Genomic DNA, 57,671 nt, shown 5'->3' on the forward strand with positions numbered 1-57,671 from the left:
TCTTAAAAAACGTTTGACGGGCAAAATAAATCCCTGTATTGTACAATTTACCCGATTGTTGACAAAGATATTCTATCAACGCACGGGTTTCTGGATCTGGAGACAACAAGATTTGCTGCACTCCCATTGTTTTACTTGCTTTAGTCATTGACTCGACTATCACGACCATGTTGGTTTCTTTATGATACCATTACTAAATATTTCTAGGGGAATAAATTCCCCTGGGTCGTGTTTCCTCTGGTGGTCTGAAGACACTGAGTTTCCACACTCCCATCCTTTTTTTATGATCCATTCCAGACCTTATCATATTTATACAACGTTTTGAATGCCAAGAGATAATTAACAGATGCAGGGAAAATTAATTGTTTTTGAAGGAGTGGAAGGAGGGGGGAAAACCACTCAAATGCAACGTATCCAAGGCTGGTTACAAGGTCTGATAGATACCCCGGTGATCATCACACGGGAACCTGGGGGCACGCTATTAGGCCAGGAGTTAAGACGGTTATTATTAGAATATCAGGGGGATGAACCCATCGAAAATCGGGCAGAATTATTAATGTATGCCGCCGACCGCGCCCAACATATTGAGGGATTTATCAAGCCTTTATTATATCAGGGAAATATTATTTTGTGCGATCGCTATACCGATTCAACGATCGCCTATCAAGGCTATGGTCGAGGTTTAGATCTCAATTTAATTCATCAGTTAAATCAAATTGCCACTCAGGGGTTAGAAAGTGATTTAACCATCTGGTTAGAAATTGATGTGGAAATCGGACTCGCCAGAACTCGAAATCGAGGTAAAATGGATCGGATGGAACAAGCTAATTTGGAATTTCATCAGCGTGTACAACAGGGATTTCAACAATTAGCTCAAGAGCACCCAGAGCGAATTATACCGATTAATGGGATGTTAAATCTTGATCAAGTCACAGAAACAATTCAATTAATTTTAACTCAAAAATTAACAGCCTGGGGATTCGCAATTTAGGGTGATCAAAATAACATGAATACCTTTTTTGACCAATTAATCGAACAACAAGCCGCCATTGAGTTATTAACCCAAGTTGTAGCCCAAAATCGCATTGCTCCAGCCTATTTATTTGCCGGGGTTGATGGTATTGGTCGGACATTAACTGCTAACTGTTTTATTGAATTTCTATTTTGCCAAAATCCCGATAAACCTGTCAATCAAAAACAGATTCATTCTCGTATTCAGCAGAAAAATCACCCGGATATTTTATGGGTAGAACCCACCTATTTACATCAGGGAAAACGACTTTCTCCCAAAGAAGCGACAGAAGCTGGAGTCAAACGGAAAGCCCCCCCTCAAATTCGGATTGAACAAATTCGAGAAATTAGTCAATTTTTGAGTCGTCCTCCCCTAGAAGCATCTCGGTTAATGGTAGTAGTTGAACACGCGGAATCCATGCCGGAATCCGCCGCCAATGGACTTTTAAAAACCTTAGAAGAACCGGGAAAAGCGACAATTATTTTAATAGCACCCGGCATTGATTCTTTGTTGCCAACTTTAGTTTCTCGCTGTGCTAAAATCCCATTTTATCGGTTAACAGATGCAGGCATGATTCAAGTCCTAAAACGCCATAATTTTGATGATATTCTATCCCATGCTGAAATTTTAGCTATGGCACAAGGAAGCCCCGGACAAGCCATTTACCATTGGGAACAATTACAAACCATTCCTGTAGAATTTTTAAATAAAGTCAAAAAGCCTCCCTCTAATTTAAGATCGGCTTTAGAGTTAGCAAAGGAAATTAGTCAAACTTTGGACAGTGAAGCGCAACTCTGGTTAGTTGATTATTTACAACATTGTGATTGGCAAGATCAACAAAAAACCGGAATTATTGATCAAACCTTCTTAAAACAGTTAGAAAAAACTCGACAATATTTATTAAGTTATGTGCAACCTCGATTAGTTTGGGAATGTACATTAATGAGTCGATTTTGAAAAGATGATAATAGGCAATAGACAATATAATTCTTTATGAACAAAAAATTTTTAAATCAACAATTTGGTTTTCTATTCAAACCCAGTGGAAATCTCAAATTAGCCCGGGCTTTGAGATTAACTATTGCCCTATCTGTTGCCTTGGCCGTTGGAAAATTAACGGGTCATTCTGATATGGGTTTTTATGTGGGTCTGGATAGCTTATTTTTTCTGTTGAGTGATACTGGGGGATTTTATTCGGCTAGGGCTATTTCTCTATTATTTACAGTTTTGGTTTCCACTTTATTCGTTGCTTTGGCTACCTTGCTTTCACATATTCTATTACTTAAACTCATATTTTCATTTTGTAGTTTATTTTTAGTCGGCTATATGAGTTTATATGGACACCCAGGAGTTTTGTCTGGAATAGTAATTGGTTTGTTTACTTTATTTACCCTAAATTTACCCTCTGGAGGTTGGGAAATTGTCAGTGAAAGAGTGATTATTTGTCTAATAGCTGGAACTTGGACAATAGTATTGTGTTTGGGTATTTGGCCATTAAATCCCTATCTTCCTTTAAAAGAATCAATTAGTCAGTGTTATCAAGCTATTGCAAAATATATTAATCAAGCTAAAAATATATCTGAATCTCAAGAATTAAAACACGTTATTCAACTCAGAGAAACCCTACAGAATGCCCGTCAAGCCTGGACATTAGACCGAAAATTAAGATTAGGAAATACTAGGTTAGGGGAGTCAGCTATTATTTTAATTCAGGATGCGGATAATTTAATTACATCCATTGTTACGGTGACAGAATTAGTCCAACTTCATCAAGATGACCCTCAATTTGTGACTGTCCGTATTTTAGTCAATGATGCTTTAGAAAAAATTGCTTCATTTTGTCTAAATTTAGTTAAACTATTATGGAATAAATCGGTTTCCGTTGATACAGGTTACTTACAATCTATTGTAACTGCGATCGCCCAACAAAAACAACTCCAACAAAAAACCATAGCCGATCATGCTGAAGATTATCCGGCTTTAGTTGTTATAGAACAGATTATTTCTACCTTAGAAACCATTATTATTCAATTAGATTCTACCGCATCCACCGTCATTCAAATCAAAAATAATCAATCAATTAATCGTATCCCCAAAGACAAAATTTTATCCGCAGAATCAGAATTATTATCAGGAAGTAAAACCCCATCTTGGTTTGATTCTTTACGAGATAATTTTACCTTTGACTCCAGCTTTTTTCGTCACGGACTCCGGTTAAGTATCATGACCACAATTGGAGTAGCTATTTATAGTATAGCAGAACTTCCCCAGGGAAATTGGTTAACTATTACAATTTTAGTGGTATTACAGCCTAGTTTTGGCAATACCTTTCAACGATTTTTTCATCGGATGTTAGGAACAATTTTAGGCGCGATAGTTACCCCGATTTTTTGGTTACTAATTCCCAGTCAATTAATTTTACAAACCATTAATTTAAGTTCAATTGTGATCGGATTTGCTTTAATTCCTTTTCATTATGGTTTAGCTGTATTCTTTATCTCTATATTTGCTATTGGAGCAGAAATGAGTAGACAGGGGGGAGATTGGCAAGTCGCAATGATTCGTTTTCTCTGGACTTGTGTGGGGTCAGCCTTAGCTTTTGTCGGGGCATTTTTATTATTTAGACCAAATGAAAAAGAACAGTTATCGGTTAAATTAGTCAAAGCGATCGCAGCTTCCTTAGATTACTTTAATGCAGTTTTATTGGTTTATTTAGGAACCATCCCTTATGATTTAAACCTAATTATTAAACAACGACAAAAAACCCGTTTAGCCTATTTTAATGCTCAAGCAGCCTTACAACAGTTAAGCAGTGATCCGAATACCTCGGCCACGGATATTGAACCGAAAATAGCACTATTAATTTATTTACATCGATTTAGTCGTTCTGTGAGTGTTTTACTCGCACAACTTGAGCATTTTAGTGGCACTGAACCCCATCCCGAATTAGCGAATTTTGTTGAACAAGTTAATCAATTTTTTCTACCTCTAATTAGCTCCATTTTAACCGGAACTTTACCGCCTGCCTCACCCACTTTTGAACCTTCAATTCAAACCATACAAACCCACTTACAAACCTTACAAGTAACTCGCCTCCAAGAATTTGCTGCCGATCAAGACTATACCCCTACCCGTCAAATTTTAAAAGATTATACCATTCTAGGAATTGAACTTAATCAAATGCTCAATTCCCTCAACTCTATTGATTCTACCGTTGTCCGTTTAAACCAATAAAAAACCCCTCAAATCAGATCGAGGGGGGATAATTTGGATAACTATATTGTTAACATTGTTAACAGTTTGATCTCAAATTGATTTCAAATTAATGAATCCATTCGGGTATCGCTTCTTCTTTCGTATTAGTCCGACGTTCCGGGGTTTCACGCACAAACTTGAGATGGACAGAACGGGTTTGTTCTCCATCGGCGGCTACGGCGAAAATCGGGAAGTCGAGTAAACCATCTTGGAAAGACATCTGTAACCGGAATGTACCATCGGAGTTCAGTTTAATCGGACGTCCACCAATAGTTAAGTTAGCACTAGGTTCGGTCGCCCCATAGACAATTAGTTCAGCATCGGCCACTAACCAGAAGTCCCGGGGACGTATGGGAGGCATTGAAGCGCCCATCCCAATACCAGACATTCCCATCCCAGACATTGTATAGCCAAATCCAGCACCAGACTCCGTATAACCCACACCCGATTGAGTGTAACCAATACCAGATTGAGTATAGCCAACACCAGACTGGGTATAACCTAATCCAGCACCAGACTCCGTATAACCCACACCCGATTGAGTGTAACCAATACCAGATTGAGTATAGCCAACACCAGACTGGGTATAACCTAATCCAGCACCAGACTCCGTATAACCCACACCCGATTGAGTGTAACCAACACCGGATTGAGTATAACCCACACCCGATTGAGTATAGCCAACACCAGACTGGGTATAACCTAATCCAGCACCAGACTCCGTATAACCCACACCCGATTGAGTATAACCAACACCCGATTGAGTATAACCAACACCAGACTGGGTATAACCTAATCCAGCACCGGACTCCGTATAACCCACACCCGATTGAGTGTAACCCACACCCGATTGAGTGTAACCAATACCAGATTGAGTATAACCAACACCAGATTGAGTATAACCAACACCAGACTGGGTATAACCTAATCCAGCACCGGACTCCGTATAACCCACACCCGATTGAGTGTAACCAACACCAGACTGGGTATAACCTAATCCAGCACCGGACTCCGTATAACCCACACCCGATTGAGTGTAACCAATACCAGATTGAGTATAACCAACACCAGACTGGGTATAACCAACACCAGACTGGGTATAACCTAATCCAGCACCGGACTCCGTATAACCCACACCCGATTGAGTGTAACCAATACCAGATTGAGTATAACCAACACCAGACTGGGTATAACCTAATCCAGCCCCGGACTCCGTATAACCCACACCCGATTGAGTGTAACCAATACCAGATTGAGTATAACCAACACCAGACTGGGTATAACCTAATCCAGCCCCGGACTCCGTATAACCCACACCCGATTGAGTGTAACCAATACCAGATTGAGTGTAACCAACACCAGACTGGGTATAACCTAATCCAGCCCCGGACTCCGTATAACCCACACCCGATTGAGTGTAACCAATACCCGATTGAGTGTAACCAATACCCGATTGAGTGTAACCAACACCAGACTGGGTATAACCTAATCCAGCCCCGGACTCCGTATAACCCACACCCGATTGAGTGTAACCAATACCCGATTGAGTGTAACCAACACCAGACTGGGTATAACCTAATCCAGCCCCGGACTCCGTATAACCCACACCCGATTGAGTGTAACCAATACCCGATTGAGTATAACCAACACCAGACTGGGTATAACCTAATCCAGCCCCGGATTCCGTATAACCAACACCCGATTGAGTGTAACCAATACCCGATTGGGTATAGCCAACACCCAGACCTACACCAGAAAGACCAATACCCGACTGGGTTTGTCCAACACCGGAAGTGGTGTAACCGATACCAGATTGGGTATAACCAATACCAATACCAGACTGGGTTTGTCCGACACCGGAAGTGGTGTAACCCAAACCGACACCAGACTGAACTTCACCAACACCTGAAGCCCACATTCCCACACCGGAGGGGAAAATAAAAGAACTCAGAGCCTTTTCGGGTTCAACAACTTGGTGCATCGAACCAAAGAAAGAACCCGCAATCCGCTTGGATTCTGCTTCCTTGGATAACCCAAATACATCGCTATGAACCCCAGCCAGAACATAGGATTTTTTGGGGACAGGGAACTCATACAAGGTTTTCCCTTTTAATTCTTCTTCCCAAGAAACGGTAATAAACTGATCGTCAATCCATTCTGTGGGATAAACCGGAGGAATCCGAGTCGCCGCAGAACGGGCTAATTCTAACCAACGACCGTCAACACAGCGATAACCAATTTCAACAACATAGTCGCGATCGCTTACTGGTATGGGTAAATACCATTCCCTCGCTAACTCATCACAGGGATATTCTTGAATACTATGGGGACTTTGAGAGTCTAAATCAATATCAGTAACATCATAAATCCGCAGGGCTAACTGTTGCCCTCCTTGGCGTCGAAACATTTCCTTCTGTTCGTTAGAAACGTCCCAGTAAGTATAGGCTGACTCAGGATCTCGGGACATCATGACAATCTGACTTTCACCATACCCACCGGGTAAGTCGGCTAAACCCTCATCCACGGAGGATAGGGAATCAGCTATCTGATAGTTCTGACCGGCTAGAGAAAACTTTGCAACTTCCACTTCTTCTTGTGCCTCCAATGCGCGAGATGGATTAGGGGTTCCAAACTTCTGACTTTCGATTTCCTCGATAGCTTCTAAAAGCTGAGATTTACGCATTCGACTATAGCGAGAAATGCCATATTCACTTGCTACTTTGCGAAGTTGCCGCAGTGTCATAGTTTCTAAAGGTGGGCGTTCCTTTGACATAAAAGAGTGATCTCCATTGGCTTAAACAGCAGATTGATAACTCTGTAGAAATTCTTAGGGATCATGGGGATCGCTTGATTACTCACCATATTGCAGAAAATATTAAGTTTGGTCAAGGGGTAAACGGATATTGATAAGTAAATATACACAGTTTTCGGGATTTTGGGGATCATTATGTCATGAAACCCTGACATTTGGAGGTAAAAAAAACCTCTTTGGGGATCAAAGAGGGAAATTTCCATCAACGAATCACTTGCCAATCTTCAATGCGCCAAGCTCCATCCTTGCGAATAAACCGATACTGAATCTGTAAAGAGGCATCCTCAGTATTTTGGGCCTGACCGCGACTGAAAAACTGGGTTTGTTCCTGAACATTGGCAATGGCGATCGCTTGGTTGGGATTGGTCTGATCCATCTGGACTTCACTAACTTTGACGTTGTGTTTATAAGTGCGATGGGAACCATCTTGTTTCATATTTTGTGACATAGCCACCCAACGGGCCAAGGCTGGATCAACTAATATTTCCCGCAGCCCCTCAACTTGATACTCTGGCCCCAGGGCAGCGGATTTTGCCGATAACCATTGATTCAGTTTGGCTTCCGCCACTTCGGGAGTGATTTTTTCCGGTTCGGCGGTAACGGGTGTCGGTTCAGGAATCGGTAAGGGAGGCTGGCTTAACTGCACCATTGCCTGTTCCCCTTTCAAAGTTGGCCCAGACCAGCCCAAAACATCGGCGAAGGCTCCCCAAACCCTGGAAAGTAAGAACCAAAGCAACCAAAGTCCGAATAACCCTCCCAGACCTAGAATTAATAACCGACGCCATTGACTAGAATCATTTTTCCGTTGAATCCGACGCAGACTGCTGCTATTGGCAGAGCTAGAAGCGTTTTTGGAGGCGGGAGTTGGAGGGACATTAGCCGACGCCGCCGGGTCTGGGAGCGGTTGTGGGGAAGTTTCGGAAGCACCGCGACGGGAAGATTCAGGAATTTTGTGATTTCCTTGCAAAGATGTTGCCGTAGAACCCGTTTCTACCGCAGTCCGAACACTGGCTGGGGGTTGGGAGGGGGCTAAGGGTTCTTGGAGATTGGCACTCGATACCCCCATATTTCTAGCGGCTAAAGTGGCCGTTAAAGCGTCTAAAGAAGCCTGGGTGAGTTGAGGACTCGTTTCCGTTGCACCGGGGGCTGGGGTCATGGACTTTGATCCAGAACCTGGGTTTGTCGGCGGACGTCTTGGTTGCACTACCACCCACTCATTAGAAGGGCTGCCCGTTTCATTGGGTAGGGCTTCGAGATAGGCCTGGACATGGGGATCGGCAAAATAATCCTTCAAGGATACCGACTTATCCAGCAAATCCCGAAAATGGGGAAACACCTCATCCTGTAACCAGCTTTCCGCATATAAACATAATCCGGGTAACAGGTCGGGGGAGTTTTGGGAATTTTCTCGGATAAAGGCAATGGGTTCCCTTTCCTGACTTAATTCTAGGGAACGACTGGCTTCTTCAGTTTGCCCCAACAATAAGGCACAAACAGCCTTTTCTAAATGCACATCCTGTCGCCGCCCCAACTGCATCAGCATTAATTTAGCCTTGCGAATTAGGGCGGGTTGGGCCTCGGCAAATCCTTGAGCAATTAAGGCATAAACCGCTAAATAGGTGGCAACGGCCGAAGGGCGACGGGCTTCGGTTTCAAATAACCCCTGTTGTTCGGCGGTGGTCATCTGGCGACGGAGTTGCTGCACAAACCGCAGAAAGTCTTCAACGCCTAAACCTGACCCATCATCCCCTTGACCATCAATACCGCTACGTTCGTGGAGCATTTCCCGGAGGAGTTGCAGTCCTTTGCGACGTTCTGCGGCTTTTTCTAGGGGGAGTTGGAGTAATTCTAAAATCCGATAGGGACGGAGTTTGTAGAGATCCGTTTGCATTTCACCTCTTAAACTGGCAAATAAGCTTTCCCTTAATAATAGATTCTGTCCGGCTTCTAAGGAAGAAGCGGCATTTTCATATTGTCCTTGTTGCCATTGTTCTCGACCCAGTTCTAAATAGGCACTGGTGACGGTTAAAACAATATCGGGAACAATTAGGGACGCTTCCCCAAAACGGCCATCTTTGAGGCCAATACTGCCCGTATTTAGATAGGGGTGACAGAGTTTCACCACTAATTCATATTCCCCTAATTCATGCAGGAGTAATAAAGCCCCCACAAATTGTCGATCTTCGATCTCAATACTGGGGGTATGGGCATCGATCACGGGTTCGAGGGCGGTGGATTCGGGGGTGACCCGTTTCCCGAAGGCCGGAGTTTTAACTTCTGATTCGGGTTCGTAGGTTTTGGCTAGAAACCCCATATCATAAGCATTTCGCTGATCGGCATCCGATAAAATAGCATAGGCCTCGTCAATCAACTGTTTGCGGGCGGCGATCGCTAAATCAGAATACTCCCGTCTCGGAAGTTGCAAAGTGCGATCGCGGTGCGCTTGCTTGAGTTGTTCTGGAGTTGCTTGAATCGGTAAGCCTAATATTCGGTAATAATCGAGTGGAATACGCACGGGCAACTTCCCCAACGGTGAGAAACTGATTTAGCCATATTAGCAGGAAATGGCAGAAATAGAAATAAATTACGAATTACGAATTACAAATTACGAGTTATCAACTCTTAAATTCTTAATTCCTAATTCGTAATTCTTAATTCGTAATTGTTTAAAGGGTGACAAATTCTTCTCCACTACTGGGGTGAATTCCCATGGTATTATCAAAGTCTTTTTTGGTCGCTCCCATATTAACCGCGATCGCCACCCCTTGAATTAATTCCGCCGCATCTTTTCCCACCATGTGAACACCTAAAACCCGATCAGTATTTATTTCCACAATTAATTTCATGAATACCTTATCTTCCGATCCGGTAAAACTATGGAACATCGGACGAAAACGGGCCGTGTAGCATTTAATATTATCCCCAAATTTTTCCCGCGCTTGGGTTTCTGTTAATCCCACGGTAGCAGCTTCGGGATAGGAAAAAACCGCCGTAGCAATATTTTCATGGGTAATAAATCGGGGTTGATGACCAAATTCCGTATCGGCAAAAGCTCGTCCTTCGGCGATCGCCACCGGGGTCAAATTCATCCGATCGGTACAATCTCCCACGGCAAAAATATTAGGTTGATTGGTACAACTATCGGCTGTCACCACAATTGCGCCTTTTTTATTAATTTCTATCCCGGCATTTTCTAACCCTAATCCGGCTAAATTAGGTTGGCGTCCGGTGGCACAAAGTAGGGCATCTACGGTTATAGATTTTGAGTTTTTCCCCTTAAAAGACAACTTTAATCCAGCATCTGTTTTTTCAATTTTTTTAATTACTTTTTCGGTTAAGAATTGAATACCATGATTGGTCATGCCTTCTTGAATATTATTTCTAATATCTTCATCAAACCCATTTAAAATTAAATCTCGGCGAATAATTTGGGTGACATCACTACCTAATCCTTTGAGAATACTAGCAAATTCCACCCCAATATAACCCCCACCCCAAACGGCAAATTTTTGAGGTTGTTCTGGGAGTAAAAACATTTCCCGGGAAGTAATACTATGTTCAATACCAGGAATATCGGGTTTAACCGCTTCTCCTCCCACGGCAATTAAAATTTTATCGGCGGTAATTTTTTTGTCTCCCACTTCTACCGTATGGGGATCAATAAATTTAGCATAACCAGAAATCAGTTCAACTCCAGCTTTTTCCAAAAAACTAATATGCAGTTGACTTAACCGTTTAACTTCCGTATCAACAGCAGTAATTAATTTATTCCAATCAAATTTAGGTTCAACTTCTCCCCATCCGTAACCCTGAGCATATTCGTACATATAGGAAAATTGAGAGGCATAAACCATTAATTTTTTAGGAACACAACCCCGAATTACACAGGTTCCTCCGACTAAATCATATTCAGCGATCGCCACTTTTGCCCCATAGGATGCCGCCCGTTTTGAAGAAGCTAATCCACCGGAACCTGCACCGATCACAAACAAATCATAATCATAACTCATAATCTAATTACCTCTTTTATGACCCTTGAATATTAATCTGTTCAATCCAGTTTAAATTATAGGGGTTTTTCGTGCCGTTATAGAGAACGGGTAATGGGTAATGGGTAATGGGTAATGGGTAATGGGGAATAGGTAATGGGGAATAGGTAATGGGGAAGATATAAAATTTTTAATCAACAAGGGATAAAATAATTTCTAAATTGGGTAGTCCTATAATATTGATGATCTAACTCAAATCAAACAATATGCAATCCATCTCATCAGAAACAGAATCCGTGAGCAACCAGTTACCGAGACAAGTCGGGGAAGGTATTTCCAGTATTCCGGTAATCTCCCAACCTTTAACCCCTGGAGATCTGAAATCAGGGCTATTTTTATTAACGGAAAATGCCGATACCGTTGAAATTGCCCCCGGAGTCCTCGGAAGTAACCCCCTAGGGATCTCTAAATATCCCAATGGGTTAGCCGCCTTGGGGGGAGATGATTATGTTCGGGGCTCCACAGACTCAGAAGCAATGAGGGGAAATCAGGGAAATGACACCCTCGAAGGTCAAGGGGGAAATGATACCCTGTGGGGGGGTCAAGACTCCGATGTGCTTTATGGGGGTACGGGGGATGATCTGCTCAGTGGTAATTTGGGCAATGATTATCTGTTTGGGGATGCAGATAATGATTTACTGCGAGGGGGTCAAGGGGAGGACGCCTTAGTCGGTGGGGCGGGAAATGATACCCTGATCGGTGATTTGGGCGTGGATCGGCTTTGGGGTAGTGAAGGTGCGGATGTATTTGTCCTACGCACCGATACCGCCACTCCTCCGCCAGTGGACTGTGGTTGCGGTAATGTTGATGGTCTCGACGAGATTACCTCTGATTTTATCCTCGATTACAATAGCGTCCAAGGGGATAAAATCGGCTTGACGGGGGGGTTAACGGTTAATGATATTGTGTTAACCGAAAAAACCATTACCTATGGCGATCGCCGAGATTATGATAGTAGTGGCCCTTTGCCTCTGGGTCAGATTAGAACTTTGGATTTTCAAATTGAATCAGCATCGGTGACAGTTATTACAGAAGCTAAAACCGGGAATGTTTTAGGTTTAGTGAAAGGAGTTTCTCCTGCACAACTTCAATTTGTCTCTTTTTCAGATAGTATTTAAAGGAACACCTGAACACCGGAACGCCGGATCTGGGAACACCGGAACACCGGATAATACTTCTGGCTGTTTCATATCAGTATTAAAATATTACAATCTTGACGCGGATTGATATATGAAACAGCCGGTGTTTACTTTTAAGCCGAAATCTTGGATATAACTCAAATAGGATTGCTATAAAATTGTTAGATTCAGTTTAACAATTCCGTTGCTAAATTTTCTGCTTTTGAATAAGTTACCCAGTAGAGGATTGTTAAGTTTCTGATAATCACCGACTGAATTAGTACAGTTAATGACTAAAGTAACTCGTAAATTCAATAATTCTTGATTGTGTCTTTGACGAATCATCACGTCTACACGATCTGAATTTCAATTTGTTTGCATTGTAAGTGTATTGCAATTCATTTAAGCTGAATCCACCTCTACAGTTATTGATCTGAATGTTGACTTCTTTTGTTTTTCGTCGTTTCCAGCCTCTAATTTTATTCAGGAATTTTGCTTTTTTTATCGGCCAGAAACTTGGGCTTTATCTTTCTAACTTCCGCCACTGCCCAAAACATATAAACTCAATAAAGTGCCACTATTCCATAATCCGTGCATGAACATTGGTGCTAATAAATTGCGCGATCGCGTATACACAAACCCCAGAACAATTCCTAACGTCATTAACGGCAAAATTTCCGAAACATTAAAATGCGCCACGGCAAAGAGAAATCCACTTAAAATAATTGCACTTCCCAGGGGAAGATAACGGGTTAAAGACGGTAATAAAAATCCTCGAAACATAGTTTCTTCAAAGATCGGTGCCGCGATGGATGCAGTGATAAAAAATATCCCTAAAGCCACACTATCTCGACTTTCTAAAGCAATTGGTAATAAAGGATTACTGCCTCCCTGTCCATCCCAAAATTTCTGATTAATTAAAGACACTAAAATCACCAAAGGTAAGGCGACTAAATATCCCCCCAAACCCCAAACAAACCAATTATCTTTGAGTTTGAAGGTAAACCAACCTTCTGGTAAGGGGAAATAGGATTTAATCGAGAAATATAAAACCGAAAATCCTCCTACCATTAATAATAGATAGGTGATTAAAATATAAACCGCTTGACTCCTGACATCAAAACTACTGGGTTGAAGATTTAAGCCTTGAAAAACCGCTCTTAAAGTTAGGGGAATAAAGAATTGCCCCAATAAAGAAAAACCCACTACAAAAACTTGTAAGATAATTTCTCCATTCCAAGGAATTAACCAAGCCACATCCATATTAGTGGCTAAAACAGAATCCTTGCCTTTAAATATTAATTGAATTCCTAAAACAATGGCTAATAATAATCCCAGGATTAATCCTATACCGGGAATAGCACTAACAACCATTAACTTAAAAATTGCTTGTTCAGAGCGTTCCTGTTGTTGGGTTTCTAAAGTTACTAAGGCTTCTGGACGCTGTTGTAAAGTATAGAGTTTAACTAAGGCTTGATAACGAAACCAACCCTCTAAATAGTTTTGTAAAATTGGTTCGGCATCGGGCAATAATCGGGCGGGAGTTTGCCATAATCCGATTAACACCTGTGCTGTTTTTGCGGTTTTGATTATACTATTTTTATCCCCGGATGCAGGAAGTTTTTCCGGGGTTGTTTCTACCAAAGTCTTCCAGGTTTCTATGGCTTGGTCAGTAGATCCTAACTGAGTTTTTAAAATCCCGATTCTCAGTTGTAAATCTCGATTTAGTTGTTCTAATTCCTGTAAAGAGCTTGCTGCTATTTGTTCATTATTTTCTCGAAATTTAGCTAAGTTTTTTGCAGCAGATTCTTGTACTTGTTGATATTGTTTAAGGGCTTCTTGTACCGGAGTTTTACCAATTAAATTATCGCGTAATATGATTGAATTATCGGCTTCTGTTCCCTTACCTTGCCATTGGGAAGCATGAAGCAGTAAATTGGTTTGATATAATTCTAAACGGCTTTGAATTTGGGGTTGAGTCCAACTATTGAGTAACGATAAACCCAAAAAGCTAATTGCTAATAAGGTTAAAATTGCTAAAATCCAGCGTTTGGGTGTCATGATTTCAAAACTTGAGAATAAAATATTGCCGAGTTGGAGCCATAGACTCAATATTTTAACCGATGCTGTCCGAAACGCGGTACAATCACATCTGGCTTAAATTCGGTTCAGTCCAGAGTCCAAAATTCCCACTCCTCAATTTAACAATGACGACCCGTGTAATTCTTGTCCGTCATGGTCAAAGTACCTATAATGCCCAAAGTCGAATTCAAGGTCGCTTGGATGCCTCTGTTTTAACAGAGAAAGGTTCTGTGGCCGCTCAGAAAGTCGGTGATGCCTTGAATGGTTTAAAGTTTGACGCTCTCTATTGCAGTCCTTTGCAACGGGCGAAACAAACAGCCCAAATCATCGTCACCTATCTGTCTGACCCCCCTAAAGTAGAGCCCAGCGACCTGTTAATGGAAATTGATCTTCCCCTGTGGGCGGGGATGGAACGTCAAGCGGTGATGGCACAGTTTCCCCAAGAGTATCAGACCTGGCACGACTCGCCCCATGAGTTTTCGATGCTGGTTTCAACTCCTGAAGGGGAAAAACAACATTTTCCCGTATTAGCATTATTTGAACAGGCTAAACAATTTTGGCGGGAAATGTTAGCCCGTCATCAAAATCAAACGGTTTTATTAGTAGCTCATAATGGAATTAATCGTTGTTTAATTGCGACGGCTTTAGGAATTCAACCTCAATTTTATCAAAGTGTACAACAGTCTAACTGTGGGATTAGTATTTTGAATTTTACTAATATTATCCCCGGAGAATTACCGAAACCTGCGGATGTACAGTTAGAGTCGATGAACTTAACAACCCACGTTTGTCATAAATTACCTTCTGTGCGTCCGGGTCATCAAGGGCCGCGATTATTATTAGTTAGACATGGGGAAACGGAATGGAACCGCATGGGTCAATTCCAGGGACAAATTGATGTTCCTTTGAATGATAATGGTCGAGAACAAGCTCGCAAAGCGGCGGAATTTCTCAAAGAAATTAAAATTGATTTTGCGGTAACGAGTCCCATGGCGCGTCCCAAGGAAACCGCAGAAATTATATTACAAAATCATCCGGGGATAGAGTTACAATTAGAACCGGAATTTTGTGAAATTAGTCATGGTTTATGGGAAGGTAAATTTGAGGCGGAAATCGAACAATTTTACCCCGGATTATTAGGGGAATGGAAAATAGCACCGCAAACGGTTCAAATGCCTGAAGGTGAGAATTTACAACAGGTTTGGCAACGTTCTTTAATTGCGTGGAAGCAGATTGTTGAAACCTATAATCACCAAAATGTAACTATATTAGTGGTTGCCCATGATGCCATTAATAAAGCCCTTTTGTGTCAATTATTTAATCTGCCTCCGGATCATTTTTGGAACTTTAAACAAGGTAATGGGGCGGTGACAGTAATTGATTATCCCCAAGGAATTGAGGGTTTACCTGTGTTACAAGCTGATAATATTACTAGCCATTTATCGGGTAGTATTCTCGATAAAACGGCGGCGGGAGCGTTATAGGTTGACTGTGTGGAGAGAGACGCGCCGTGGCACGTCTCTACTGCACCCTAAAACCAACACCTGATATAGCGAATATGAATTGTCAACTTTTAAAGCAAGTTCGTGTGATTGATCCGGTTTCTAAACGGGATCAAATTGCTGATATTTTAGTGATTGATGGTTATATTAAAACTATTGAATCTGAAATTAATGATTATCCTGAAAATACCATTATTATTAATAGTAAAGGGTTGATTTTAGGGCCGGGATTAGTTGATTTATATAGTCAGAGTGGGGAACCGGGATTTGAAGAAAGGGAAAACTTAAATTCTTTATTAAATGCTGCTGCTGCTGGAGGATTTACTCGATTAGGGATTTTACCTAATACTATTCCAGCAATTGATAACCCGGCAACGGTGACATTATTACAACAACGATCTGAAAAAGTTGCTATTCTCAATTCTGAGTTTCAGCGTCCAAAATTATATCTTTGGGGCGCATTAACTCAAGATGTGGCGGGTCAACAAATGACGGAATTAAGTGAATTAGCGGATACTGGTGTTGTGGGTTTTGCTGATGGTAAACCTCTGGAAAATTTAGCGTTATTAAGAAGAATATTAGAATATTTAAAACCTTTAAATAAACCCTTGGCTTTATATGCTTGCGATCGCCAATTAGCGGTTAATGGAGTCATGCGAGAGGGGAATGATTCTATATTATGTGGTTTACCTGGAATTCCTCAATTTGCTGAAACCGCAGCTTTAGCCGCAATATTAGAATTAGTAGAAGTAACGGGAACTCCTATTCATATTATGCGGGTTTCTACGGCGCGAAGTGTAGAATTAATAGCCCAAGCTAAAGCTCGTAATTTACCAATTACCGCCAGTACAACTTGGATACACTTATTATTAAATACCACATCTATTAATCGGATTTGGAATCAACCGTTAGAAGATCAAGATTCAACGATTATTCATGCTATTCCTCTCCCATACAACCCTAATTTAAGAGTAGATCCACCTTTAGGAAATCCATCGGATCAACAGGCTTTAATTCAAGGACTGGAAACGGGAATTATTGATGCGATCGCGATTGATCATACCCCCTATTGTTATGAAGAAAAAACCGTTGCCTTTGCCGACGCGCCGCCGGGTGTGATTGGGTTAGAATTAGCATTACCTCTATTATGGGAAACTTTTGTTGAGTCTGGGCGATGGTCAGCCTTAGATTTATGGGGATTTTTAAGTAGTAACCCGGCTATTTGTTTACAACAAACTCCCTATTCTATTCAACCGGATCAACCCGCAGAAATGATATTATTTGATCCTAAGACTTCTTGGGTTGTTAATACCAATACCCTCAAATCTCGCTCTATTAATACTCCCTGGTTAGGGCAAGAAATTACCGGGCTAGTGATCAAAACTTGGTCGCATGATGTTAGTATATCTTAGCCTGTGGTCACAAGAAACTAGACTCTAATTTAACATTTTTAAGTAAAAATAATTGACTGTGAAGACTCAAAAACGACCGATTGCTATAGATTTATTCGCGGGTGCGGGAGGTATGACCCTCGGTTTTGAACAGGCTGGATTTGATGTTTTAGCCGCCGTGGAAATTGACCCAATTCATTGTGCTACCCATGAATATAATTTTCCCTTTTGGAAGGTGTTTTGTCAAGGCATTGAAACCCTGACAGGATTAGAAATTAGACAGGATTCTGATATTGGAAATAGAGAGATTGATGTGGTGTTTGGGGGGCCACCTTGTCAGGGTTTTTCGTTAATGGGAAAACGAGCTTTTGATGATCCTAGAAATAGTTTAATGTTTCATTTTATTCGGTTAGTTGATGAATTACAACCGAAATATTTTGTTTTAGAAAATGTTCCAGGTTTAACGGTGGGAAAACATCGACAATTTATTACTGAGATTATTGATAAGCTGCAAAATCAGGGTTATCAAGTCATAGAAAGCTATCAAGTCTTAAATGCTTCCTATTATGGTGTCCCTCAAGATCGATCACGTTTATTTATTCTAGGATCTCGAAAGGGTTTACCCCTACCTGGTTATCCTCAACCCGTGACAAAATCGCCAAAAGTTAATCCTAAAATTGATCATAATTTTAATAACTTGTCTCCCTGTCCGACGGTTTGGGATGCTATAGGAGATTTACCAACTATTGAACAATATCCTGAGTTATTCTTGAAAGATTATACCATAGCCGAATATCAAAAATCAAGTTTTTATGCTCAATTATTGCGGGGATTACTTGCGGTTAAGGATAATTTTTCCTATCCTAGAATTTTCGATCAAAATTTGTTAACTTGTAGTTTGCGATCGCGCCATTCTCCCACCTCTACCGCCCGATTTGAAGCCACGGAATGGGGAAAAACCGAAAAAATTAGTCGATTTCATAAACTCCATCCCCAAGGTTTATGTAATACTTTAAGAGCCGGAACACCTAGCAACCGAGGAGCTTTTACTTCCCCCCGTCCGATTCATCCCTATACCCCCCGATGTATTACGGTCAGAGAAGCCGCCCGCTTACATTCCTATCCCGACTGGTTTAGATTTCAGGGGACAAAATGGCACGGTTTTCGACAAGTTGGAAATTCTGTTCCGCCACTATTAGCTAAAGCTGTTGCTTCAGAAATTATCAAACTTTTGGGGATAATTCTCAGTCAACCAACGGAGAAGAAAAAATTAGGTGATGATGCGTTATTATATTTTAATATATCCCAAGCAGCAAAACGCTATAATGTTGATCCTAATATAATTGAGCCTAGAAAAAGAAAAAATCAGGGTAAATAATTGATATAGCAATCCCCAATAGTTTATAATAACGTACAACTGACATGAAACAGCCAGAAGTATTATTTCTAAGCCCTGCGTGCACGGGGGGTTTGGGGGGGCTTATTCCCTTTTGCTCAAGAATTTAGAATTGCTATAAGCTGTTGTGCATTTAAACTGTATATTCCAGCGAGCGAGGACGCTCGCACTGCATAAGATTCAAGATTTCTGCATGACCAATTTAGATGCTGAACAGCTTATAATAGAATTAATGTCTAAATGAATTACAATCAATTCTATGGCTAAATCTATTAATCCTAATGGATTAGATATTACTCCCTATATTGACCATACCTTACTGAATCAAACGGCAACACCGGAACAAATTCAACAGTATTGTTATGAAGCAGAAAAATATAAATTTGCCAGTGTTTGTGTGTTTCCCAGTTATGTTAAACTAGCAAAAGAACTACTGCAAGGAAAATCCACAAAATTATCTACTGTGATCGGATTTCCCACCGGAGCTACAACTTCCAAAGTTAAACTCTATGAAGCTCAAGAAGCGGTTGAAAATGGCGCGACGGAATTAGATGTGGTGATTAATTTAAGTTGGCTGAAAACAGGAAAAACCGAAGAATTGCATCGAGAAATTGCCGAAATTTGTGAAGAAACTGGACAAACGGTTAAGGCAATTATTGAAACCAGTGTACTAACAGAGGAGGAAAAATGTTTAGCCGTTGAGGTCTTAATGGATACGGGAATTGCTTATATTAAAACCAGTACGGGATGGTATGGTGGGGCGACAGTTGCAGATATTGAACTAATTAAATCCGTGACCAAAGGACGCATCGGAATTAAAGCCTCCGGCGGCATTAGTACATACCAACAAGCGGTGGATTTAATTGTCGCGGGAGCCACTCGTTTAGGAACTTCTCGGGCTGTTGATATTTTAAAAACCGAAACCAAAAAAGAGAGTTAATAGACAAGATTAAATGAGTAAAACCTATAGTGCTACAGGGATTAATTTAAAAGCTCAACCCTTTGGAGAATCCGATCGACTTTTAACCATTTTAACGCGGGAATTTGGATTAATTAAAGCCATTGCCCCCGGAGCTAGAAAAGCAAAATCTTCACTAGGAGGACGGAGTGAATTATTTGTTGTGAATCAATTATTAATTGCTAAAGGGCGATCGCTTGATAGAATAACTCAAGCCGAAACCGTCACTACCTATGGAGGCTTAAGTAAAAATTTAGGTAAATTAGCCGCTAGTCAATATTTAGCAGAATTAGTCCTAAGTCAAGCCCTCGGCGACCATCAACAAGAGGATTTATTTATCCTACTCAATGAACATTTAAACCGTTTACAAACTCTTTCTAATTCCCATTTAATTGCTAATTCCACTCATATTATTGCCTGTTTAACCCAAGGAATTTTTCATCTTCTCGCCCTCGCTGGAACCGCACCTCAAGTACAATTATGTTGTTTAAGTCAACGACGACTTCAGCCTAATTTTACCGATGAACATTGGCGAGTTGGGTTTAGTATTGAGACGGGGGGAATTATTAATTTATCGGAGTGGACTCCATCCGCTCTCAAACCGAAAAAACCGATTACCGTTGCCTCAAAACCCCCTACAGTTCAGGAGTCTGGGAATTTTTACACCATAGAAAGTGTTCCTCAACCTCAACTTAAAATTAATACGAAACTCACCGCCGGACAGTTAGCAATTCTGCAACACTTAGCCCAACCCGAACTCCTTAACCCAGAGGTATCGTCCCGTGAACTGATTTGGGCTTGGGACTGGATGACCGTAGAACGGACATTACGACAATATACAGAATATCATTTAGGGTGTTGTATCCGTTCCGCGTCGCTGATTGATACCTTTACCCACCAATTTATTATTGATCCCCCATTCTAATATTAGTCATGCCACTGATCCAATTAATCATTAAAATGTTGAGGAGAGAGTGTCAATTTTCGCTCAAGCCTGACTGCTCTTAGAATACTGATTTAAGATTATAAGATGCGATCGCCAGATTTAGAAAAAAACTTTGAATTCCATCCACCCTTGGCCATTATGAAAGATTGGGAGACTGACTCCTTGATAGAAATTACCCCGTCTAGTTCCGCAGAATTGGACAATGGAAAAAATCATTCCGATCACAATGGCCCTGTTCCCGAACCCCCAGGGGAAGAAGAACGGGGATTTTTACCCGTCCTGAGAAACAAAAATTTCCTCGCCCTTTGGAGTGGACAACTGTTTTCTCAACTAGCAGATAAAGTTTATTTAGTATTAATGATTGCGATTATTTCTACTCGATTTCAACAGGCTGATCAAACCATTAGCGGTTGGGTATCAGCAATTATGATGGCGTTTACTATTCCTGCAATTTTGTTTGGGGCGGGTGCGGGAGTATTTGTAGATCGATGGTCAAAAAAAGCGGTTTTAGTGATTACTAACTTATTACGCGGGGGTTTAGTTATGGCTTTACCCCTAATTTTATGGCTATTTCAAGATCAACAATTCGGTCAATTACCCGTTGGGTTTTATATTTTATTAATCACCACTTTTTTAGTTTCTACCTTAACTCAATTTTTTGCTCCGGCGGAACAATCGGCGATTCCTTTAGTTGTGGAAAAACGCCATTTATTATCCGCTAATTCTCTTTATACAACAACCATGATGGCTTCGGTGATTGTGGGGTTTGCGGTGGGAGAACCTTTATTAGCCCTAGCGGATTTAATTTCTAATCAAATCGGTTTACAATCTATAGGAAAAGAATTAATTGTCGGGGGAGAATATGTAATTGCTGGGTTAATTTTGATGCTTTTAAATACCCAAGAAAAAAATAATAATGCCGACCATGAACAACCTCATGTTTTAGAAGATTTACGCGATGGGATTCGTTATTTAAGCAATCATACTTTAATTAGAAATGCTTTATTACAATTAATTATTCTGTTTTCTATTTTTGCCGCCTTAGCGGTTTTAGCCGTGCGTTTAGCCGAAATCATTCCTGAGATTAGTTCCTCCCAATTTGGCTTTCTATTAGCCGCAGGAGGGGCTGGAATGGGCATTGGTGCAACAGTTCTGGGTAATCTAGGTCATAGATTTACTCATTTCCAATTGGCGTTAATTGGTTCTTTTGGAGTCGCCGGATCATTAGGGGGATTATCCCTATTTAATGAACGATTATGGCCGACTTTGATCCTAATTTTATTATTAGGAATTTTTGGAGCAATTGTAGCAATTCCGATGCAAACCACAATTCAAGCCGAAACCCCCGAAGCAATGCGAGGAAAAGTCTTTGGTCTTCAGAATAATGCCATTAATATTGCTTTGAGTTTACCCTTAGCTTTGGCGGGATTTGCCGAAACTTTAATCGGGTTATCTAATGTATTTTTAAGTTTAGCAGGATTAGCGATCGCCGGAGGTTTCATAACTTGGTTAATCTCTCGAAATGCACCCCATATTATAGAAGGAGAAAAAACTTAAGTTATAATTTAGCCAATAATTTTATAATTTAGTTAACAATTTTATAATTTAGTTAACAATTTTATAATTTAGTTAACAATTTTATAATTTAGTTAACAATTTTATAATCTAGTTAACAATTTTATAATCTAGTTAACAATTTTATAATCTAGTTAACAATTTTATAATCTAGTTAACAATTTTATAATCTAGTTAACAATTTTATAATCTAGTTAACAATTTTATAATCTAGTTAACAATTTTATAATCTAGTTAACAATTTTATAATCTAGTTAACAATTTTATAATCTAGTTAACAATTTTATAATCTAGTTAACAATTTTATAATCTAGCGAACGAGGACGTTCGCACTGCTATTAATTAATATTTGATTCTAACGCAGTGCGAGTATCCTCACTCGCTAATACTCATAACCAACACTCGCTAATACTTAGAAAACTAAATCCTATGAATGATGATCTTCTGTTGTTAGAAAAAGTAGCTCAATTTGTGTTAACAGGTAAAGGAGAAAAGCCAAATTCTTCTATGATCGCTGAAACCTTAATTAGATGTGAAAATCAAGCCAAAAAAACCAAAGAAAAGCATAGCTTTGAATCCTTGGTCGGAAATTGGCGACTTTGTTGGGTAAGTGGAACCCAGAAAATCCGTAAACAAGCCGGAATTGTTAAAGGAAACGGACTTTATATTCCTAGTTTTTTGAATCTACAAATTATCTATTCTCGATATCCCCATCCCCTCTTAACAATAGAAGTACCCACAGAAATAGACGCCGGAATTATTCAAAATTGCGTTCAGTTAAATCAGTTTAATTTAACGCTAACTGGCCCCGCTAAATTCTTAGAAAAAAAGAATATTCTCGCCTTCGATTTTACCAATCTTACCTCTAAACTATTTGGCTTAAATATCTATGACGGTAAAATGCACGGAACCTCAAGTAATGCCCAACAATTTTATCAAGATTCCATTAAAAAACAAGCCTTTTTTGCCTTTTTTGTGATTACTCCTGATCTAATTGCAGCTAGAGGTAGAGGCGGTGGTCTTGCCCTCTGGACAAAAGTTTAAAAAGCAGATACCAAACCCTTGTATCATAGAAAATTAAGTGACTTTTCAACACTGAAATTACGCCCTAAATTTGCATTTGTAATCAACTATGGCAACCCTTAACGATAACTACCTCAAACTCAAAGCCGGATATCTGTTTCCCGAAATTGCCCGCAGGGTGAATGCGTTTGCAGAAGCCAACCCCGACGCCAAAATCATCCGTTTAGGCATTGGCGACGTCACCGAACCCTTACCCCAAGCCTGTCGCCAAGCCATGCTTCAGGCCGTCGAAGACATGGGCAACCGTGACACCTTCAAAGGTTATGGCCCCGAACAGGGTTATGCTTGGTTACGCGAAACCATCGCCGCCCACGATTTCCAGGCCAAAGGTTGCGATATTGACGCCGATGAAATCTTCATTTCTGACGGTTCAAAATGTGACACAGGCAATATTTTAGATATTTTTGGAAACGATAATATTATCGCTGTAACTGACCCGGTTTATCCCGTTTATGTCGATACAAATGTGATGGCAGGACACACCGGAGATGCTAATGAAAATGGAGAATATGGGGGATTAGTTTATATTCCAATTACGGCGGAAAATAATTTTACTGCTGCTATTCCTACCCAAAAAGTTGATTTAATTTATCTCTGTTTTCCTAATAATCCCACGGGGGCAACGGCAACTAAAGAACACTTAACCGCCTGGGTCGAATACGCGAAAGCCAACGGTTCTATTATACTATATGATGCCGCCTATGAAGCGTTTATTTCTGACCCTAATTTACCCCGTTCTATCTATGAAATTGAAGGAGCAAAAGATTGCGCCATTGAGTTTCGTTCCTTCTCCAAAACCGCCGGATTTACCGGAACTCGTTGCGCCTTTACTGTTGTTCCAAAAACCTTAACAGCTAAAGCCAAAGATGGTTCCGATGTGGAATTATGGAAGTTATGGAATCGTCGTCAAGCCACTAAATTTAACGGCGTTTCCTATATTATTCAACGGGCGGCGGAGGCAGTTTATTCTGAAGCAGGAAAGGCTCAAGTTAAGGCGTTAATTCAATTTTATATGGAAAACGCCCAAATTATTCGGGAGCAATTAACCTCGGCTGGATTAAGCGTTTATGGAGGAGAAAATGCCCCCTATGTTTGGGTAAAAACTCCCCAAGGTTTATCGAGTTGGGATTTCTTTGATAAGCTGTTACAAACCTGTAATGTTGTGGGAACTCCGGGTTCTGGTTTCGGTGCGGCAGGTGAAGGATATTTCCGTATTTCTGCTTTTAATAGTCGGGAAAACGTAGAGGAAGCCATGCGTCGAATTACCGATAAGTTTAAGGTTTAAATTGTTGGGTGGGCAATGCCCACCTGATTAGGATAAAATTATGAATTAGTTTGTATACATTAATTTGACGGTCAAATGACGGAATTTATTGATCATTTTAAACTCCCTTATGTTGATTTATTAGATAGAAAAAATTTACCAAATTGTCCCCCTATTTATTTTGCGATAGATTCACAGAATAGAGTGCTTTATGTAGGACAAGCCACTAATTTAGCCACCAGATGGAAAAATCATCGCCGAGTATATCAATTACAAGAAATCAATAAAGATTCTCTAGTGAGAATAGCTTGGCAACCTTGGACTTTAGAAGATTTGAGTGAAGCTGAAAGATATTTTATCAACAATTCAAAAAAAGACTTAAAATAGTTGTGCTAAAATCCGATTAGTTCTAATTGTGGTTGAGTTATGCGAACCGTTGAAGAATTAATTACAGAAGCATTATCTTTACCCAGTGCGTCGAGGGTGCTTCTCGTCGAGAAATTAATCGAAAGTTTGGAGTTTGATGTTGATGAAACGATACAAACACTATGGATAGCAGAAGCCAAACAGCGTCGAGATGAAATATGGACTGGTATAGTGCAACCCATACCAGGGGAAGAAGCATTAAGTCAGATTTTGAGGAGTGTAAATTATCTGGCTAGTACAACTTCTTATCCCTAAAGTTAATCTATAATTAAAATATCATTTACGATTTCTAAAATTTATGCCTGAAACTAAAATTAGTTTAGATGAACCCCTGCAAAATGCTCTGGCTGAAATTTCACGAGAAACGGGCAAAACTGAAAGTCAATTAATTAGCGAAGCAGTTGAACGATTAATTAAAGACTATCAACGGCAAAACCGATATTTATTAATACAACAAGCTAAAGGAATATGGGCTGATCGAGAAGATATCCCTGATGTACAACAATTACGTCAAGAATGGCAGAGATTTTAACAAATTTTATTATTAAATATGCCTATAAAATTATTAAAAGAGAGGTGTTAGATACCTTTTTTCTTGCCTTTGAAATTGTGCCTATTAATGAAGAAATTGCTATTAAAGGGGGATTATATCGCCGAGATTATGGAAAAAGTCATGGTGTAGGACTGGCTGATGCGTTAATTGCTGCTACTGCTGAAGTTAAACAAGCTCACTTAGTAACTTTGAATCAAAAACATTTTCCAATGCTAGATACTGTGATTGTTCCTTACAAAAAACAATAATTTATTCAATTGTAATCAGGTTGATTTTAATGAGTGGTAGTATGATCGCCGCTTCGTAGGCTGGGTTGACAACAGGAAACCCAGAATTGCTTTTCTCTGGTAGCACTAACCAGAAGCCAGATTGCACTTTAAGCTGTAACTGTGGATGCGATCGCAAAGCTAAAATGAGACAGCGATCAGTGTATCGGTTTTGAGTTAGAGGCGATCGCTGATAAACTATCTATAGAAACAAAAATATAAAATTTTTAAGGAGATAAATATGACCTTTAGTGAAGTCGTAGAAGCTATTAAAACCCTATCATTGGGCGAAAAAAAAGAGATACAATCTCTTTTGGAACAGTTTTTAAGAGAAGAGCAACGTGACGAAATTTATCAAAACTATTTATTAGCCAAACAGAACGAGAAAGAAGGAAAACTAAAATTTTCCTCAGATATTGATCAACTAATGCAGTTTTTAGAAGAATAATGATAGAAATTAGTTTTGATGATTCTTTTAAGCGAGCCTTCAAAAAACGTTTTCAAGGCAACCATTAGTTAGAAAGAAAATTTCGGATAAAGCTAGAAAAATTCAAAGAAAATCCGTTTGATCCATCTCTCAAAACTCATAAATTATCAGGTAAACTTAAAGAACTGTGGAGTTTTAGTATTGAGTATAATCAAAGAGTGATATTTTATTTTACAGACGAAGAAAAAGCCGTTTTTGTTGATATTGGTAATCACGATCAAGTCTATTAATTGAAAGCGATCGCCGAAAACTCACGACTCACGGTAATAGCGATCTCAATACTCTGAATATAATTCGGACTATCGTGTAAGAGTCTTTGAATTTTTTGAGCTATAGTATTGTCATACAGAGTTATGACAAGCAAAATATGAGAGTTAATGCAAGGCTCGATAGCGATCGCGCTAATAAGTTTAATTACATTCGCCAGCGTACCAATCAAGGTGTGTCTGACATCATGAAAGCGGCGATCGATCTTTACTATGAAAAATTATATCAAGAATCCTCTGTAAAGCCTTTGCAACTTCTTAGGGAATCAGGGTTGATTGGTTGTGCTGAAGGGGACTCTGATTTGTCGGTTAATTACAAGCAATATCTGACTGAAAGTCTTAACGAAAAATATGGTCATCGTTGATTCTGGCTTTTGGATAGCATTAATCAATCGCCGTGATGATTATCATGTTCTCGCTCAAGAAGTTTTAGATACGATTGATGAGCCTCTGGTTACAACATGGTGTGTGATTACGGAAGCTTGTCATATTCTCTTGAAACGTACAGGCACAAATGCTCAACAGACGTTTATTCATAGCTTAGAAATTGGTGTTTTTGAGGTTTTTGATCTCAAGGTTCAAGATGGGAAAAGAATCAGTGAATTGATGAATCAATATAGTTCTCTGCCAATGGATTTAGCGGACGCTTCATTGATTATTCTTGCGGAACATTTGGGGCATGGGCGGATTCTATCTGTGCCAGCAATTAAAATAAACCACAGCGTAAAAAGACAAAAAGAAGAATGAAGTATAAAAACATAAGAGAAGAAGAACTAAAAAATAAAGTTGGTGCAGACTGGTTTAAGCAATTTGACACAACCGAAATTTTAGGAAATATTGACTTTACTGTTTTTCCAAAAAATGACAGTTTATTTGGACGGACACCACTTTTATGGGCAGAAGCTAAAACAGGAAATTTTGACGTTCCGACTATGTTTGTGCAACTTATTCTAACTATCGGTAAAGCACGAACGTTTGACAAAACATTGCCTCCTGCTTTTTTGGGTGCTTTTGACTTCAAAAAAATTGCTTTTGTTGAGTACAGTAACGTTCAAGATATTTTTTATCTCAATGATTTTAACTGGAACGTAACGCCAAGCAACCACGAAACAAAAGAGTTTCGACTCATCAAAGAACGTATTGAAAGTACGCTCAAAGAAAATACTTATGTTTTTGATTTTGAAAAAGACGATAAAGAACTACGAACATTTATCAAAGACAACATAGCCAATGCCACAACAATAAGTAAAATAAAGATTGATAAAAATAATTTTATTCCTATTTATTTAAGATGGATTGAAACGGTAAAACCTATCATTAATGTAAATTGGGAAGAACTCAAAAAAGCCAATATTTTAGACAGCGATTTTTATCTTGCAGACCTTTTTGTGGACGATAAAGACACCCAAAACATAGAAGATGACAGCAGCATAAGAGATAATTTGTTTGTCGTTTTTCAGAATCAAGGCTATAAAATAGCCAAAGAAAACCTCAAACAAATGTTTGATGCTACCATAAACATTAAAAATAAAGATATTTATTCCCAATTTTGGAAACTCTACAAACGACCACCACTCAAAGATTTTCAAGATTATATCATCGAACGTAGAGATTTACTTACGCCACAAGACATTAGAGAACGAAAAGGTGCTTTTTTTACGCCACGAATTTGGGTAGAACTTTCACAAAAATATCTTACTGATTATTTAGGCGAAAACTGGCAAGACGACTATACTATTTGGGATTGTGCAGCAGGAACAGGAAATCTTTTGGCAGGACTGACCAACAAATACAACATTTACGCAAGTACATTAGACCAAGCTGATGTAAACGTAATGCACGAGCGTATAGAACACGGAGCAAATTTATTAAAAAATCACGTTTTTCAATTTGACTTTTTGAATGATGACTTTACTAAACTCCCTCAAAGTTTGCAAGACATTATTAACGATGAAGAAAAACGTAAAAAATTGATTGTTTATATTAATCCTCCGTATGCAGAAGGGGGAAGTAGTAAGCAAAAAACTGGAACAGGAGAGTATAAGAAAGGAGTAAATGAAAATAAAATCCACGATAAATATCACGATAAGTTATCTGGAGGAAATCGAGAACTATTTGCACAATTTTTAGCAAGAATTTATTTTGAAATCTCTGGTAGTAAGATTGCAGAATTTTCAACCTTAAAAATTCTGCAATCTTCTCACTTTTTAGATTTTCGTCAGCATTTTAGAGCAAAGCTTGAAAAAGTTTTTTTAGTTCCTGCTGATACTTTTGATAATGTAAAAGGGAAATTTCCTATCGGATTTAAAATTTGGAATACCAATAAAAAAGATATTTTTAAAGAAATTGAAGCTGATATTTATGATAAAAAAGAAAGTTTTATAGGTACAAAAATTTTATATTCATACGAAGATTTTGAATATTACAGTAAGTTTGTAAATTCAATTAAATTAAAAACAGGATTTACCATTGGTTGGTTGGAAGGGACTACAAGAAATTCATTTCAACATAACAGTATTATACAAATTGTAAATAGTAAAGAACAAATGGCTGTTCCTCGTGGAATGTTTGTTTTTTCGGAAAACTTAATTAAGTGTTGCGTTTGTTATTCAGTTCGTAAAGCAATCGACGCAACTTGGCTAAACGACCGAGATCAATTTTTATTTCCAAATGATGGTTGGCAAAATGACACAGAATTTCAAAACGATTGTTTTATTTATACACTTTTTAACAATAATATTCAAAGCAAATTTGGCACAAACCATTGGATTCCCTTTACTGAGCAAGAAGTAAATGCACAAGCGAGATTTGAAAGTCATTTTATGACTGATTTTATCAATGGAAAAATCAAAGTAGAAGAAGAAACGGTTTTATTTGGTTCGGCAAGTTCTCCAAATCAAAAAAGGGAATTTTCAGCAGAAGCAAAGGCAGTTTTTGATGCAGGAAGAGAACTTTGGGGCTATTATCATAAACAGCCAAATGTAAACGTAAATGCCAGTCTGTATGACATTAGAGAATATTTTCAAGGCAGAAATGAAAAAGGTAGAATGAACTCAAAAAGCAATGACGCACACTATATGCAGTTAATAGGCGAACTCAGAAACCAACTCAACTTTTTAGCCGACAAAATCAAACCGAAAATATACGAATACGAATTTTTAAAAGAATAATAAATGATAGAAATTAGTTTTGATGATTCTTTTAAGCGAGCCTTCAAAAAACGTTTTCAAGGCAACCATGAGTTAGAAAAAAAATTTCGGATAAAGCTAGAAAAATTCAAGGAAAATCCGTTTGATCCATCTCTCAAAACCCATAAATTATCAGGTAAACTTAAAGAACTGTGGATTTTTAGTATTGAGTATAATCAAAAAGTGATATTTTATTTTACAGACGAAGAAAAAGCCGTTTTTGTTGATATTGGTAATCACGATCAAGTCTATTAATTGAAAGCGATCGCCGAAAACTCACGACTCACGGTAATAGCGATCTCAATACTCTGAATATAATTCGGACTATCGTGTAAGAGTCTTTGAATTTTTTGAGCTATAGTATTGTCATACAGAGTTATGACAAGCAAAAATATGAGAGTTAATGCAAGGCTCGATAGCGATCGGGCTAATTCATTGACTCCTAATTCGTAATTCGTAATTAATAATTCTTAATTTTTTGAATTGCCCATTTTGCCCTAGCTCTAACTGCCAGAACTTCATCAATATTTGCTAATTGTTGTAACTGTTCTTGAATTTTATTCAACCATTCTGGTTGAGTTTTTTGAATAGCTATTGCTAAACCCTCTAACCCAAAAACACCCGCATATCTAACAATCCATTCGGGATCTTCTACGGTTTTTTGTAATATTTTAAAAGTTTCAAATTGAGCATCAGCAAGTTGTTCAAAAGGTAATTTGTCCCAGTGAATATTCCCTAATCCTCTGGTAGCTGCCCGACGAACACTTAAAGCAAAATCACTCCCGGCGGATTCTAATAAAACCTCTAAACCACGAGGATCACCAATACCTGATAAGGCACGAATAGCCCAAGCCCTTGCCCCATAATTATAACCATCCAATTGTTCTAATAAGGGAATAACCGCAGGTTCACCCAACTGAGTTAATCCATCCACCGCAGCCACCGCAGCCCCAGGATTATTATAGCCTAAAACGGTAATTAATGTCGGAATTGCTTCAACAGAATTAGCTTGAGCTAAGGCAGAAACAGCTTTAAATAAAGAGGCAGCAGAATCAGCTTTTTCAACAGATTGAATTAATATTTGTACAGTCATATTTTTACTATTAGCTAATATTTTTTATAATAAATAATCCATTAATTCCATGACTTCAATTGCTGATTCAGACAAATTAAAATCAGAAGTATCGGTTAATTGATATTCTAAAACTCCTTTTAAAGCAATTAATTTTAAACTATTTTCTGCAAAGGTTTCGGCGATCGCTTTTGCCCCAGGTAAATATCCAATTGCCCCTAAGTCCATTAAGGCGGTGCGGCGTAAGGTTAAATCATTGCCTTTTAACGCCTCTATTAACCGTTGTCCGTAGCTATTTTCGCCCGTTAATTGATACATTGCTCTGAATGCCGCATACCGAACTTTAGGCACGAAATGTTCTACAAACGGTTGAACAAACGGTATCGCAACGGTGGCTTTTAAACTGCCTAATGCTTCTAAAATGGCATCATAGGGTTGAACTAAATAGGGTTTTCCAGGGACAAATTGAGCGACTTCTAATCCCCCTTCTAATAATTTTATTAAGACGGGAACACAACGCTCATCCCCTAATTGTTCTAAAGATTGAGCCGCCGCCTCTCGAACATAAACATCAGCACAGTCTAAACATTCAATTAATGCCGAAACTGCCCGTTTATCTCCTAGTTTTCCTAAAGCTCTAGCCGCATTTCTGCGTAGGGGATAACCGCCTTCTTCAGTGCGATCGGATTCATCATTTAAAGCTAAAATCAAGGCATCTACCGCCCCCTGTTCATTCACTCGAAAACGTCCTAACCACCAAGCCGCATAATAGCGATGTCCTAATTCTTCATGGCTAAGATTAGCGATCGCTTGTTCAATGGTTAAAGATTCTTCCTCTTGAGTGCTATTGTTTTCCGTTGATTCATGCCCTAAATCTTGCATTATGTTAAGGTGTACTGTTTTCAACCTATTGATCATAGCAGAAATCAGCAATCAAAGGGAAGTCCAGATTTAAGTTCAACAGGACTTACGCAGATGCGCTATGCGTATATCTGCCATGACTTACGCAAGCACGCTATTTTTGATGGTTAAATATCACCAGGAGAAAACATAATTAAATGGCGTCTTAACTTTCCCAACCTCAAATCACTCATTAATCCATTGATTGATTTTTCATTCCTTAGCTGTAATGCGATCGCCCGATTCCACATTAATTTCCGATTGCTTCTTAATATAATCAATCACCACATCCGCCAATAAAAATCCCGTATCAACTTGATTTTTACCCGATTTCATCACCTCATAACCATCTCCCCCAATCGACATAAAATTATTCGCAACGACTCGATAGGTAGCAGTTAAATCCAGGGGTTTTTCTTGTCCCGATTGATCAACAATAGTAACGGAAATAACGCGATCACCCGCCGGAGCTTTGGGGTCATAAATAAACCTTAATCCTGACACTTGGGGGAATCTTCCCTCTCCTAATTCCACTTGACTGACACCATGTTCTAAGGCTTGTTTGAGTTGTTCTCCGGTTAAATCTAAACGAGCAATTGTATTCCCAAAAGGCATGACTTCAATCACTTGACTAACACTAATATTTCCGGCGGGAATACTAGACCGAATTCCTCCAGAATTTAATAGGGCAATTTGAGCGCCATCGGGTCTTAATTTATTTAACATGGCATCGGTAATTAAATTACCTAAATTAGTTTCTTGAGTTCTAACTAAATCTCGACTTCCTTCTAAGGGAGTTAAGGTTTTTCCAATAATTGTTTGACGTAAGACCTCTAGGGAAGCAGAAAATTTTTCTAACTGTTTGGCAAAGTTGGCATCCGGTTGAATTTGATCATCAATAGCATGGGGTATTCCTTTCCAAGAAGTTACTTCTCCTCGGCGATTAAATTTAACTTCTAAATCCCCTAAATATTTCCCCCATTCCCAAGACGTGACTACTAAAACTTTTTTACCCTTTGGTGTGGTTTCAACAATAGGATAGGGTTGTTTAGCATTGGGCATTGAACCTAACGGTGTGTGGCTATGTCCGCCGATAATAATATCAATATCATTGACGGTTTTAGCCAGTTCTAAATCCGATTCTAAGCCAATATGGGTTAACCCAATAATTTTATTCACTCCTTGTTTTTTTAACTCAGAAACCGCTTTTTTTGCTGCTTGAATAGCATCAGTAAAACGTACTCCTTCCCCTGGACTTGACATATTAGCTGTAGCTTCTGTGGTTAAGCCAAATACCCCGATTTTTTTACCTTTAACCGATAGAATTACCCAAGGTTTTACTAACCCCGCTAAGGGAGAATTAGGCGCGATTTCAAGATTAGCCGAAAGCATAGGAAACTTGGCTTTTTTAATAAAATTAGCTAAAACAGTCTGTCCCCGGTCAAATTCATGGTTTCCCAGGGTAACTGCCTGATAATTCATCTGATTATAAAAGGGTAAATCCGCTTGACCTAAATATTGATTAAAATATAAAGTTCCTTGAAAAATATCCCCGGCATCTAGGAGGAGGGTTTCTTGAGAATTTTTGGTTTTTAAACTATCAATCAGGGTTTTACGTCGGACAATGCCGCCTAGTTCCTTGTCGTTAACGGTAACGGGTTCTAAGTGGGCATGATGATCATTACTATGGATAATTCTTAGGTTAAATTCAGGATTGAATAATCCTAAACTGGGGGGTGCGATCGCTAAAATTATTCCGACAAAAAATAAGATAAAACTGTATTTTAATATTCGTTTCATAAGTTTGATTGAAATTGGTATTTCCCCACGGAATAAATGATTTTAAACACTCCATAGGGAAATATAGCATAATTATGAGACAGTTTTAGATAAAATTTAACAAGTTGTGATTTGAGTTTTATGTTACTCCTGAGTCGTTTGCTCTACTGGGGTTTCTGGTGAATTTGATTGCTCATGAACCACTTGCGGGACTTCATAACTAATATCGCCAAAAACCGAAATAAAATTCCCCATTTCCGTGGTATCATTGACTACAGAAAACTGCTCAGGATACAGAATTACATTTTCATATTCAAAACCCGATTCTCCGGTTTCACTAAGAATAGTCAGGTCAACCGCATATCCCTCTTTAGGATGTTCATAACATTCGATTACTGTTCCAATTGTTCCCTTGGGAATTAGGGATTTTCCAAAATCTGCGGGAATATCCACTAATGTTTTAATCCGATCATAGGCTTGTGCTTTCATTTAAAATCCTAAAATGGAGTTGATTTATTATACTGGCATGAAGCAGTCAAAAGTATTAATAGACTATAATATAGCAATCCTAAATAGGTTGTAACATTTCAATACTGATATGAAACAGCCAGAAGTATTACCCCAGATCCCTCCCCCCCTGGCCCCTCGTGCACGGGGGGTTTGGGGGTCTGTTCCGGTGTTCCCTTTTGATCAGGAATTTTGAACACAACTCAAATGGGATTGCTATAGTAAATATAAATTGAATAAGAGGGCAACATGACCAACTCCAAAATAACAGGGAAAACCCTTAACCCCAACCCAGAGCATCGCAGCGACGGTAGCGAACTCATTCCTGCTGAAATTCCCACAAATGATCCCCAATCTCCTGATATTGCCGCTGAAACGGGCTACACTAAAGATGATGAAGGTTTGCTCAATAACTTTGCGGTCGAGCCTGATATCTACCCCTCGGAATATCCCTCAACCCGACAACAAAAACGATATATTTTCTTAGGAGCGGGGGCGGTTTTGTTCGTTGTTATTTTGGTAATGATTACCTTTTCTGTTAGCTAAATATTAATAGGTAGTGAGCAATGAGCGATCAAAAATGGGCGATAGTCAATTTTGGAATAGGTAATAGGTAATCTGATAATTTTGATATAATTGAACCGTAGCCAACTCAATTAGGATAAAATCATGGAAACTATTACAATACCCACACCCTTTGAGTTAACTATTGAACTAACAGATGAGCAGTTTTTTCAGCTATGTCAAAATAACCGGGATTTGAGATTTGAGCGCAGTGCATCGGGAGATTTAGCTATTATGCCCCCCACAGGTAGCGAAACTGGCAACCGAAATATTGATCTATCTTATCAACTGCAAAGCTGGAGTCGTCAAAATAATTTAGGATTAGCTTTTGATTCTTCAACGGGTTTCAGGCTTCCTAATGGTGCAAATCGCTCCCCCGATGCTGCTTGGGTCAGTAACCAAAGATGGCAGGTTTTAACCACAGCAGAAAAAGAAAAATTTGCTCCCCTATCTCCCGATTTTGTTGTTGAATTACGCTCAAAAACTGATTCCTTAGAAAAGCTACAGGCTAAAATGCAAGAATATATAGAAAATGGGACAAAATTAGGATGGTTACTAGATAGACACAATCAGCGTGTAGAAATTTATCGCCCTAATCAAATAGTAGAAATTATCCCATCTCCCCAATCTTTATCGGGAGAAAATATTTTACCAGGATTTATATTAGATTTGACAAATATTCTCTGAAATTATGTATAATTTTGATATATATAGCAATCCTAAATAGGTTGTAACATTTCAATACTGATATGAAACAGCCAGAAGTATTACCCCAGATCTCTCCCCCCCAAGCCCCCCGTGCATGGGGGGTTTGGGGGGGCTGTTCCGGTGTTCCCTTTTGATCAGGAATTTTGAACACAACTCAAATAGGATTGCTATATGTGCCAGTCCAAATCAGTTGTCTAAATTGCTTAAAATCAAATTCATCGTAGGGCGAAGCGTGCCGTCCCCCTCCAGAGGACTAAATTAGGATAAAATCATGGAAACTATTACAATACCCACACCCTTTGAGTTAACTATTGAACTAACAGATGAGCAGTTTTTTCAGCTATGTCAAAATAACCGGGATTTGAGATTTGAGCGCAGTGCATCGGGAGATTTAACTATTATGCCCCCCACAGGTAGCGAAACTGGCAACCGGAATATTAAAATTAGCACTCAATTAGAAATCTGGAGTTCTCAAAATAATTTAGGATTAGCTTTTGATTCTTCAACGGGTTTCAGACTTCCTAATGGTGCAAATCGCTCCCCCGATGCTGCTTGGGTCAGTAACCAAAGATGGCAGGTTTTAACCACAGCAGAAAAAGAAAAATTTGCTCCCCTATCTCCCGATTTTGTTGTTGAATTACGCTCAAAAACTGATTCCTTAGAAAAGCTACAGGCTAAAATGCAAGAATATATAGAAAATGGGACAAAATTAGGATGGTTACTAGATAGACACAATCAGCGTGTAGAAATTTATCGCCCTAATCAAATAGTAGAAATTATCCCATCTCCCCAATCTTTATCGGGAGAAAATATTTTACCAGGATTTGTATTAGATTTGACAAATATTATCTGAAATTATGTATAATTTTGATGGGGATTTAAGCCCCTACAAGAGTGTTGTATCAGTAAGGAGCGATTAATATGAATATTAAAAAATAATTAAAAAAACTCAAATGTATTGACAAAAGTGTTTATTTAAGTTGACGTTTTAATTTCTGAAAACCATTTGTTGATGTGTTCATAGAAAGTTATATGACTAAAAAATAAAATTTTAATTCCTGTACCAATCCCTTTTAATAATATGACAGAAAACACCCAGAATAATAGCCCTGAACAGCCAGAAAAATTTTTTGTGGTAGCCATCGGTGCATCAGCCGGAGGTTTACAACCTTTAGAAGAATTTTTTACCAATTTACCAAATAATCCGGGTGCAGCTTTTGTAATTTTGCAACATCTTTCTCCCGATTTTCCTAGTTTGATGCCAGAATTAATTCAAAGACGCACCTCATTAGAAGTTGAACAGATCAAAGATGGGGTACAATTACATCCTAACCATATCTATGTATTGCCCCCGCGTCACACTTTAACAGTCGAAAAAGATTACTTACGACTAGAACAACATCTTTCCGAGCGGGTAAATGATCCAATCAATATTTTCTTCAAATCCCTCGCCACGCAATGGGGAGAAAAAGTGATCGGAATCCTGCTATCTGGAACTGGAAACGATGGCACAGAAGGATTACAAGTTATTAGTCAAAAAGGCGGAATTACCCTAGTTCAATCCCCAGAAACCGCCCAATTTACGAGTATGCCGAGTAGTGTGATACCTTGTGATTGCTTGGATGGGATTTTATCCCCGCAGGACTTAGCCCAGGCGGTTTATAGTTTAGTCGGCTATTCCCTCAACTATCCCATTTCCCAAGTCAAAGCCAGAGATTTAATTCCCGTCGAACAATTTGAACAAATCCTGGGGATTTTATCCAAATACGAAAAAATTGATTTTTGTCAATATAAAATTAGCACCCTGAGTCGTCGGATTCTGAATCGTTGTGGCATCAACCAATCCCAGGATTTAAATCAGTATATTGTTTTATTAAATCAATCAGAAACAGAAAGAAAATTACTCCGTCAAGACTTATTAATTGGCGTTACCCAATTCTTTAGAGATCCTCCCGCCTGGGAATTAATGGAACAGCAGGTTTTACCAGAGTTAATCGAATCTTTAGAACCCCAGGAACAACTCCGTGTCTGGGTTCCCGCCTGTGCTACCGGAGAAGAAGCCTATTCCTTAGCTATATTAATTGATGAAGCAATTCAGGCGGCCGATAAACAGATCAGCGTCAAAATGTTTGCCACCGACCTTGATAGTCAAGCCCTGGAAGTAGCCTCTCAAGGAACTTATAATGAAAGCATTAAAAATAATATTACTCCTGAACGTTTAGAGAAATACTTTACCTATAAAGCCGGCTCCTATCAAGTGAAACGGAATTTACGCGAGATGTTAATTATTGCCCCCCATGATTTAACTAAAAATGCGGGTTTTTCTAAAATGAATTTGATTAGTTGCCGGAATGTGCTGATTTATATGCAGCCCCTACTTCAGCAACAAGTATTACGCTTACTGCATTTTTCTTTAGCTTCCCAAGGGATTTTATTTTTAGGAAATGCCGAAACTTTGGGAGAAACGGAAACAGAATTTATTCATATCAATCAAAGATGGAAAATCTTCCGCAAACACCGAGAAGTTCAACTGAGTTTAATGCCCGCATCCCACCCAACACTATTAGCTCCAGTCACGATACCACCCGTCTCTAATCGCAATATTTTTCAGTATGAACGGATTTTAGATTCAGTTTTTAATCTTTGTTTTGCAGAACAACGTCTGACCTGTGTATTAATCAATCAAGACTTCCAATTGCTGCATATTTTTCATAATGGTGCAGATTTGCTATCCTTTTCTACGGGCAAGCCTAAATTAGATATTACGGAACTGGTTCCGACTCCTTTAAAATTACCCATGAGAACAGCTATTCACCGTGCTAAACGGGAACAACAAAATATTTTGTATACGGGAATTAATTTGTTTAGAAATGGGGTGAATGAGACCTTAAATTTAAAGATAGCATTTCCCAATAAATACCCAATCATTAATGAATTTATGTTGGTTTTATTAGAGGTAAAAACAATATTAGAAAGCAAATCCAATCAGATTGAGTTTCAGGTTGATATTGAAACCGTTAAACAAATCACTGAATTAGAATATGAACTGCAACAAACCCGAGAAAATTTACAAGCGACTATTGAAGAATTAGAAACAACCAATGAAGAACAACAGGCTACCAATGAGGAATTACTGGCTTCTAATGAAGAATTGCAAAGTACCAATGAGGAATTGCAGTCGGTAAATGAAGAACTTTATACCGTTAATTCAGAATATCAGATTAAAATTCAACAACTCACCGAACTAACCAGCGATATTGATAATTTACTTCGCAGTACCGATATCGGAGTCATCTTTCTGGATAATGATCTGAATATTAGAAAATTTACCCCGATGACCAGTAATATTATTAATATTCTTCCCACTGATATTAACCGCCCCCTAACCCATTTTACCCATAATTTAGACTGTCCTAACTTAGTTGAAATTTTATCGAATTTTGTGGTATCTCAAATTCCCATAGAATTAGAAGTGATCAACCAAAAGACTCAAGAACAACTCTTGATGCGAGCGCACACCTATAAAGGGGAAAATAATAACAATGATGGAGTAGTTGTTACCTTTGTCAATATTAATGAGTTAAAAAAATTTCAAAATCAACTCCAAGCCAGTAATAATTGGTTAGACAATATTTATATTAATAGTCCCGTGGGATTATGTTTACTGGATCAAAATCTAAAATTTGTTAAAGTTAATGAAAACTTCGCCAAGATTAATAATTTGTCCGCAGTAGAACATATTGGCAAAACCGTACAGGAGTTATTTCCTGAATGGGCAAATATTTATGAACCTTTGATGCGTCAAGTCTTAGAAACGGGTGAAACCCTGAGAAATGTAGAATTTAAAACCCTAACCCCGGTGTTTTTACAAACTCGATATTGGATCGGTAGTCTTTATCCGGTTTTATTAGAAGATGGACAGTCTGGAGTCGGGGGGGTAATTACAGAAATTACCGAACAACAACAGATTCAAAAAGAGGTAAAAAGAGCAAAAGATCGCCTAGAAGAAGCTCAAACTATTTCCCATCTGGGAAATTGGGAATTGAATCTCCAGACTGAAAAAATGCTCTGTTCAATGGAATTATTTAGGATTATTGGTTTTGATTTTAATTTAGGAGAACCCACTTTAGCCCAGTTAATTACTCGCATTCATATTGAAGATCAAGCTAGATTTTTAGAGGCTTTAGAACAACTCAAAACCCAAGGAATTAGTTATGATCTGGATATCAGAATTATTCATCATAATGATCGGGCGATTCGGTATATTAATGCTATGGGTAAGGCTGCTTATAATCAACAGCATCAGATCACGGATATTTATGGAACAATGCTGGATATTAGCGATCGCAAACAAGCCGAAATCGCCCTATCCGAAGCCAAGGAAAGCGCGGAAGCTGGAACTAAAGCCAAAGCTGATTTTCTAGCTAATATGAGTCACGAAATCCGTACCCCGATGAATGGCGTAATTGGGATCATTCAACTTTTATTAATGACCGATCTTTCCCAGGAACAAAAAAAATTAGTTAATATGATTCGGGATAGTGGGAATCTGCTCCTAACTATTATTAATGATATTCTTAACTTATCAAAAATTGAATCGGGGAACTTTGAACTAGAAGAACATCCTTTTGTTTTAAGAACTGTCATTCAGTCGGTCTCTGATCTCCTCCAGAGAGAAATTTTAGATAAAAAAATTCACTTCACCTATTCGATTGATCCTGATATTCCTGATGGTTTTTTAGGAGACAGTGATCGATTGAGACAAATCTTCTTAAATTTATTAGGAAATGCGGTTAAATTTACTGATAATAGCAGTATTTATATTAATATAATTGGTCAACCTATTTCTGATCAGAAATATCAGTTAATTATCTCAATTCAAGATCAAGGAATTGGGATTAATTCCGATAAAATCAATGATCTATTTCAACCCTTTAACCAAGCAGATACCTCTATTAATCGTAAATATGGCGGTACGGGTTTAGGATTAGTAATTAGTAAAAATTTAGTGAATTTAATGTCAGGAACAATTTGGGTGGAAAGTCAGGGGAATATTGGCGGAAATCCTCCCCCAGATTTTTTCCTAGAGCCCGAAGAACCTCAAACCCAAGGTTCAACCTTTTATTTTACCCTGAAATTAAAACTCGCTTCTGAAAGCGAAATTAACTTACTAACAAATCTCCCTCTACCTCAAATCGAAAAAATTTATAATCAATCCCAATTAAAAATTTTGATCGCTGATGATGATGAAATAAATCAAGAATTTGGATTATTGCTTATGAAAGCCTTGGGCTATAATGCGGATATTGCTAACAATGGATTAGAAGTATTAGAATTGTTAAAAAAACAATCATATAATATAATATTAATGGATATGCAAATGCCGGAAATGGATGGTTTAACCACCACCAAAATGATTCGTGAATCTTCCCAAACTCAACCCTGGATTATTGCGGTGACGGCTAATGTTTTGGAGCGCGATCATCAAAGATGTTTAGAAGTAGGAATGAATGATTATCTGAGTAAACCGATTATGATTGAAGATTTTAATCATGCTATTTCTAAATATTTGGGATCACTGATTTAAGAGGATTTCACGGATTTCACGGATTTTAATCTGTGGTATAGCAGGGAACAGCCCCCCAAACCCCCCGTGCACGGGGGGCTAGGGGGGAGGGAACAGGGGGAAAACACTTTACCGTCTGGGTTCCAAGATCCGTCTGGTGTCTTAACTGCCTTGGCGGTTGCTATAATCTAAAATATCCCAGAAAATCAAAGCACGCTGATTCTAAACTCCGCCAAATCTTTCAATTGGCCAAAAACGAAAGACGGCGCGACCAATAATATTTTCCTTGGGAAGAAAACCCCAAACATGGGAATCATTACTATCGTTACGATTATCTCCCATCATAAAATAGGAATTATCAGGAACTTTGACTGGGGGTAATTGGTAATGGGGTTCTTCAGCAATATAACGCTCAAATTGGGGCTGATTATCAATATAAACCCGACCATTTTTAACTTCAATCGTTTGACCCGGTTTACCAATAATTCGTTTAATAAAGGCTTGATCAGCCCCATAGCCAATTTCTTGTAATTGGGAAGGAGGAGTAAAAACAATAATATCGCCAAATTTGGGAGATTTTAAATAATAGGATACTTTTTCTATGACTAAGCGATCATTTATTTCTAAGGTCGGAAACATCGAATCCGAAGGAATAAATCGAGGTTCAGCCACAAAAGTTCTAATTAATAATGATAATCCCAGTGCGATCGCTAAAATTACAATATTCTCTCGGATTTGATTCCAGAGACTTTTTTCAGGAATAGTAGGTTGTGGCTTTTGAATAGCTGGTTTTTCCATGGTTTTAGCGGTAGGGAACAGGGAATAGGGAATGAGTTTGCTGGATTTAGAAGTGTCCTAACTGTAATTCGTACCTCTATAACATTTTTATCTATAAAAACAAATTAAGAATTAAGAATCATAGCGGAATTACGATTCTTAATTCTCAATCATTAATCCATTGAATTTCAGGGATAAATTGTTAATTCTCATGGGAGGATTTATGATGAAAACGGATTCCCAAAAAAACATCATAGAGGAAACCCCAAAAGTCTTTTTTTCCTTCTAATATTCCCAAGGTTTGGGGAGAACCTTTTTCATCTAACAGAGGCTTCATAAATTCATAGGTTGGCTTGTAATAATACCAAGGAATAGATGGCCACAAATGATGAATCAGATGGTAATTTTGCCCCAAAATTAACAGATTTAAAACCGAACCCGGATACACCCTAGCATTTTTCCAGCGACCCCGTTCTTGAAAGGGACGATGGGGTAAATAATCAAAGAATAAACCCAAAGCTATTCCCACAACCAAAGCCGGACAAAACCAGAAATTCAGAATATAGCCAAGGAAGTCATAATGAATAGATATAGCAACAATAGTCACTACAAATAATCGACTCAAAAACCATTCCAAAAGCTCATATTTTTTCCAAAGTCGGCGCTTGAAAAAAAACACTTCATGGTAAAAGAAACGTGCCGCAATCAACCACAAGGGGCCACCTGTGGAAACAAAATGATCCGGATCATTGTCTGGATCATTAACATGGCAATGATGTTGGATATGCACCCGTGTAAATACGGGAAAAGCGAACCCTAACATCAAAGCACTACCGTGCCCTAATACCGAATTCAAAATCCGGTTTTTGTGGGCAGAATTATGGGATGCGTCATGGATCACTGTCCCCGAAAGGTGCAGCGCCAAAACATTAATCAAAAAACAACACCAATCTGGCCAACCCCAAAGCCAGTATCCCAATGTGGAATAGATCACCATTACTACCGCACTGAAAAACATCAGTAGCGTGGTGTTAAAACCATCCTCTGCGGCGAGGTATTCCTTGGGGACTGTCAGTGGCTTGCTTGCCTCCGACATTACAGTTTGCACTCCTTGAAGTTTCACACCTGAGTATTTTATGAGAAAAGTAACAAATTGTAAAGATTTATAAAATCACTAAACCCGGACGTAATTGCCTAAAATACCACAATTTTATCCCCAGGAGAAAATATTTATGTCTAGCTTACTACTGCGTAGATCCTTAGTCGGGTTTATTGGTTTATCAATTACCCTATCAATCCTGGGTTCTGCGACCGGGGCTAACGCCAAACCTCGGTGGCCATCTTTACCCAGTTTGACCGACCTGCTGCAACTTCCCCGTAACACAACCCAACCGCCCCAAACGATTCCGGTTCCCCCTACCAATACCACCCAACCCCCAGCCCCCCAACCTCAGCCCACGGATCAAGGCCCCCTAATTCCTCAAGTGGAAGTGGAAACCGGGGACACGGCAATTGCTCGGTTTCGATGTGAAGTAATTGGCGGTCAATATACGGTCATGTATTATCCCGTCAGCCAACCCAATCAAGGCTATGCTTGGGCAGTTCCTAGCAATATGGGGGGCGGATGGACACCGGAACGCCGTTGTGGAGAAATTAGTCGCCGTTTAGAGTCCTATCGTCCCGATGGATTAGCAGAAATCAGTACCGCGATTGAGAATGGTTACAATACCCTCTGCGCCACGACCGAAGATATTCCCCAATGTCGGATTGTCTTAACCGTGCCCCCTGGGGAAGATCCCCTATTTGTGCGCGATCGGATTTTCCAAAACCTCGTGATTGCCGACAGTGGCCAAAGCACCCAAGGTGTTCTGACCCTGATAGATGAAAAAAGTACCGGAGACATCATTCGAGGGGCTTTAGGGCGGCCGAGAACTCGTTCTACTGGTATTCCCCTACGTCAATTCCTCGACCCCACCGATGGCGGCACCGGATCACGCTTAAACCCCCGTTATTTCCCTAAATAGATAAGAGGGAACAGGGGGGGTAAACTCTTTCTATTACCCATTACCCATTACCCATTACCCATTACCAATTCGTAATTCCTGATCCTGATGTGTCCCTGACATGGTTAAATTCTGTTTATGATCTGTAGAGAGACGCGCCGTGGCTCGTCTCTACGGACAATTCCCTAGATCTTTAATTGAGTCATGCAACCGCAAAATCTACTGCATCGAACTAAAATAGTCGCTACAATCGGCCCTGCTACCCAGAAGCCTGAAGTTCTCCGCGCATTGATTGAAGCGGGTGCAACGACTCTGCGCTTAAATTTTTCCCATAATACCCATGAGGATCATCAACGCAGTATTCGGATGATTCGACAAACCGCCTTTGAACTGAATCAACCCGTGGGGATTTTACAAGATCTCCAAGGCCCAAAAATCAGATTAGGCAAATTTGAGACGGGTTCGATTATTTTGAACCGGGATGATCAGTTTATTCTCACCAGTGAAGACGTGGTGGGAACCCAAGAAATGTCCTCTGTTACCTATAAACCTTTAGCCGATGAAGTCCCAAATGGGGCGGTGATTCTCCTCGATGATGGCAAGGTGGAAATGGTCGTAGAGAAAGTCGAACCATCAAAAGGACGCTTATATTGTCGTGTCGTTGTAGGCGGGACTCTTTCTAATAGTAAAGGGGTGAATTTTCCTGGGGTTTATCTCTCCATTAAAGCCATGACCGAAAAAGACCGCAAGGACTTAATGTTTGGTTTAGATCAAGGAGTGGACTGGGTAGCTTTAAGTTTCGTCAGAAATCCCCAGGACGTCTTAGAAATTAAAGAATTAATTGCGAGTGCGGGGAAAGATGTTCCCGTGATTGCCAAAATTGAAAAACACGAAGCCATTGAACAAATGGAAGAAATTCTGGCTTTGTGTAATGGGGTGATGGTGGCCAGAGGCGATTTAGGGGTGGAACTTCCCGCCGAGGATGTGCCGATTTTACAAAAACGGTTAATTATCACCGCTAACCGCATGGGAATTCCGGTAATTACCGCCACTCAGATGTTAGATAGCATGGTGAATAATCCCCGACCCACCCGGGCGGAAATTTCCGATGTGGCGAATGCGATTTTAGATGGTACCGATGCGGTGATGCTCTCCAATGAAACCGCCGTGGGTAACTATCCGGTGGAAGCGGTGGCGACCATGGCCCGGATTGCGGTGCGGATTGAGCAGGAGGGGGCGACCCGCAATGTTTCTAAAGTAGAAGATACCGGACGTTCTATTCCTAATGCCATTAGTCAGGCGGTGGCACAAATTTCTCACCAGTTGAACGCGGCGGCGATTATGACCTTAACTAAAACTGGGTCTACGGCTCGGAATGTGTCAAAGTTCCGGCCCCAAACCCCGATTTTAGCGATTACCCCCCACGTGGAAGTAGCCCGACAGTTGAGTTTAGTTTGGGGGGTGAAACCGTTATTGGTTTTAGATTTACCTTCGGCTGACCAAACATTTCAAGCTGCTGTGAATGTGGCTAGGGAAAAAAATCTCCTGGCCGATGGGGATTTGGTTGTTACCACGGCGGGAACTCTACAGGGGGTTGCCGGATCTACGGATTTGATTAAGGTAGAAGTGGTGACGGCTGCTTTGGGGAAGGGAACGGCCGTGGGTCAGGGCTGTGTGACTGGACGGGCGCGGGTTGCCCGTAGCGCCGGAGAGTTGGCCGATTTTAATGCTGGGGAAATTTTGGTTACGGTTCAAACCAGTGCCGATTTTGTCGATGTGATGCGAAAGGCGGGGGGTGTGGTCACCGAAGCCGATAGTTTGACCAGTCACGCGGCGGTAATTGCTTTACGGTTGGGAGTTCCTGTGATTGTTGGGGTAAATAATGCCACCCGCTTAATTCGAGATGGGGTGATTCTGACCTTAGATATGGAGCGCGGGATTGTATATTCGGGAGCCAACAGTGGTTCGGGGACTGAAAATATCTGAAGTAGTTTCCCTTTTCTATTAGATTGATTAAGATTAGATTTTTTCAAAAAAATTAGCGATCGCCGGATGATAAAATCATTCGTTGATCGCTAATTTTTTATTCTTTCTGACCCAACTTTGAAACAAATTATTCCTAACGGTCAACCGAACCCATAATAATATCGATACTACCGAGAATGGCTACCAAGTCAGCGATTTTTTCCCCTCTAACTAATTCCGAGAGAATCGGTAAATTGCAGAAATCCGCCGCCCGAATTTTGAACCGCCAGGGAAAGACACTATCATCCCCAATGATATAAATACCGAGTTCCCCTTTGCCACTTTCAATTCTTACATAATGTTCCCCTTTAGGAATTTTGAAAGTCGGGGCGATTTTCTTACCAATAAACTGATAATCAAAAGCATTCCATTCGGATTTCGGCCCGGTCATCATCCGTTGGGCTTCTAAATTTTCGTAGGGGCCACCGGGGAGAGCATCGAGGGCTTGATACAGAATTTTGAGGGATTCTCGCATTTCCCGAATCCGCACAAAATAGCGGGCTAAACAGTCTCCTCCCGTGTCCCACTGCACATCCCAGTCCAACTCGTCGTAACATTCGTAGTGGTCAACTTTGCGTAAATCCCACTTCACCCCAGAGGCGCGTAACATTGGCCCGGATAATCCCCAGTTAATCGCCTGTTCCCGGGTAATAGTCCCTAAACCCTCAATCCGACGTCGGAAAATCGGGTTATTGCTAATTAAGCGTTCGTACTCGTCAATTTTTGGCCCGAAATAATCGCAAAAATCTCGACATTTCTGCACCCAACCATAGGGTAAATCGGCTGCTACTCCCCCAATCCGAAAATAGTTATTATTCACCATTCGGTATCCGGTAGCCGCTTCCCAGAGGTCATAAATGAGTTCCCGTTCTCGGAAAATGTAGAAAAAGGGTGTTTGGGCGCCGACGTCGGCCAGGAATGGGCCAAGCCATAATAGGTGATTAGCAATGCGGTTGAGTTCGAGCATAATCACCCGAATATATTGCGCCCGTTTGGGGACGGTGACTCCAGCCAATCGTTCCGGGCCATTCACCGTCACCGCTTCGTTGAACATTCCAGCGGCGTAGTCCCATCGGCTAACATAGGGGACATACATGACAACGCTACGACTTTCGGCGATTTTTTCCATACCGCGATGCAGATACCCAATCACGGGTTCACAGTCCACCACATCTTCCCCATCCAGGGTGACAATTAACCGTAAGACCCCGTGCATGGAGGGATGGTGTGGCCCCATGTTCAAGACCATCGGTTCTGTGCGGGTTTCAATTCTACTCATACTTTTCTCGGTGTTCCCTAACGCGGATTTATGGCTTTTTGGGGATTTTCGTTCTAATTATAGGATATATGATTAGGTTGTTGGCGATCGCAACTTTATTAATTTATATCTATTGAAAACAGTCTATGAACACACCACCCGTTAAAATTGTTGAAGTTATTAATCAGAATAAGGATGCACAATGGTTGAGAAATTAATTGTAGACAACTTTGCCGGAATTGAACACTTGGAAATAGAGGTTAAGAAGATCAATATTATGATTGGCCCTCAAGCCAGTGGTAAGAGTGTCTGTGCCAAATTATTATTTTATTTTAAAGAGTTTGTCTCTGAGCTAATTAAAGCTGTTGAAAATGATAGAACAAAACGTCAGTTAGATTCATCTTACTCCAATAAGTTTAAAGAGTATTTTCCCCCTAAATCTTGGGGAAATTATGATTTTGTTCTGAGGTATGAAATCAACCATGATTTTATACAAATATCTCGAAATAATTCTAAATGTACTCTTGTCATTGACTACTCTGATTTATATAAATCGGCTCTTTCAGATTTACGAAAAATTTTCCGTAAGAGACAAAAGGAAAAAATTGAAAATATACCCTATGATCCTTCTGGATTTAATAATGAAACTCGGTCACAAATAATGAACTATTTTGAAAATAAGTTAGGTAAAGAATCTACATTTTATCAAAATTTTATACCCGCAGTGCGTTCTTTTTTTGCCCATCTACAAAAAAATATTTTTTCTGTTTTATCCAATAATAATTCATTAGATCCATTTATTGAAAATTTCGGCTTATTTTATGAATTTATCAAAGAATTACATATTAAAATCAATGAATTTGCTTCGGGAAATGAATTGGAAATGGAAGACGAAAAGCTCATGAAGCAGAAAATTAAACCCTTAGTTGAAAAAATTTTATGTGGTCAATATTTTGATGAAAAAGGAGAAGATTTTTTAAAAACTTTAGATGGTAGAAAAATTAGTATTTCTATTTGCTCATCAGGTCAACAAGAAACACTACCATTAGTAGTTATATTATCTACAGTGCCATTTTTACAAACTATTGGGAGAGGTCAAACTATATATATTGAAGAACCAGAAGCCCATATTTTTCCTACAGCCCAAAAACATATTGTTGAGTTAATAGCTACTGTTTTTAACTCTAAGCCTGATGGTCTTCAATTTTTTATTACCACCCATAGCCCTTATATTTTAACCGCAACTAACAATTTACTACAAGCGGGTTTAATTTATCAGGATGCTAATGATCAAGTGATTGAAAAATTAGAAAAAATTGTTCCTCGCTATAAAACTTTATTAACAAAAGATGTAGCGGTTTACTCTTTAATGGATGGTTTCTGTAAATCCATTATTTCTGAAGAAACGGGATTAATTGATACTAATATTATTGACTCTGTTTCTGAAGAATTGGCTATTGAATTCGATCAACTTCTCGACCTGATTTAAGTGCGATATGAAAAAGCGTTTTCCAGAGTGCGAAAAAACTTCATCTAATAAACTAATACCTCTTGTAGAAAACAAGAGTAAATTCGTTATTGAAAATCCGAATCAATTTAGGGTTTGTGTAGTTCAGGTTGATGGATGTGCAATTAAAGAAGGTCAGCGTTGTGATTATTTGGTTATTCCTGATCAACAGGATATCAAAAAAGTTATAGAAATCTATATTGAGCTTAAAGGATCTAAAATTTTGCACGCCATTGAGCAACTAGAAGCAACCATGAAAAAACTTTCTGATGACCCAGCTAAACAAGAAAAGGTTTGTATTATTGTATCAAGTCAGTGTCCTCTCATAACAACTAAAATTCAAAATTTTAAGAAAGATTTCAAAAAGAAATATAGTGCTAAATTAGAATTTAAGAATAGGAATTATACTTATTGTTTAAGCAAACATGATGATAGTTAAAATCCAGAATAGGATTCTAAGCAACTCCAAAACCCGTATCCTCTCGAACATAAACAGGCTGTAATCCCAATATAATATCCTGCTTAGGAATTCCCATTTCAACTAATTTCTCTGCTATTTTTATGTCTGTTTGATTTCGTTGAATCCAAATTTGACCATTCTTAATTTCTAAATGTAAAATACAGTTATAAATGCGTCGATGTTCATTCCATCCTAAATTAACCAATAAATAGCGATCGCGTTGAGTATCGAAAATGATTTCTATGTCAATTTCTCCATCAATTGTTTTTCCCTGACTATATTCCATCAGTAATTTTTGAATACATTCTCGATAATATTCTAAACGTTCCATAGAATAATCACCTCGTTAACAGGATTATAGACTATTAATTTAACTTGATATTTTTGTATAGACGCTTTAGGTAAATCTCGCCTAAAAAAAGATTCATAAGCTGAAATTGGAACTGCTAAGTATAGGATGCGGTTGGGTTCACTCATTTCTAAAACTAGGCGATAATTCAGAAATTGCCCCAATGCTGTATGAAAATCAAAGAGTGCTGAGTCACTTAAAAAGCTCTTGACTTCAACAGCAATTTTTTCCTCTCCTTTTTCAGCCGCAATTAAACGTTCTGCACCCAAGTCTATTCTGATTTCATCCTCCTCGCCAAACTCAACTCTTAAAGGATCATGGGTAATTATCCACCCCTGTTTCTGTAAACCTCGTTTTACTGCATCATGAAATTTATCCTTAGCTGACATTGATCTCGATATTAGAGGTAAGATTAATTCAAATTAACATATTTGTTGATCACCATTCTATAGGAACAGTTGGATTGTCTGAAATCGAAACAGTGGAAGAAAATACTCAAACCTCCCCTTCGACAGAGCTCAGGACAGGCTTTGTCCATATTCCCGTATTGAGTCGGGAATTAATTGCGGGGTTAGAAATTTGTGCGGGGGGAGAATATCTGGATGCAACCGTTGGCGGTGGCGGACATAGTTTGTTATTGTTGCAGGCGGGGGAGAATATCCAGTTAACAGCAATTGATCAGGATCAAGAAGCGATCGCTGCCGCCCGGGTTAAATTTGAACAAGCAGATCCTTCTTTCTTGGAAAGAGTGCAGTTTTGGCAAGGGAATTTTACTCAATATAACCCCAAATCTAAACAATTTGATGGAATTATAGCGGATTTAGGGGTGAGTTCCTATCAGTTTGATCAGCCAGAAAGAGGGTTTAGTTTTCGCCATACTGCCCCTTTAGATATGCGAATGAATCAACAACAATCTTTAACGGCGGCGGAGATTATTAACCATTGGGATGAGAAGCAATTAGCGGATATTTTTCATCATTATGGGGAAGAAAGATTATCAAGACGAATTGCTAAACGAATTGTAGAAAAACGACCATTTCAAACTACAACGGATTTAGCCTATGCGATTGGTGGTTGTGTTCCGGCGAGTTATCGTCACGGACGAATTCATCCGGCTACCCGTGTATTTCAAGCATTAAGAATTGCAGTGAATCAAGAGTTAACTTGTTTAGAAAAATTTATAGATCAAGCGCAATATTGGTTAAAACCTGGGGGTAGAATTGGGGTAATTAGTTTTCATAGTTTAGAAGATAGAATCGTTAAACATCGGTTCAAAGAGTCTCCTATTTTACAGGTATTAACTAAAAAACCGATTCAACCCCAACCCGATGAACTGAATAATAATCACCGTTCTCGTTCAGCTAAATTAAGATTAGCAGAACGAAAGATAATAGAATAAGCAAGATTATTAACCCTAATAGCCCGTCTGGGTTATGTCGCTTTTTCTGCGGATATTTATGGCAAAGGAATTAGACCCCAAACCGCAGAGGAAGCTAAAACTCAAGCGACCCTTTACCGCAGTAACCGGGCGCTATTAAGGGAACGGGTAAATGCCGCTTTAACAGAACTTCGTAAACAACCTCAAACTGATTCTGAAAAGTTAGCCGCGATTGGATATTGTTTCGGAGGAACAACGGTTTTAGAATTAGCAAGAAGTGGTGCAGATATTGATGGGGTGGTGAGTTTTCATGGTGGTTTAGATAGTCCTAATCCCCAGGATGGTAAACGAATTAAAAGCAAAGTTTTAGTCTTACATGGGGCGGATGATCCGTTAGTTTCTCAAGAGGATATTAAGGCATTTGAGCAGGAATTGCGGGAGGAAATAAAGAATAGGCAATCTTGCCTTTAGTTAAGGTTTGAAACCAACGGCCTCAGAAATTGAATTTAACCCATATTGATCTAATTTTTTTAACAGTCCTGCTAATATGCTTTTTACCATTCCTGGCCCTTCATAAATCCAACCCGTATAGACTTGAATTAAACAAGCTCCTGCTGTAATTTTTTCCCAAGCATCATCGGCGGTAAAAATTCCCCCAACCCCAATAATAGGTAACTGTCCTTGGGTATTTTGATGAATCCAACGAATTACTTCTGTTGATCTTTCTTTTAGGGGTGCACCACTAATTCCTCCCGCTTCTTGGGTAATATAACTTCCGGTTTGGGGTAGCCATTGGGTTTTTAATCCGTCGCGTTTTATGGTAGTATTAGTAGCAATAATTCCGGCTAATTTATGGGTTTGGGATAAATTAACAACATCGGCGATCGCATCCCATTCTAAATCCGGTGCTATTTTAATTAAAATTGGTTTATTATCTGTATTTTCAGTATTTAAAACCGCTATAATTTTACTTAATTGTTCCGCATCTTGGAGCGATCGCAATCCGGGGGTATTAGGAGAAGAAACATTAACCACAAAATAATCCCCATAGTCTTTTAACAGTTTAAAACTCCCTAAATAATCTTCGGCGGCTTCTTCTAAAGGAGTAATTTTAGATTTTCCTAAATTAATTCCGACTGGAATCATAAATTTTTGTTGATGTTTTTCCTCTAACCGTTGCGCCAATATTTCCGCCCCTTGATTATTAAATCCCATGCGATTTAAAATGGCTTCATCCTCAACTAATCTAAATAATCTAGGTTGGGGATTTCCTGGTTGCGGATGGAGGGTAACTGTCCCTAATTCCGTAAATCCAAAACCCAAACTTTGCCAAATTCCAGCAGCAACTCCATCCTTATCAAACCCGGCGGCTAAACCCACGGGATTAGCAAAATTTAAACCCCACAATTGTTGCTGTAAACGGATATCCTGTAAACAGAATGATGGTTTAAGTTGAGATTCTAGCCAATTTAGGGGTGAATTAGACTGATTTTGGTCAATCCAACTCAGGACTTCTAAAGCGCGATGATGGGCCCATTCTGGATCAATTTTGAGTCCATAAAATAAAAGGGGTTTAACGGCGCTGCGGTAAATATCCAAAATAGTCTCCTATGCTTAGGTCTTAATTCCCAGTTTTAAATTTAGTCTATTTTTTGAGCAAAATGGTGAAATATTAAGGGTAAGATAGAAGCATCAGCCAGATCAACGGGTAGAGTATTTTTCTTCCCCTATACCAGAAAACTGCACAGGTTTAGGATCTTAATTAAAATTTTAGTTTTTAATGTTAATTAAAATATACAATTCGGGAGTTTATTATGGGTCAATTTGAAGAATCGACCGCATTAGAGCAACCCATCATGACATTGGGGCGTGTTCTCCAGACCCTACAAGATGAAGACAATGTTGATGTTTTAATCGAAACGATTTTAAACTATTTAAAAACCGAGTTTAATTATAGTTTAATTTGGATTAGTTTATATGATCGTTTAGATCATCGTTTAATTGGCAAAGGAGGAGTTACCCCAACGGAAGATAATTGGTTAATCAAACAAAGATTTGTCTTATCTCCTGGAGATTTACTCGAACAGTTAGTAATTCAAATGCGACCTTTAGTTGTCCCCGATCTGCGGTCAGAAACTCGCGCTGGAGAATGGCAAAAAGCTGCCCAAGCCTTTAATATTCAGGGGTCAATTTTATTCCCCATGCGCTATAAAGATCGCTGTTTTGGTGTGGTTTTATTAGGATCAACCGAGTGGGGAATTTCTCCGAGTTCAACGGAAAAAGAACTAATTTCGATGGTTTTAGGAACCTTAGCGACTTCTTTATTTCAAATTGAAACCACTTGGATGTATCAACAAACCAAAAGACCTGACCAACCTTTTTTGAAACTTTTAACTCAATTTAGAACCCTGAATACTTTAGATCGATGTTTGGAAGTAGCGGTAGAAACAACCCATGAATTTATTGAACCGACTCGGACAAATGTGTATTGGTATTATCGAGAAGGCCGTTATTTTTGGCGGCGGGCGAGTAATCAACAAAAACTTCCCAGTGTCAGTTTAATGAAACAATCGGCTTCGGGGGTAACAGTACAGGATTTAGGGGAATTTTATCAAGCGTTAACTTCCGATCATTTAGTGTCTATTGGAGAGTCTTATAGTTCCTTAAGAGCGGATACAACGGAACGATTAATGGAGAAAATTCGCGCCCGTTCCCTATTAGCAGTTCCGATTCTTTTTAATCAAGAAATGTTAGGATTTATTGCCGTTGAAGGTCAAAATCCGAGGATTTGGCAGGAAAATGAAAAACAATTTTTGCGGGGTGTGGGACAATTAATTTCCCTAACTGCTCCCTTAGCGGAAATGGAAGTTAAAATTCGACAAGCGGAATTAGATCAATCCTTAACTGCTAAAGTTACCCGTACTATTGTTGATGATCAAGATTGGCAACTTTCTTTAAAGACTACCGCTAATCTATTGTGTCAGCGATTAAATGCGGGACGATTTTTATTAATTAAACGTCATCTTAAAACAGCAAAATTTGAGATTATTTATCAATATTATCCTTTAAATAGAAACGCAATTTTTTCGCCTTTAGATTCTCTGAGTTCCCAAGATTGGCAATCTTTAAAAAATCAGAACGAAATTTTGCTAATTGAAAATTATGATGAAGATGAAAAATTAAAACCTTGGCGCAATCAACTCAAGGATGCCGGAGTGCGATCGCTCATTCTTTGCCCGATTAACTCTTGTTTGACTTCGGAAAAAAATCAACAAGACAATACACCTCAAGAGTGGTTATTAATCGGTCATGATGCTCCCAGAACTTGGGATCGAACCGAACAAAAATTAGTTAAAATTGTGGGTCAACAATTAAGTGTGATTCTCCGTCAATGGAAGTTAAATCAACGAATTAAATCTCAAGAAGAATTTAATCAAGCCTTAGAGCAGGGCTGGTCAATCTTAGAAAAAACTGAGCAATTACAAGACCTAGAACAACAATTTACAGAAAAAATAGCCCAATTATCAAAAAGTCCTTTAGTTCTATTATTAACCTGGCTAGAAGGAGCCAAAAAAGCAAAAGTTGCCCATTGTATTGCTCGTCAATCTAAATTTTATATTGACTCAGAGCGGTTAATTTCTATCGCTAAAGATCCTTTAATTCAACACGCTTTATCAACAAAAACAATGTTTTTGTGGCCGGTACAGGAGCTATCTGCTTATACTCGCCAATGGTTTACAAGCACCGTCGATAAAATTTTAGTCACTATCCTGCATACCGCTTCTGAACACGATCCTACGGGTATTTTGATTGTTGCTGATCCTGAGCAAATTCAAACAGAATCTGGCATATCTTTAACTCTGCTTAATTCCTTGATCATGCAGTTTTCTTGGTCACGGCGCTATCTCAGAATTCAAGAGGTATTAACAACTCAACACGAAGAATTACAATGGATGAATTGGTATAAACAACGGCGCTTAGAAGAATTGTATCGAACCGTGGGCGGAGGACTGAAACAATTAAACGAATTAAATCAATCTCCATTTCAATCAACCGATCCACAAAAAAACCAACTTTCCCATTTACGCTATCAACAATTACTCCGTCAAATGGGAAGCGCTTTAGCTTCTACCAGTTCTTTAATTAAACAGGAACAATGGCGACTTCATCATCAAAATGATATTATTCCAATTACTAATTTATTGCGAAGGGTGGGGGAACGAATCAATGCTATTATTAGAAATAAACAAATCCAATTAGTGATTAAACAACAGGAAAATTTTAATGTTATTGGCGATCATATTAAATTAGAACTGGTTTTTTATGAAATATTATTAACCACCTGTCACCGCGCTGAACCAGGTGGCGTCATTGAGATGATCACTCAACCTTTAAATGATCATCAATTACAACTAATGATTACAGATTATGGTATAATTAACCCGCAACTAATTCTGGAGTTAAAAATCGGTCATTCTCCCGATTTACTTGCTCCCTCTCCCCTATCTTCTCCCCCAGGTCAACAGCTTTTAATTTGTCAACAAATGTTAGAAAAAATGGCAGGAAAATTCCTAATAGAATCAGGAGAAAATCAACAAATTATAACTCGGATTATTTTAACTTTAGCTCCAGCAAGCTAGATCAATGATTTACTAATAACTTGTACGGACGGGTGGCTCAAGATTGAAGTAATGAATATAAAAATTACTTCTAAAACTGATAACTGATCACTGATAACTGATTAATATGTTACTTTCCCTAAGAATAGAAAACTTTGCTTTAATTGATCATTTAGATTTAGATTTAGGTAGCGGTTTAAATGTATTTACCGGAGAAACCGGAGCCGGAAAGTCAATTATTTTAGATGCTGTTGATGCAATTTTAGGGGGAAAAGTAGACCGTCGTTCCATTAGAACAGGAGCTACAAGATCATTATTAGAAGGAACATTTGAGATCGAAAAAAAATGGTTTAATTGGTTAACAGAACAAGAAATTGATTTAGTCGATGGCAGTTTAATTGTTTGTAGTCGGGAAGTAGTAATTACCGGAGACAAACTTCGCAGTCGATCCCGGGTTAATGGGGTATTAGTTAATCGAAAATTAATTGAACAACTGCGCGATCGCTTAATTGAAATTACCGCCCAAGGACAAACCTTACAACTCGGTCAACCTGAACTACAACAGGAATGGTTAGATCTCTATGGCGGTCAACCCTTAATCAAAGCCAGAAAAGCCGTAGCATCGACCTATACCCAAGCTCAAACCTGTAGCCATGCCCTAGAAAAACGCCGTCAATTTGAACAGCAACGCCTACAGAGATTAGATTTATTAACCTATCAAATTCGAGAATTAGATACAGCTACTTTAACCACAGCCGACGAATTAGAACAATTACAAATTGAACATCAAAGGTTGAATCATATTGTTGAACTTCAACAACAAAGTTATCAAATTTATCAAGCCCTATATCAAAGTGAAACCGGGTTAGCGGCGGCGGATTTATTAAGCCAAGCGGAAAACAAACTCAGTGATTTAGTCGAATATGATCCCCAACTTCAACCTATTTTAGAAATAGTCAGTGAAGCGGTGGCTCAAATTACCGAAGCCGGAAGACAAATTGGCAGTTATGGTGAACAATTAGAATCCGATCCTCAACGCTTAGAAGAAGTAGAAGATCGCATTCGAGACTTAAAACAAATTTGCCGCAAATATGGACAAACTTTAGAGGAAGTGATCGAATATTATCATCGCATTCAAGAAGAATTAAAGGATTTAGAAGATGAAGATCAATCAATTGAATCTTTAGAACAGACCTATCAACAGGCAGTTCAAGCCCTAAAAGAAACCTGTCAATATCTAACTAACCTGCGTCAAAAAGCCGGCCATGAATTAGAAACCCATCTCCTCAAAGAACTCAAACCTTTAGCGATGAATAATGTTAAATTTCAAGCCGAAATTCATCCGATTTCCCCGACAGCTATGGGGGCGGATCAGATTCAATTTTGCTTTAGTCCCAACCCCGGAGAACCCCTGCAACCCTTGGGGGCGATCGCATCGGGAGGAGAAATGAGTCGGTTTCTCTTAGCTTTGAAAGCCTGTTTTTCTCAAATTGCTGGGTCGGGAACTTTGGTATTTGATGAAATTGACGTCGGGGTATCGGGACGAGTGGCCACCGCCATTGCTCAAAAACTCCACCAACTAAGTCAACGCCATCAAGTCCTCTGTGTCACCCACCAGCCCCTAGTTGCGGCCATGGGAGATCATCATTTTCGGGTAATCAAAGAAACTATCCAAACCGACTTAGAACCCAATTCCCAGGCCCCAGAAACCCGCACCGTCGTTCGTGTCAGTCAGTTAACCTCCCCCCAACGTCGGGAAGAATTGGCTCAATTGGCCAGTGGAGAATCGGCCCAAGAAGCGATCGCCTTTGCTGAGTCCCTTTTGACCCAAGCTGCGTTGATGAAGAATTAGGTTTGACACCAAAAACTCCAAAATTATGACAAAATAAAGCTATTAATTGGTAACTAATAATATGTAATAGGATATGAGATAGTTAAAATTTATCCCTGAACATTCAATGAGGATAGGACAATGAATGCTTTAACTGTCAATTTGAAATCATTAATAGAAATGACTGATGAGCAATTTTTTCAGCTATGTCAAAACAACCGGGAATTGAGATTTGAAAGAAATGCCAATGGAGAGTTAATAATTATGCCACCAACGGGAGGAGAAACGGGAAACAAAAATGCGAGAATCACTCAACAGGTAATGAATTGGACTGATGACGATGGTACTGGCATTGCTTTTGATTCTTCCACTTGTTTTAAATTGCCTAATGGTGCAGATCGTTCTCCTGATGCTTCTTGGATCAAGTTAGAAAGATGGGATGCTTTAACGGATGAGGAAAAACAAAAGTTTCCCCCTATTTGTCCTGATTTTGTAATTGAGTTACTTTCTCCTAGTGATAGTTTGAAGACCACACAGGAAAAGATGAGGGAATATATAGATAATGGTGTAGGTTTGGGTATATTAATTAATCGTAAATCTCGTCAAGTGGAGATTTATAGACCAGGAAAAGAGGTTGAATTTTTAGATTCTCCTGCTACGGTTTCGGGGGAAGATATTTTAAAGGGTTTTGTGTTAAATTTGGGGATGATTTGGTAAATAGCGATCGCCACTTCAAAAA

General features: G+C 39.1%; 51 protein-coding genes (1 of these 51 running past the window's edge). 34 read left to right on the forward strand and 17 right to left on the reverse strand.

All coding sequences use genetic code 11. The annotated features are described in order from the left end of the window. Nucleotides 1–148, reverse strand: partial view of an RNA-guided endonuclease InsQ/TnpB family protein gene (locus tag NMG88_RS21245; RefSeq protein ID WP_199918694.1) — the 5' portion only. Its footprint begins 1,133 nt before the window's first position; 148 of the gene's 1,281 nt are visible here — the first part of the coding sequence; it begins with the start codon at nt 146–148; its stop codon lies beyond the left edge, outside the window. Between the two features lie 198 nt (nt 149–346). Between NMG88_RS21245 and tmk the strand changes: the two genes are divergently transcribed. From tmk to NMG88_RS21260, 3 genes are read left to right on the forward strand one after another with little or no spacing between them, the layout of a single operon-like run. Beyond that, entirely contained in the window at nt 347–991 is a 645-nt protein-coding gene (tmk, locus tag NMG88_RS21250) for a dTMP kinase (RefSeq protein WP_227351320.1), read from the forward strand. A gap of 15 nt (nt 992–1,006) precedes the next feature. Further along, entirely contained in the window at nt 1,007–1,969 is a 963-nt protein-coding gene (locus NMG88_RS21255) for a DNA polymerase III subunit delta' (RefSeq protein WP_235752032.1), read from the forward strand. Nucleotides 1,970–2,005: 36 nt separating this feature from the next. After that, nucleotides 2,006–4,246: an FUSC family protein gene (locus NMG88_RS21260; protein WP_042156581.1), complete on the forward strand. Its 2,241-nt coding sequence runs from the start codon at nt 2,006–2,008 to the stop codon at nt 4,244–4,246. Between the two features lie 88 nt (nt 4,247–4,334). Here the strand turns inward: NMG88_RS21260 and NMG88_RS22620 are convergent, their stop codons facing one another. From NMG88_RS22620 to gor, 3 genes are all read right to left on the reverse strand, one after another. Continuing rightward, complete coding sequence (locus NMG88_RS22620) at nt 4,335–7,040, reverse strand: DUF4912 domain-containing protein (protein WP_346732952.1); 2,706 nt, start codon at nt 7,038–7,040, stop codon at nt 4,335–4,337. A 241-nt stretch (nt 7,041–7,281) separates the two neighbouring features. Next, nucleotides 7,282–9,594 (reverse strand): IMS domain-containing protein, encoded by a 2,313-nt coding sequence (locus NMG88_RS21275; RefSeq protein WP_042156586.1) that lies wholly within the window; start codon nt 9,592–9,594, stop codon nt 7,282–7,284. A gap of 151 nt (nt 9,595–9,745) precedes the next feature. Then, on the reverse strand, nt 9,746–11,089 hold the full coding sequence (gor, locus tag NMG88_RS21280; protein WP_042156589.1) for a glutathione-disulfide reductase: 1,344 nt from the start codon (nt 11,087–11,089) through the stop codon (nt 9,746–9,748). A gap of 245 nt (nt 11,090–11,334) precedes the next feature. On the opposite strand from gor, the gene NMG88_RS21285 reads away from it, so the two are divergent. Beyond that, complete coding sequence (locus NMG88_RS21285; RefSeq protein ID WP_254035780.1) at nt 11,335–12,246, forward strand: calcium-binding protein; 912 nt, start codon at nt 11,335–11,337, stop codon at nt 12,244–12,246. A 531-nt stretch (nt 12,247–12,777) separates the two neighbouring features. On the opposite strand, the gene NMG88_RS21290 is transcribed toward NMG88_RS21285, so the two are convergent. After that, nucleotides 12,778–14,307 carry a CPBP family intramembrane glutamic endopeptidase gene (locus tag NMG88_RS21290; protein WP_254035781.1) on the reverse strand — a complete coding sequence of 510 codons (1,530 nt, stop codon included), beginning with the start codon at nt 14,305–14,307 and terminating at the stop codon, nt 12,778–12,780. A gap of 146 nt (nt 14,308–14,453) precedes the next feature. Here NMG88_RS21290 and NMG88_RS21295 point away from each other — a divergent pair, with 146 nt between their 5' ends. From NMG88_RS21295 to NMG88_RS21355, 13 genes are all read left to right on the forward strand, one after another. Further along, nucleotides 14,454–15,812: a histidine phosphatase family protein gene (locus NMG88_RS21295; protein ID WP_042156595.1), complete on the forward strand. Its 1,359-nt coding sequence runs from the start codon at nt 14,454–14,456 to the stop codon at nt 15,810–15,812. Between the two features lie 74 nt (nt 15,813–15,886). Next, nucleotides 15,887–17,242 carry a dihydroorotase gene (locus NMG88_RS21300; RefSeq protein WP_227351536.1) on the forward strand — a complete coding sequence of 452 codons (1,356 nt, stop codon included), beginning with the start codon at nt 15,887–15,889 and terminating at the stop codon, nt 17,240–17,242. Between the two features lie 58 nt (nt 17,243–17,300). Then, nucleotides 17,301–18,599 (forward strand): DNA cytosine methyltransferase, encoded by a 1,299-nt coding sequence (locus NMG88_RS21305; protein ID WP_227398130.1) that lies wholly within the window; start codon nt 17,301–17,303, stop codon nt 18,597–18,599. A gap of 277 nt (nt 18,600–18,876) precedes the next feature. Then, nucleotides 18,877–19,557 (forward strand): deoxyribose-phosphate aldolase, encoded by a 681-nt coding sequence (deoC, locus tag NMG88_RS21310; protein ID WP_254033671.1) that lies wholly within the window; start codon nt 18,877–18,879, stop codon nt 19,555–19,557. 13 nt (nt 19,558–19,570) lie between these two features. Continuing rightward, complete coding sequence (gene recO / locus NMG88_RS21315) at nt 19,571–20,500, forward strand: DNA repair protein RecO (protein WP_235752039.1); 930 nt, start codon at nt 19,571–19,573, stop codon at nt 20,498–20,500. Between the two features lie 105 nt (nt 20,501–20,605). Next, complete coding sequence (locus NMG88_RS21320) at nt 20,606–22,078, forward strand: MFS transporter (RefSeq protein WP_227398132.1); 1,473 nt, start codon at nt 20,606–20,608, stop codon at nt 22,076–22,078. 447 nt (nt 22,079–22,525) lie between these two features. Then, complete coding sequence (locus NMG88_RS21325) at nt 22,526–23,140, forward strand: hypothetical protein (protein ID WP_026797361.1); 615 nt, start codon at nt 22,526–22,528, stop codon at nt 23,138–23,140. 88 nt (nt 23,141–23,228) lie between these two features. After that, nucleotides 23,229–24,464 (forward strand): LL-diaminopimelate aminotransferase, encoded by a 1,236-nt coding sequence (locus NMG88_RS21330; RefSeq protein WP_235752040.1) that lies wholly within the window; start codon nt 23,229–23,231, stop codon nt 24,462–24,464. Between the two features lie 75 nt (nt 24,465–24,539). Beyond that, a complete protein-coding gene (locus NMG88_RS21335) occupies nt 24,540–24,830 on the forward strand; it encodes a GIY-YIG nuclease family protein (protein WP_235752041.1) in 291 nt (96 codons plus the stop codon). Nucleotides 24,831–24,869: 39 nt separating this feature from the next. Next, a complete protein-coding gene (locus tag NMG88_RS21340) occupies nt 24,870–25,124 on the forward strand; it encodes an addiction module protein (RefSeq protein WP_026797364.1) in 255 nt (84 codons plus the stop codon). Nucleotides 25,125–25,167: 43 nt separating this feature from the next. After that, on the forward strand, nt 25,168–25,401 hold the full coding sequence (locus tag NMG88_RS21345; protein ID WP_026797365.1) for a ribbon-helix-helix domain-containing protein: 234 nt from the start codon (nt 25,168–25,170) through the stop codon (nt 25,399–25,401). Continuing rightward, nucleotides 25,386–25,670 carry a type II toxin-antitoxin system VapC family toxin gene (locus NMG88_RS21350; protein ID WP_254035782.1) on the forward strand — a complete coding sequence of 95 codons (285 nt, stop codon included), beginning with the start codon at nt 25,386–25,388 and terminating at the stop codon, nt 25,668–25,670. Before NMG88_RS21345 ends, NMG88_RS21350 begins: the two co-directional genes overlap by 16 nt. A gap of 259 nt (nt 25,671–25,929) precedes the next feature. Next, complete coding sequence (locus NMG88_RS21355; RefSeq protein WP_026787491.1) at nt 25,930–26,136, forward strand: hypothetical protein; 207 nt, start codon at nt 25,930–25,932, stop codon at nt 26,134–26,136. Between the two features lie 265 nt (nt 26,137–26,401). On the opposite strand, the gene NMG88_RS21365 is transcribed toward NMG88_RS21355, so the two are convergent. Further along, nucleotides 26,402–26,539 carry a hypothetical protein gene (locus NMG88_RS21365; RefSeq protein ID WP_158295789.1) on the reverse strand — a complete coding sequence of 46 codons (138 nt, stop codon included), beginning with the start codon at nt 26,537–26,539 and terminating at the stop codon, nt 26,402–26,404. A 3-nt stretch (nt 26,540–26,542) separates the two neighbouring features. On the opposite strand from NMG88_RS21365, the gene NMG88_RS21370 reads away from it, so the two are divergent. From NMG88_RS21370 to NMG88_RS21385, 4 genes are read left to right on the forward strand one after another with little or no spacing between them, the layout of a single operon-like run. Then, nucleotides 26,543–26,806, forward strand: a complete 264-nt coding sequence (locus NMG88_RS21370) for a ribbon-helix-helix protein, CopG family (RefSeq protein WP_026797367.1) — start codon at nt 26,543–26,545, stop codon at nt 26,804–26,806. Next, nucleotides 26,793–27,188 (forward strand): type II toxin-antitoxin system VapC family toxin, encoded by a 396-nt coding sequence (locus tag NMG88_RS21375; protein WP_043938793.1) that lies wholly within the window; start codon nt 26,793–26,795, stop codon nt 27,186–27,188. Before NMG88_RS21370 ends, NMG88_RS21375 begins: the two co-directional genes overlap by 14 nt. Next, nucleotides 27,185–29,611: a hypothetical protein gene (locus NMG88_RS21380; RefSeq protein WP_254035783.1), complete on the forward strand. Its 2,427-nt coding sequence runs from the start codon at nt 27,185–27,187 to the stop codon at nt 29,609–29,611. The genes NMG88_RS21375 and NMG88_RS21380 overlap by 4 nt, the downstream gene beginning before the upstream one ends. A gap of 3 nt (nt 29,612–29,614) precedes the next feature. Further along, on the forward strand, nt 29,615–29,884 hold the full coding sequence (locus tag NMG88_RS21385; protein ID WP_227351335.1) for a type II toxin-antitoxin system RelE/ParE family toxin: 270 nt from the start codon (nt 29,615–29,617) through the stop codon (nt 29,882–29,884). Here the strand turns inward: NMG88_RS21385 and NMG88_RS21390 are convergent. From NMG88_RS21390 to NMG88_RS21410, 5 genes are all read right to left on the reverse strand, one after another. Next, nucleotides 29,881–30,018 carry a hypothetical protein gene (locus NMG88_RS21390; protein WP_158295789.1) on the reverse strand — a complete coding sequence of 46 codons (138 nt, stop codon included), beginning with the start codon at nt 30,016–30,018 and terminating at the stop codon, nt 29,881–29,883. The two genes, NMG88_RS21385 and NMG88_RS21390, sit on opposite strands and share 4 nt — an antisense overlap. Before the next feature lie 71 nt (nt 30,019–30,089). Continuing rightward, complete coding sequence (cpcF, locus tag NMG88_RS21395) at nt 30,090–30,722, reverse strand: C-phycocyanin alpha-cysteine-84 phycocyanobilin lyase subunit CpcF (RefSeq protein ID WP_026787490.1); 633 nt, start codon at nt 30,720–30,722, stop codon at nt 30,090–30,092. 24 nt (nt 30,723–30,746) lie between these two features. Continuing rightward, complete coding sequence (cpcE, locus tag NMG88_RS21400) at nt 30,747–31,583, reverse strand: C-phycocyanin alpha-cysteine-84 phycocyanobilin lyase subunit CpcE (RefSeq protein ID WP_026787489.1); 837 nt, start codon at nt 31,581–31,583, stop codon at nt 30,747–30,749. A gap of 231 nt (nt 31,584–31,814) precedes the next feature. Next, nucleotides 31,815–33,401, reverse strand: coding sequence for a bifunctional metallophosphatase/5'-nucleotidase (locus NMG88_RS21405; RefSeq protein WP_227351336.1), 1,587 nt, complete (start codon nt 33,399–33,401; stop codon nt 31,815–31,817). A 123-nt stretch (nt 33,402–33,524) separates the two neighbouring features. After that, the gene (locus NMG88_RS21410) at nt 33,525–33,869 is read right to left on the reverse strand and encodes a hypothetical protein (RefSeq protein ID WP_042156616.1); all 345 of its coding nucleotides are present in this window, start codon (nt 33,867–33,869) and stop codon (nt 33,525–33,527) included. A gap of 267 nt (nt 33,870–34,136) precedes the next feature. Here NMG88_RS21410 and psb34 point away from each other — a divergent pair, with 267 nt between their 5' ends. From psb34 to NMG88_RS21430, 4 genes are all read left to right on the forward strand, one after another. Continuing rightward, nucleotides 34,137–34,433: a photosystem II assembly protein Psb34 gene (psb34, locus tag NMG88_RS21415; RefSeq protein ID WP_235752046.1), complete on the forward strand. Its 297-nt coding sequence runs from the start codon at nt 34,137–34,139 to the stop codon at nt 34,431–34,433. A gap of 123 nt (nt 34,434–34,556) precedes the next feature. Next, on the forward strand, nt 34,557–35,138 hold the full coding sequence (locus tag NMG88_RS21420) for a Uma2 family endonuclease (RefSeq protein ID WP_235752047.1): 582 nt from the start codon (nt 34,557–34,559) through the stop codon (nt 35,136–35,138). A 292-nt stretch (nt 35,139–35,430) separates the two neighbouring features. Then, nucleotides 35,431–36,012, forward strand: coding sequence for a Uma2 family endonuclease (locus NMG88_RS21425; RefSeq protein WP_254035784.1), 582 nt, complete (start codon nt 35,431–35,433; stop codon nt 36,010–36,012). A gap of 228 nt (nt 36,013–36,240) precedes the next feature. Continuing rightward, nucleotides 36,241–40,746: a chemotaxis protein CheB gene (locus NMG88_RS21430; protein ID WP_254035785.1), complete on the forward strand. Its 4,506-nt coding sequence runs from the start codon at nt 36,241–36,243 to the stop codon at nt 40,744–40,746. A 201-nt stretch (nt 40,747–40,947) separates the two neighbouring features. On the opposite strand, the gene lepB is transcribed toward NMG88_RS21430, so the two are convergent. Further along, the gene (gene lepB / locus NMG88_RS21435; RefSeq protein ID WP_254035786.1) at nt 40,948–41,523 is read right to left on the reverse strand and encodes a signal peptidase I; all 576 of its coding nucleotides are present in this window, start codon (nt 41,521–41,523) and stop codon (nt 40,948–40,950) included. Between the two features lie 181 nt (nt 41,524–41,704). Beyond that, nucleotides 41,705–42,598 (reverse strand): beta-carotene hydroxylase, encoded by an 894-nt coding sequence (gene crtR / locus NMG88_RS21440; RefSeq protein WP_214560683.1) that lies wholly within the window; start codon nt 42,596–42,598, stop codon nt 41,705–41,707. A gap of 136 nt (nt 42,599–42,734) precedes the next feature. Between crtR and NMG88_RS21445 the strand changes: the two genes are divergently transcribed. Together NMG88_RS21445 and pyk are read left to right on the forward strand one after the other, a co-directional pair. After that, a complete protein-coding gene (locus NMG88_RS21445; RefSeq protein ID WP_254035787.1) occupies nt 42,735–43,526 on the forward strand; it encodes a COP23 domain-containing protein in 792 nt (263 codons plus the stop codon). Between the two features lie 183 nt (nt 43,527–43,709). Then, on the forward strand, nt 43,710–45,491 hold the full coding sequence (pyk, locus tag NMG88_RS21450) for a pyruvate kinase (RefSeq protein ID WP_042156627.1): 1,782 nt from the start codon (nt 43,710–43,712) through the stop codon (nt 45,489–45,491). A 133-nt stretch (nt 45,492–45,624) separates the two neighbouring features. On the opposite strand, the gene NMG88_RS21455 is transcribed toward pyk, so the two are convergent. After that, entirely contained in the window at nt 45,625–46,809 is a 1,185-nt protein-coding gene (locus NMG88_RS21455; RefSeq protein WP_042156629.1) for an NAD(P)H-quinone oxidoreductase subunit H, read from the reverse strand. A gap of 181 nt (nt 46,810–46,990) precedes the next feature. Between NMG88_RS21455 and NMG88_RS21460 the strand changes: the two genes are divergently transcribed. Then, entirely contained in the window at nt 46,991–48,277 is a 1,287-nt protein-coding gene (locus NMG88_RS21460) for an AAA family ATPase (RefSeq protein WP_042156632.1), read from the forward strand. Between the two features lie 7 nt (nt 48,278–48,284). After that, nucleotides 48,285–48,734 carry a hypothetical protein gene (locus NMG88_RS21465; protein WP_042156635.1) on the forward strand — a complete coding sequence of 150 codons (450 nt, stop codon included), beginning with the start codon at nt 48,285–48,287 and terminating at the stop codon, nt 48,732–48,734. A 16-nt stretch (nt 48,735–48,750) separates the two neighbouring features. On the opposite strand, the gene NMG88_RS21470 is transcribed toward NMG88_RS21465, so the two are convergent. Both NMG88_RS21470 and NMG88_RS21475 read right to left on the reverse strand, forming a co-directional pair. Further along, nucleotides 48,751–49,086 (reverse strand): XisI protein, encoded by a 336-nt coding sequence (locus NMG88_RS21470; protein ID WP_227358202.1) that lies wholly within the window; start codon nt 49,084–49,086, stop codon nt 48,751–48,753. Further along, the gene (locus NMG88_RS21475) at nt 49,074–49,493 is read right to left on the reverse strand and encodes a XisH family protein (protein WP_042156640.1); all 420 of its coding nucleotides are present in this window, start codon (nt 49,491–49,493) and stop codon (nt 49,074–49,076) included. The genes NMG88_RS21470 and NMG88_RS21475 overlap by 13 nt, the downstream gene beginning before the upstream one ends. Before the next feature lie 92 nt (nt 49,494–49,585). Here NMG88_RS21475 and rsmH point away from each other — a divergent pair, with 92 nt between their 5' ends. Then, nucleotides 49,586–50,503, forward strand: a complete 918-nt coding sequence (rsmH, locus tag NMG88_RS21480; RefSeq protein ID WP_042157977.1) for a 16S rRNA (cytosine(1402)-N(4))-methyltransferase RsmH — start codon at nt 49,586–49,588, stop codon at nt 50,501–50,503. Between the two features lie 27 nt (nt 50,504–50,530). Continuing rightward, the gene (locus NMG88_RS21485; RefSeq protein ID WP_227351538.1) at nt 50,531–50,953 is read left to right on the forward strand and encodes a dienelactone hydrolase family protein; all 423 of its coding nucleotides are present in this window, start codon (nt 50,531–50,533) and stop codon (nt 50,951–50,953) included. On the opposite strand, the gene NMG88_RS21490 is transcribed toward NMG88_RS21485, so the two are convergent. Then, a complete protein-coding gene (locus tag NMG88_RS21490; protein ID WP_026793449.1) occupies nt 50,954–52,081 on the reverse strand; it encodes a quinone-dependent dihydroorotate dehydrogenase in 1,128 nt (375 codons plus the stop codon). 215 nt (nt 52,082–52,296) lie between these two features. On the opposite strand from NMG88_RS21490, the gene NMG88_RS21495 reads away from it, so the two are divergent. The 3 genes from NMG88_RS21495 to NMG88_RS21505 all read left to right on the forward strand — a co-directional run bounded on the left by NMG88_RS21495 (nt 52,297) and on the right by NMG88_RS21505 (nt 57,649). Further along, nucleotides 52,297–55,122 (forward strand): sensor histidine kinase, encoded by a 2,826-nt coding sequence (locus tag NMG88_RS21495; protein WP_235752050.1) that lies wholly within the window; start codon nt 52,297–52,299, stop codon nt 55,120–55,122. A 106-nt stretch (nt 55,123–55,228) separates the two neighbouring features. After that, a complete protein-coding gene (gene recN / locus NMG88_RS21500; protein WP_235752051.1) occupies nt 55,229–56,953 on the forward strand; it encodes a DNA repair protein RecN in 1,725 nt (574 codons plus the stop codon). A 120-nt stretch (nt 56,954–57,073) separates the two neighbouring features. After that, nucleotides 57,074–57,649, forward strand: coding sequence for a Uma2 family endonuclease (locus NMG88_RS21505; RefSeq protein ID WP_254035788.1), 576 nt, complete (start codon nt 57,074–57,076; stop codon nt 57,647–57,649). Nucleotides 57,650–57,671 lie beyond the last annotated feature (22 nt).

The sequence above is a fragment of the Planktothrix agardhii genome (genome assembly GCF_904830935.1).
In the GTDB taxonomy this organism is placed as follows: domain Bacteria; phylum Cyanobacteriota; class Cyanobacteriia; order Cyanobacteriales; family Microcoleaceae; genus Planktothrix; species Planktothrix agardhii.

Bases quoted from the DNA above. Each gene is read 5' to 3' on its own strand.
- tmk (WP_227351320.1), top strand. From the start codon at position 347: ATGCAGGGAAAATTAATTGTTTTTGAAGGAGTGGAAGGAGGGGGGAAA.
- NMG88_RS21255 (WP_235752032.1), top strand. From the start codon at position 1,007: ATGAATACCTTTTTTGACCAATTAATCGAACAACAAGCCGCCATTGAG.
- NMG88_RS21260 (WP_042156581.1), top strand. From the start codon at position 2,006: ATGAACAAAAAATTTTTAAATCAACAATTTGGTTTTCTATTCAAACCC.
- NMG88_RS22620 (WP_346732952.1), bottom strand. From the start codon at position 7,040: ATGTCAAAGGAACGCCCACCTTTAGAAACTATGACACTGCGGCAACTT.
- gor (WP_042156589.1), bottom strand. From the start codon at position 11,089: ATGAGTTATGATTATGATTTGTTTGTGATCGGTGCAGGTTCCGGTGGA.
- NMG88_RS21285 (WP_254035780.1), top strand. From the start codon at position 11,335: ATGCAATCCATCTCATCAGAAACAGAATCCGTGAGCAACCAGTTACCG.
- NMG88_RS21290 (WP_254035781.1), bottom strand. From the start codon at position 14,307: ATGACACCCAAACGCTGGATTTTAGCAATTTTAACCTTATTAGCAATT.
- NMG88_RS21295 (WP_042156595.1), top strand. From the start codon at position 14,454: ATGACGACCCGTGTAATTCTTGTCCGTCATGGTCAAAGTACCTATAAT.
- NMG88_RS21300 (WP_227351536.1), top strand. From the start codon at position 15,887: ATGAATTGTCAACTTTTAAAGCAAGTTCGTGTGATTGATCCGGTTTCT.
- deoC (WP_254033671.1), top strand. From the start codon at position 18,877: ATGGCTAAATCTATTAATCCTAATGGATTAGATATTACTCCCTATATT.
- recO (WP_235752039.1), top strand. From the start codon at position 19,571: ATGAGTAAAACCTATAGTGCTACAGGGATTAATTTAAAAGCTCAACCC.
- NMG88_RS21320 (WP_227398132.1), top strand. From the start codon at position 20,606: ATGCGATCGCCAGATTTAGAAAAAAACTTTGAATTCCATCCACCCTTG.
- NMG88_RS21325 (WP_026797361.1), top strand. From the start codon at position 22,526: ATGAATGATGATCTTCTGTTGTTAGAAAAAGTAGCTCAATTTGTGTTA.
- NMG88_RS21330 (WP_235752040.1), top strand. From the start codon at position 23,229: ATGGCAACCCTTAACGATAACTACCTCAAACTCAAAGCCGGATATCTG.
- NMG88_RS21335 (WP_235752041.1), top strand. From the start codon at position 24,540: ATGACGGAATTTATTGATCATTTTAAACTCCCTTATGTTGATTTATTA.
- NMG88_RS21340 (WP_026797364.1), top strand. From the start codon at position 24,870: ATGCGAACCGTTGAAGAATTAATTACAGAAGCATTATCTTTACCCAGT.
- NMG88_RS21345 (WP_026797365.1), top strand. From the start codon at position 25,168: ATGCCTGAAACTAAAATTAGTTTAGATGAACCCCTGCAAAATGCTCTG.
- NMG88_RS21350 (WP_254035782.1), top strand. From the start codon at position 25,386: ATGGCAGAGATTTTAACAAATTTTATTATTAAATATGCCTATAAAATT.
- NMG88_RS21355 (WP_026787491.1), top strand. From the start codon at position 25,930: ATGACCTTTAGTGAAGTCGTAGAAGCTATTAAAACCCTATCATTGGGC.
- NMG88_RS21370 (WP_026797367.1), top strand. From the start codon at position 26,543: ATGAGAGTTAATGCAAGGCTCGATAGCGATCGCGCTAATAAGTTTAAT.
- NMG88_RS21375 (WP_043938793.1), top strand. From the start codon at position 26,793: ATGGTCATCGTTGATTCTGGCTTTTGGATAGCATTAATCAATCGCCGT.
- NMG88_RS21380 (WP_254035783.1), top strand. From the start codon at position 27,185: ATGAAGTATAAAAACATAAGAGAAGAAGAACTAAAAAATAAAGTTGGT.
- NMG88_RS21385 (WP_227351335.1), top strand. From the start codon at position 29,615: ATGATAGAAATTAGTTTTGATGATTCTTTTAAGCGAGCCTTCAAAAAA.
- cpcF (WP_026787490.1), bottom strand. From the start codon at position 30,722: ATGACTGTACAAATATTAATTCAATCTGTTGAAAAAGCTGATTCTGCT.
- cpcE (WP_026787489.1), bottom strand. From the start codon at position 31,583: ATGCAAGATTTAGGGCATGAATCAACGGAAAACAATAGCACTCAAGAG.
- NMG88_RS21405 (WP_227351336.1), bottom strand. From the start codon at position 33,401: ATGAAACGAATATTAAAATACAGTTTTATCTTATTTTTTGTCGGAATA.
- NMG88_RS21410 (WP_042156616.1), bottom strand. From the start codon at position 33,869: ATGAAAGCACAAGCCTATGATCGGATTAAAACATTAGTGGATATTCCC.
- psb34 (WP_235752046.1), top strand. From the start codon at position 34,137: ATGACCAACTCCAAAATAACAGGGAAAACCCTTAACCCCAACCCAGAG.
- NMG88_RS21420 (WP_235752047.1), top strand. From the start codon at position 34,557: ATGGAAACTATTACAATACCCACACCCTTTGAGTTAACTATTGAACTA.
- NMG88_RS21425 (WP_254035784.1), top strand. From the start codon at position 35,431: ATGGAAACTATTACAATACCCACACCCTTTGAGTTAACTATTGAACTA.
- NMG88_RS21430 (WP_254035785.1), top strand. From the start codon at position 36,241: ATGACAGAAAACACCCAGAATAATAGCCCTGAACAGCCAGAAAAATTT.
- lepB (WP_254035786.1), bottom strand. From the start codon at position 41,523: ATGGAAAAACCAGCTATTCAAAAGCCACAACCTACTATTCCTGAAAAA.
- crtR (WP_214560683.1), bottom strand. From the start codon at position 42,598: ATGTCGGAGGCAAGCAAGCCACTGACAGTCCCCAAGGAATACCTCGCC.
- NMG88_RS21445 (WP_254035787.1), top strand. From the start codon at position 42,735: ATGTCTAGCTTACTACTGCGTAGATCCTTAGTCGGGTTTATTGGTTTA.
- pyk (WP_042156627.1), top strand. From the start codon at position 43,710: ATGCAACCGCAAAATCTACTGCATCGAACTAAAATAGTCGCTACAATC.
- NMG88_RS21455 (WP_042156629.1), bottom strand. From the start codon at position 46,809: ATGAGTAGAATTGAAACCCGCACAGAACCGATGGTCTTGAACATGGGG.
- NMG88_RS21460 (WP_042156632.1), top strand. From the start codon at position 46,991: ATGGTTGAGAAATTAATTGTAGACAACTTTGCCGGAATTGAACACTTG.
- NMG88_RS21465 (WP_042156635.1), top strand. From the start codon at position 48,285: ATGAAAAAGCGTTTTCCAGAGTGCGAAAAAACTTCATCTAATAAACTA.
- NMG88_RS21470 (WP_227358202.1), bottom strand. From the start codon at position 49,086: ATGGAACGTTTAGAATATTATCGAGAATGTATTCAAAAATTACTGATG.
- NMG88_RS21475 (WP_042156640.1), bottom strand. From the start codon at position 49,493: ATGTCAGCTAAGGATAAATTTCATGATGCAGTAAAACGAGGTTTACAG.
- NMG88_RS21495 (WP_235752050.1), top strand. From the start codon at position 52,297: ATGGGTCAATTTGAAGAATCGACCGCATTAGAGCAACCCATCATGACA.
- recN (WP_235752051.1), top strand. From the start codon at position 55,229: ATGTTACTTTCCCTAAGAATAGAAAACTTTGCTTTAATTGATCATTTA.
- NMG88_RS21505 (WP_254035788.1), top strand. From the start codon at position 57,074: ATGAATGCTTTAACTGTCAATTTGAAATCATTAATAGAAATGACTGAT.